The following is a 55,371-nucleotide window of genomic DNA, read 5'->3' on the forward strand; positions in this document are numbered from 1 at the left end:
GCCAGACAACCGATGATCAGGACCCAACCACCGCGTGAGCGGTGCTGTCACCCTGACACTGACCCGACGGTAGCCCCGCTGCGGCTCGCTGACCGGGGCAACGCTCAGCGACGTGGGTCCCGCTCAGTGGCGCGGCCGTGATGCGCTATCACTGAGCGGGTCCGGCGGCACCGAGCCTCGCGGGTCGACACAATGGGCCCATGACCGATCACCGGCCCGTGGACACCTGGCTCACCGACATGGACGGCGTGCTCGTCCACGAGGAGGACGCGATCCCCGGCGCCTCCGACTTCATCGAGGCGCTCAAGGCCTCCGGCAAGCGCTTCCTGGTGCTCACCAACAACTCGATCTTCACCCCACGCGACCTGCGCGCCCGCCTGCTGGCCAGCGGCATCGACGTGCCGGAGGACGCCATCTGGACCTCCGCCCTGGCGACCGCGCAGTTCCTCGCCGACCAGCGACCCGGCGGCACGGCATACGTCGTCGGCGAGGCCGGCATCCTGACGGCGATGCACGACGTCGGCTACGTCATGACCGACCGCAACCCCGACTACGTGGTGCTCGGCGAGACGCGCACCTACTCGTTCGAGTCCATCACCCGAGCGATCCGCTTGATCGACAACGGCGCCCGCTTCATCGCGACCAACCCCGACCCGAGCGGCCCGAGCCCCGCGGGACTGCTGCCGGCCACGGGCTCGGTCGCGGCGCTCATCAGCACGGCGACCGGCCGCCAGCCGTACTACATCGGCAAGCCCAACCCGCTCATGATGCGCAGCGCCCTCAACCGGCTCGACGCCCATTCGGAGACGACGATCATGGTCGGCGACCGCATGGACACCGACATCATCTCGGGCCTGGAAGCGGGCCTGCGCAGCGTGCTCGTGCTCACCGGCTCGACGTCACGCGCCCAGATCGAGAACTTTCCCTACCGGCCCACCCGGGTCGTGGACTCCGTCGCGGACCTCGTCCGCTTCGTCGGCCACGAACCCGGGAGCACCGAGTGAGACCCGAGTAGGACCCGTCAGGGCAGGTAGTACGTCGGGTTCGGCAGCTTGACCGCACGGTCGGCGCTGCCGCCGATGAGGTCGCTGAACTGGTCGCCGAAGTTCGCGACGACGTCGTAGCCGAGGTCGCGCTCGATGTGCGCGCGCGTCGTCGACTTGTACTCGATCGTCGTGCACGTCGGGTAGGCCTTGCAGTGGCCCTGCATGTAGGCGGGCGGGGTCTCGGAGCTCTTCCACTTCGTGAAGTAGAGGTCGCTCGTGAACTGCGGGTAGCCCTGCTCGTGCAGGTTGGCGAGGGTCGCGACCTTCTGACCCGTGTTGCGGCCCGTGAGGCCGATGACCGTGCAGCCGGAGTCGGCGACCGCCTTGACGAGAGAGGGCATTCCGGGCGTCGCGGGGAAGAGCTTGTTCTGCACCCAGTAGTCCTGGCGGGTCGGGTTGAAGACGAACTTCATGTCCGCGACCTCCATGTCGTAGGTCCACAGGGTCGTGTCGTCGGCGTCGAAGACGACGGCCGGCTTCGTACCCTTGCGGACGCCCTGGCGGCACTCGCTCTCGAGCCGCTGGGTGTTGCGCTGCTCGAGGGCGGCAAGCTCGGCGATGTAGGGCGAGGAGGTGCGGTTCGCGAGGCCGGAGCCGGGGTCGCCGTAGTAGGTGGCGATCGTCTTCTTCACCGAGTCGATGTTGGGGATGCCCTCCCCGCTCTCGGTGCGGCCGCTGGAGCCGTCGGGCGCCATCGTGAACTCCGTGCGCGGCGCGAGCTCGGGCTCGTCGACCCCCGGGAGGTTCGGTGACGGCAGGTAGTACGTCGGGTTGGGCAGCTTGACCGACGCGTCGGCGTAGCCGCCCTGCAGGTCGCTCCACTGGTCGCCGACGTTGAGCACGATGTCGTAGCCGAGGTCCTGCTCGATGTGCTTGCGGGTGCCGGCCTTGTACTCCACCGTCGTGCACTTGGCCGTCGCGCACGTGATGTACGCGGGAGGCGTCGAGCCCGCCCACTTGGTGAAGTAGGTGTCGGGGGTGAAGGCGTTGTAGCCGACGTCCTTGAGGTTGCCGATCGTCGCGTCCTTCTGGGCGGCGCCGCGGCCGGTGAGGCCGAAGACGGTGAAGCCCATCGCCTGCGCGTCGTTGACGAGCGAGACCATCGACGGCGTGGCCGGGAAGAGCTTGTTCTGGACCCAGTGGTCCTGGCGCACGGGGTCGAAGACGAACTTCATGTCCGCGACCTCCATGTCGTAGGTCCACAGCGTCGTGTCGTCGGCGTCGAAGACGAGGGCCGGCTTCTTGCCCATCGCGGCGGCGGCGTCGTACTTCGCCTGCAGGCCCGCGCGGATGCTGCTCGTGAGGTGCTGCATCTCGGTGATGTACGGCGAGGCCGTGCGGTTGGCGAGGCCCGTGCCGGGGTCGCCGTAGTAGGCGGCGATGGTCTTCTTGACCGAGTCGATGTTGGGAATGCCGGCACCCCCCTCGGTGGCACCGCTCGAGCCGTCGGGCGCCATGACGAACTCGGTGCGCGGGGTCAGGGTCTGGTCGTGACGGCCGCCGGAGTCTCCGTGGGCCAGGGCCGGTGCGGCGCTGCCGACGACGAGCGAGCCGACGATCGAGCCGGCTGCTGCGAGGGCGAGGCCCGCGGTGCGGGGGGTGGGACGCCTCATGGGTCACCTCAAGGTGTTCGGTGCGGGGTGGGCCGCTCGACCGTAGTGCGACCACCGGCCCCGTAGGGGTTTCGGGCAGGCTCGAGTTCCCGTTCCCATGCAACCGGCATGGTTTTCCCAGACTTCACTCAGGAACGGCGCCCGAAGATCCGGGTCCACCACGACGGGCCGTTCTGCCGCGCCGCGGCTGCGGCCGCCTGGCGCTCCTCGCGCGACCGGCGCCGCTGCTCCTCGCGCTCCTCGCGCAGCGGCCGCCAGCGCTCGACCATCTCGTCGACGTCGAGCGTCTTGGCCAGCAGCGGGGGCAGGTTGCCCACGGCCGGACGGAGCCGGTCGGCGAGGACGCGCCTGTTGTAGTCCTCGATGATCTCGCGAACCTGAGCCTCGGTGCGCACGTCGACGAGCGACTCGGGGTAGCCCGCGGCCTCCTTGCGCAGCGCCAGGGGGCCGGGCAGCGCAGCACCGAGGTCGAGGTTCTCGCGCTCGGCGAACCGCTTGAGCCACCAGTCCGGGTCGCCGGCGTCGCTGAGGTCGAGCGGCTTGCCCGCGCCCGGCAGGTTGTCGAAGTCGCCACGCTCCTGGGCCTCGCGGATCTGCTTCTCCACGGGGCTCTCCCAGTACGGCTGGCCGGCCATGCCCACAACGCTAACCGACGGGCCCGCGCTCCCGCCGGTCGCGGCGAGCGCCGACACCGGCGATGACGACGCACACGACGAGTCCGATGAGCAGGAACACCGGAGCAGCGAGCATCCCGAGCAGCACCACGGCGTCGGCGGGCGCCAGCGAGCACCCGAAGCCGATGCCCTCGCAGCCACCGCCCGCGACGTGGGTCGGGAGCGTGAGGTGGAGGACGACGACGAGCAGCAGGGGCAACCCCCACAGCAGCCCCAGCGCGACGGCATACGGGCGGAAGGTGTGCCGGCTCATGACCCAACGATCGGATGCGTCACCAGGGCCCGGCGACGGCACGCGTACTCAGCGCGTCTCACAGCTCCTTGCGGAAGTGCACGTCCGAGGCGTCGGGGGTGGGCACGCCCTCCCAGCGGAAGATCTCTCGGTAGCCCTGCTTCTCGTAGAAGCCGGGCGCCTGGAAGGTCAACGAGGTGACGAAGACGTGCGTGCACCCACGAGCCCTGGCCTCGGCCTCGAACTCGGCGAGCAGCCGCTCCCCCAGGCCCTGTCCACGCGTGTCGGCCCGCACCCACGTCATGCCGATGCCCGCCGCGACGCCCCACGTCCAGCCGCTGACGCCCGCGGCCAGCTGACCGTCGCTGTCGGTGAGGCGCACGGTGAGCTCTCGGGCAGCAGGGGTGCCGACGGTCGCCGCGGCGTTGACGACGTCGAGCTCGTCGGAGAGCCGCTGGTCGAGCTCGGCGTCGGCTTCGCCGACGACCGAGGAGTACGCGTCGGGCTGGGTCTCGGTCATGACGGGCGATCCTGCCACGGCCCCCTCAGAGACGCCCGATGACCTCGTCGAGCATCGCCTCGGTGAGCTTGCCGGTGAAGGTGTTCTGCTGGCTCACGTGGTAGCTGCCGACGAGCCGCACCGGCCGACCGGACCCGGTCACGAGCAGCGCCTCCGCCCCGTGACCGAACCGCGGCTTGGGCACCGGCACCGCCCAGCCGCGACGCCGGGCCGCGCCGAGCGCCGCGTCCCACCCGATCGAGCCGAGTGCGAGCAGCGAGCGCAGCCGCGGCTCCGACAGCTCGAGGTCGCGATCGAGCCACGGCGCGCACGTCGCCTTCTCCTCGGTCGTCGGCTTGTTGGCCGGCGGCGCGCAGCGCACGGTCGCGACGATGCGCAGGCCGGTCAGCGTCAGCCCGTCGCCCGACGACACCGACGTCGGCTGGCTCGCGTAGCCGGCGCGGTGGAGCGCGGCGTACAGCCAGTCGCCCGAGCGGTCGCCGGTGAACATCCGCCCGGTCCGGTTGGTGCCGTTGGCCGCCGGAGCGAGCCCGACGACGAGCACCTCCGCGTCGGGGTCGCCGAACGACGGGCCCGGGCGTCCCCAGTACGGCTGGTCGGCGAACGCGGCCCGGCGGCCGCTCACGGCGACCGACTCACGCCACGCGACGAGGCGGGGGCAGGCGCGGCACACGCTGACCCGCGCATCCAGCTCGCGTATGCCGTCCGCCTGGCTCGCGAGGCGCCGCACCTGCGCCGCGGTGGTCGCGACGGGCGTGTCCGCCGTCGCCGGGTCGCCGGGCCAACCGGTGCCCGGCGGCACGGGTGAGCGGAAGAGCCCACCCGTGACCGGGTGCTGTGCCGGGTCCGGCATGTCGGCGCTCATGCGCCAACGGTAGGCGTCCCGAGGTCGTTCAGGGTTGCTCAGGGCTTCGTCTTGATCGGCGTGCCGGCGGGGTCGAGCACCCACCAGACGCCCTGCACCGCCTGACCGCTGACGTCGCCCGCCTTGGCGTCCTTGAACCAGTAGTAGAGCGGCCAGCCGTCGAGGGTGAGCTGCTTCTTGCCGTCGGGGGTGTCGATCGCGGCCACCTTGCCCGTGACACCGGTGAGCTTCGGTTCCGAGGCACCCATCATCGCCGGGGGCCACGCGGTCAGGCACTTGCCCTCGCAGGCGCTCTTCGTCGCGCCCTTCGTGTCCTTGTCGAACATGTAGAGGGTCATGCCGTCGCTGTCGGTGACGATGGTGCCGAGCGACGAGCTGGCCGTCTTGAGCTCCGTCACGTCGGGGTGCACCATCGCAGCCGGAGCGCTCGACGACGCCGAGGACGAGGACGAGGACGACGCCGCAGCCGGCGAGGACGCGGCCGGGGTCGACGTGTCGGGTGTCGACGAGCCGCAGGCCGCCGAGAGAAGAAGGACCGTGCCGGCGAGGGCCGCGGTGCTGATGGATCGGGCTCGCATCATGTTGACCTCCTCGAGGGGGACGCCGGACGTGACGTCCGAACGCGAAAACGCCTGTTCTCGTGAGACGGTTCACCTGAAGGCCACGTGAACGGTTCACGGTGTCCCGACGTCCTTGACTGAGGCAGGCGACAGGACACCGTGGGCGCCGCGAGAGGAGGTGGGGTGACGTGCCGCTCGACGAGGAGGCGGTGGCGGAGATCTACCGCGAGCACGGCCCCATGCTGCGCCGCGTCGTCTGGCGGGCGACGAACGACGCGAACCGCGTCGAGGACATCGTGCAGGAGGTGATCCTGCGGGTGTGGAAGCAGGCCCCCCAGGCCGACAACCTCCGCGCCTACCTCATCACCACGGCCCGGCACCTCATCGTCGACCAGCACCGCGCCGCGGGCCGCCGCCCGCAGGAAGCCACCCTCACCGAGATCGCCGAGCGCGACTCGGCCCTCGACCAGGCCCTCGACCAGGTGCTCGTCGAGGAGGCCCTCGGCCGGCTCCAGGACAACCACCGCGACGTCGTACGGTGCCTCTACTACCAACGACTGTCCGTCGCCGAGGCGTCGCTCCGGCTCGGCGTGCCGGAGGGCACCGTCAAGTCCCGGGCCTACTACGCCGTGCGCAACCTGCGCGTCATCCTCGACGAGATGGGAGTGACGAGATGACCACCGGACCAGACGACCTGCACGTGCTGCTCGGCGCGTACGTGCTCGGTGGCCTGTCCGACGACGACCACCGCGCCTACAGCGAGCACCTGCGCACGTGCACCCAGTGCCAGGCCGAGCTGGGCCAGGTCTCCGGCCTGCCGCGACTGCTCGACCTCGCGGGGCCCGAGGGTGGCCTGCACCTCGTCGCACCCCCGCCCGGTGCCCCGATCCCGCTCATGAAGGAGCCCGACGACGAGCGGGTGTCCACCCTGCTCACCGAGGTCGGCCGGCGGCGGCGCCGGCGCCGCACCCTCGCCTCGGTGCTCGGTGCGGCCGCCGCGGTCGCCCTCTTCGCCGGTGGCGCCTGGCTCGGCCCGTCGATCCTGCGGGCCACGACCCCCGAACCGCCGACGACCCACGTCACGGCATCCGCACCGGGAAGTGCGGCCTCGGTCGACGTCGCCCTCGTGACCCGCGGGTGGGGCACGCAGCTCGACCTCGAGTGCTCCGGCCTGCCCACCGACAGTCCCCTGACCCTGTGGGTCGTCGACAACTACGGCAAGGAGTACGCCGCCGCCTCGTGGCGCGCGGGCGGCTCGGGCTACACGAAGCTCACCGGCTCGACGTCGGTGCCCACCTACGAGATCAAGTCGGTCGAGGTGCGCACCAGCATGGGCAAGGTCGTGGCGTCGGCACGCACCTGACGGCACCCGGCGGCACGGACGCATACGACGGCATACGGCGGCATACGGCGGCACGCTCGAGGGCCCGGCTCGCGACTGATCAGGTCTGCGAATCCGGGCCCTGGTGGCGGTTAACGTACCTCAACGGGCCAGCCGCCCAAGCGTTTCGGGCTGGTGCGGGGCCTCCCCCGAGTTCCCCTCTGGCCCCGCACCCATCCCCTGTCAGACAGAGACGTGGGCGCGGGGCTTGATACACCCGCAACGGCGCAAACCGGTCAGAGCGCGGCGGGCAGCCTCGCGCTCGGCGGCGTCACCGAGACCTTGCGCCCGTCGAAGGTGACCTCGCTCAGCCACATGGTGCGCCCGGGCACGTCCGAGCCGATCGCGGCGGGGTCCCAGGCGTGGTAGACCATCAGCACCCGGCCGTCCTTCTCGAGCAGGGCGCAGTGACCCGGCCCGGCGGCGACGTCGGTGCTCGTGAGCACCGGCACGGGGTCCTTGGCGAAGGGCCCGGTGGGCGACGCCGCGGTTGCGTGCCCGACGGCGTACTTGTCGCTGCCGTAGTCGTTGGCCGAGTAGAAGAGGTGGAAGACGCCGTCGCGTTCCCACACGAAGGGCGCTTCGACGAGGTTGCCCTCCCACGGAAGGTCCTGTCGGATCAGGCGTTTCGGCTGGCCCTCGAGCTTCAGCCCGTCGGCGGAGAGACGCTGCACCGAGATCCACGTGTCGACGCCGACGGCGTTGCCGTCGTTCTTCCAGTAGAGGTATGCCGTGCCGTCCTTCGCGACGAAGGGCGACGCGTCGATCGACCCGCCCTGGTCCTTCTCGCAGACGAGGGGGCCGGGGCTGGTGTCGCGGTAGGGACCCTTGGGGTCGTCGGCGACGGCGACGCCGACGCACTGGATCGCTGGGTCGGGCGCCATGGTCGTGTAGTACATGACCCAGCGGTCGCCGAAGCGGTGCGCCTCGGGCGCCCACACCTTGCCCTTCGTCGTCCAGGCGGGCAGCTGCGGGAGGGCGTCGGCGCCCTGGGTCCACGTGACGAGGTCGTCGGAGGTGAGGGTCTGGACGTTCATCCCGTTGCCGTTCGTGGCGATGGCCACCCAGGCGTCGCCGTCGGGGAGGATTTGCGGATCGGGGAAGTTGCTCGGCCAGACGGGATTCGTCGCTGTGCCCGTGGCGCTGCTGGCAGGTGTGGTCACGGTGTCTCCGGTGGTGGTGGTGGGCGTGCCGCCTCCGCAGCCGCCGAGGAGGGCGGCAGCGAGGGCGGCAGCCACGAGGGATGCGGTCGGGGTGCGGGCCCGGGCGCGGCTCATCCTGCTCCGCGGTCGGTGGGCCACGTCGACGCGTAGAAGCGCAGGTGGTCGACGTGCGCGGTGACGGCCGGCGAGGCCCCTCCGTGGGCGACGAGACCGATGCGCGGGGACGTGCCCGGGCGGAAGGTCCACGTCGCGCCCCACGTCCAGGTGACGCCGTCGCGGCTGGTGCCGGCGCGGTAGAGGTGCTCGCCGGTGGCCGTGCGGTGGTGCGCGAGCCGCAGCCACAGCGTCGGGGCGGAGGTGCCGACGCTGGCGCCGCCGTAGCTCGTGCGGCCGTCGGGGTTCGCCGGGTCGGCGGCGGTCTCACGGCCGAACTCGGTCTGGCGCGTGTTCCAGATCGCGACGTTGGAGAGGCGGGCGAAGTCGTCGTCGTCCTGGTAGGCGACGATGCCGACCTGCTGGTAGTTGCGCACCGTGTCGGTGCCGAGGTCGAGGCGGGTCTTCGCCTCGGCGATCCAGTCGCCGTCACCGGGGGTGTCGTGGAGCAGCACCCCGGCGTCGTTGCCGCCGCCGACGAGGTCCTTGCCCTCGACGGGCCAGTTGAGGCTGCCGCCCGAGACGGTCGCTGCGGGGTTGCGACGCACCCAGGTGAAGCCGGCGAGTGCCGGGTCGTCGAACTCCTCGGCCGAGAGGAGCGCGCCGGCCTGCGGCACCGGAGCGAGGGCCGTCGCGTCGCGCGCGGCCGGGTTCACGACGACGTTGTCGACCCGGGCCTCACTGCTGCTCAGGCGAACCGGCGCCGAGCGGGGCTCGACGGCGCCGTCGAGGTGCACACGGGAGGTGACGTCGGCGAGGTCGCTCTCGGAGACCTCGGCCGTGAGTCCCTCGGCTGTCGCCTCGACGGTGAGGGTGCGCCACGCGCCGGCGGCGGCAACGGGGAGTGCCGTCGTCGACGACCGCACCGTGCCTCCGTCGTCGACCTGGGCGGTGAGGCGGCGGCCGGTGGGGTCGAGGGTCACCTTGACCGCGGGGTCGCGACCGAGGAGCACGCGCAGCGGCGCGGTGCCCTGGTGGTCGAGCCGCACGTGCAGTGCCCCGGCCGGGGCCGCCTGCACCGTGGAGGCGGTGCCGCGGATGGCGGCCGTGGCGCCCCCGACCGGGTCGGCCGGGCCCGCGGCGATCCCCTTGAAGCCACCCGCTGCCGGGTCGGTCGGCGTGATGCCCAGCGCCGAGTTCAGCGACGGGGCGGGCTGGGGCGTGTCCGACGGACCGTGGCCCGCGCGGGTACGGGGCCAGCCGTCCACCCAGTCGAGCCGGTCGAGGAGCATGGGCCGACGGTTGATGCCGAACGGCGCGGTCAGCCAGGGCCGGTTGCGGTCGATGGCGTGGTAGGCGATGAAGTCGCGGCCCTCGGAGTCGGTGACGACGGCGTGGTGGCCGGCGCCCACGAAGCGGTTGCCGTTTTGAGTCAGCACGATGGTGCCGCCGACGCGGGACGTGAGCAGCGACGTCCCCTCCGCGTCGACGAAGGGGCCGAGGGGTGCGCGCGAACGGCCGGCGAAGACGGAGTAGCCGGTCGTCGGACCCGCGCAGCAGTTGGCCGCCGATCCCATGAGGTAGTACCAGTCGCCGTGCCGCACGACGAACGAGCCCTCGTAGCGGTTGTCGATGGCGACCTGGGTGGCGGGGCCGACCGGGGTGAGCCCGTCAGCCGACATCTTCGTGGCCCACAGGCCGCCGAAGTAGCTGCCGTAGTAGAGGTAGCGCTGGCCGTCGGTGTCGGTGAAACCGGCCGGGTCGAAGGTCCAGAGGAACCCGCCACCCGGCGCCGGCCGCGGTGGGACGGCCGGCGCGGGGGCGGGAGTCCACGGACCCGACGGCGTCGGGGCGGTCGCTGCGCCGATCGCGGAGTCGTCGCCGGCGTTGAGCGTCGTGTCGGTGACGGTGAAGTAGAGGACGTACCTGCCCGCGACGTAACGGATGTCGGGCGCCCACAGGCCTGCGGTCGCGGTGGCCCACGCCGGCCGGTTGGCCGACGTGAAGACCGTGCCGAGGTACTCCCAGCTCGACCAGTCCTTCGTGCGCGCCATGTGCATGGCGCCGGGGGCGTCGCCGGCCCTGAGCGGGTCGGACGTGGCGTATGCGTACCACCAGCCGTCGCGCCCGCGGATGACCGACGGGTCGGCGAACGTGTCGGAGAACGAGTCGGAGACGGCGTTCTCGTATGCCGTGTCGCGGGCCTCCGCGGCCACCACCGACCCGCTGGCGGGTGCCACGCTCACCACACCGGCGGTGACGAGCGCTGCTGCGGCGCAGGCGATCCCGCGCGTGAAGGTCGTGCGGGACAGACGTGCCACGGTGGCCTCCTCAGCCCTTGACGCCGCTGCTCGCGACGCCCTCGATGACGTAGCGCTGCACGAAGACGTAGAGCGCCAGGACGGGGATCGCGGCCAGCATCGCGCCGGCCATGACGACGGGGTAGTCGATGGAATAGGCACCCTGCAGGCGGCTGAGTCCCGCAGGCAGAGTGAGGCGCTCGGGTGAGAAGAGCACGTAGATGGGCCAGATGAAGTCGTTCCAGTTGTTGAGGTAGCTGAGCACGCCGAGGGTCACCAGGGCGGGTTTGGCGTTGGGCAGCACGATCGACCACCACGTGCGGAACGGACCCGCCCCGTCCAGGCGGGCACTCTCCTCGAGCTCCTTCGGCATCCCCATGAAGAACTGCCGCATGAAGAAGACGCCGAACGCACCGGCCGCACCGGGCACGACGAGCGCCCAGATCTGGTCGAGCCAGCCGAGCTTGTCGAGGATGAGGAAGTTCGGCATGAGGAAGATGAAGCCGGGGAGAAACAGCGTGAGGATGATGACCGTGAAGATGACGTTCTTGCCGCGGAACTCCATGCGCGCCAAGGCGTAGCCCGCGAGCGAGCAGACGACGAGGACGAGCAGCGCCTGCAGCGTGGCCGCCATGAGGGAATTGAGGAACCAGCGGGCCACCGGGCTTGCCGCGTCCTGGAAGAAGAGCACGTCGAAGGCCCGCAGGCTCGGCTCCGAAGGGAAGTACGTCGGCGGGACGGTGCGCGACTCGCTCTGGGACTTGAAGGCCGTGAGCAGCACGAGCAGCAGCGGCCCGATGAAGACGAGCGAGAGCAGCCCCATGCCCACCCAGAAGAGGGGCCCGTTGCGGCGCTTCATGACTTCTTCTCCCTCAGCAACCAGAAGTTGACGAGCGCGATGAGGGCGAGGCACACCGCAAGCACGTAGCTCATCGCGGAGGCTTGGCCCATCCGGTACTGCGACAGGCCGAGGTCGGCGATCTCCATGATGGCCGTGCGGGTCGAGTCGCCCGGCCCGCCCTTGGTGATGAGGTAGCTCTGCCCGAACATGTTCGCGCTGGCGAGTACCGTCGTGACGACGATGAAGATGAGCACTGGCCGCAGCCCCGGGATGGTGATGTAGCGCAGCTTCTGCCACGCGGTCGCACCGTCGATGTCGGCGGCCTCGTAGTGCTCGGCCGGGATGTCGGCGAGCCCGGCGAGGTAGATGACGGCGTTGAAGCCGATGGTCCACCAGATCGTCACGGCCGCGAGCGAGATCCACGCCCAGGGCTGCTCCGTCGTCCACGCGGTGTCGCTCGGCAGGCCCAGCGCGCCGAGCAGCCCGTTGACCATGCCGAACGACGGGTCGAGCAGGTAGCGCCACATGAGGCCGACGACGGCGACCCCGAGGACGAACGGCGCGAAGAAGACCGCGCGGAAGAACGTGCGGCCCGGGAACTTGCGGTTGAGCACGATCGCGAGCAGCAGCGGCAGGGTCACGAGGAACGGCACGCTGATGAGCACGAAGATCCCGGTCGCCTTCATGCCGTTCCAGAACGGCTGGAACTGCGGTGCCCCGCTGTCGATCAGGTCGGTGTAGTTCTGGGCGCCGACGAACGGCTTGTTCGGCAGCAGGAAGTCCCAGTCGTGCAGGGAGATCCAGATGCCGAGCAGGGCCGGCACGGCGACGAACGTGATGAAGAGGACGAGGAACGGGGCGAGGAAGAGGTAGGGGGTCCACCCCGAGCCGTGGATGCCGGACCGGGCTCCCCGGGAGCGCCGCCCACCCGGCGTGGGTGGCGCTCCCGACGAGGGTCTGGTGGGCTGTGCCGTCGTCACAGCCATGACGTCAGCCGCCGTACTTCTTCGCGTTGGCCTCGAGGATCTTCGTGGCGCGTCCGGCGGCGTCGGAGAGCACCTTCTTGGGGTCCTGCCCGCCGAGGACGGCCTGGTTCAGGGCCTTCTCGAACTCCGGGATCGCGTCGCCGATGCCGGCGACCGCCGGCGGGAAGTGCAGGTAGTCGATCTGGGTGGCCAGGGTCTCCTGGTCCTTGAGCGCCTTGAACTCGGCCGACTCGCGCACCGAGTTGCGGGCCGGCACCTGGCCGCCCTTGGCCCACTCGAGGCTCTTCTGGCTGATCCAGTTGAGGAAGACGCGCGCGGCGGTCTGCTTGTTCTCGTCGGGCGTGCGCGAGGTGGGCAGGACGAACTGGTGCGAGCCGGCCCAGGCCGCCTTGGTGCCACCGATGTTGGGCAGCGGCGCGACGCCCCAGTCGAGCCCGGACTTCTCCTTGAGGGTGTTGATCGTCCAGATGCCGTTCCAGTTGAAGGCGGTCTTGCCGTTCTGAAGGGCGATGATGTCGGCGTCCTGGGCGATCTTGCCCTGCGAGTAGCCCTTGGTGACGAGGTCCTGGAACCAGGTGAGCGCCTTGACGCCGGGGTCGTCGGCCCAGAGGACCTGCTTGGCGTCCTCGGAGAAGAGGTTGCCGCCGAACTGCCAGATGAGCGACTGCACCGACATGCTGCCGGTGAAGGGGAAGGGCGTCGCCCAGTGCCCCTGGATGCCCTTGGACTTCAGCTGCTCCAGCGCAGCCATGTAGTCGTCCGCGGTCATCGGCGGCTTCTCGGGGTCGAGGCCGCCCTTCTCCATGACGGTCTTGTTGTAGAAGAAGCCGAGCGGGTGCACGTCGAGGGGGATGGAGTAGCGCTTGCCGTTGTAGATGCCGGCCTTCCACGGCACCGGGGCGAAGTCGCTCTCGCTGAGCTTGAGCGCCGAGGCGACGTCGTCGAGCGGCTGGATGACGTTGCGCGCGGCGTTCGTCGCGACCGAGTCGACGTGCATGATGCCGATGTCGGGGCCCTTGCCCGCGGTGACGGCGGCGGGCAGCTTCGCGTAGTAGTCAGCCCACTGCATCGTGTTCATGCTCACCGCGATGTTCGGGTGCTCGGAGTTGAACTGGTCGACGAGTCGCTTCATGAAGGGCCCGTCTCCGCCGGTGAAGCCGTTCCAGAACTGGAGCGCGACCTTCGGGCCGGAGTAGCCGGTCGCGCCGCCACCGGCGGAGACGGCGGGAGCCTGGCCGGGCACGCCGCTGGAGCCGGAGCCGCAGGCGGCCAGGCCTGCGAGGCCGGCGAGGCCGAAGGCGCCGGAGAGGATCGTGCGACGCGTGACGGGGTTGGGGGTCAGGGGGCTGTGGGGCTGGGTGTTCGTCATCGAACGGTCCCTTCGGTGAGTCGGATGCAGTGCCAGGAGGTGGGCGGCAGGGTTGCGGTGAGGGTGGGCCCGTCTACCGACGCGTCCCCCGGACGCGGCGTCACACGGTCAGGGTTCGCCTCGGTGTTCGTCGCCGAGGTGTCGTCGTCGTGGAGCGCGAGGTGCTCCACGAGGGTGTATGCCGTCGGGCCGGCGCCCACGGCGTCCGCGACGTCGAGCACGAGCTCGGCCGCCTCGGTGCGGCTGCGGTTGACCACGAAGACGGCGAGGTCGCCGGTGTCGGGGTCGTGGGTGGCCGTGACGACGACCTGGTCGACGGGCCCGTAGGCCGACGTGTCGATCGTGTCGCAGGCGACGGCGGGGCGCAGCACGGTGCCGCGGGCGTGCTGGGCGGTCAGGGCGAAGGGGTGGAAGATCGTCTGCCGCCAGGCGCCACCCCCGGGGCGTGTGGCGATGGGGGCGATGACGTTGACGAGCTGTGCCTGGCAGGCCATCGCGACGCGGTCGGTGTGTTGGAGCAGGGTGATGAGCAGACTCCCGACGACGACCGCGTCGGTGACGTCGTAGACGTCCTCGATGAGCTCGGGCGCCTCGCGGATCTCGAGGGAGTTCTCGCCGTGGAAACGCTCCTGGAACCACACGTTCCACTCGTCGAACGAGACGGTGATCCGCTTGTCGGACCCCTTGACGGCGGCGACGTGGTCGGCGGTGGCCACGACCGACTCGATGAAGCGGTGCATGTCCTCGCCGCTGGCGAGGAAGGAGTCGACGTCGCCGTCGACGGGCTCGTAGTACGCGTGCGCCGAGATGTGGTCGACGAGGTCGAAGCAGCGCTCGAGCACGACGCGCTCCCACGTGCCGAACGTCGGCATGCCGCGGTTCGACGAGCCGCAGGCGACGAGCTCGAGACCCGGGTCGACGCGGCGCATGGCCCGGGCGGTCTCCTCGGCGACGCGGGCGTACTCCTCGGCGGTCTTGTGGCCCATCTGCCACGGACCGTCCATCTCGTTGCCGAGGCACCACACGCGTACGTCGTGGGGCTCGTGGTGCCCGTGCTTGGCCCGGAGGTCGGGCCACGACGTGCCGGTCTCGGCGTTGCAGTAGAGCAGCAGGTCGATGGCCTCCTGCACGCCGCGGGTGCCGAGGTTGACGGCCATCATCGGCTCGACACCCACCCCGCGGGCCCAGTCGACGAAGTCGTCGGTGCCGACCTGGTTCGTCTCGACCGACCGCCAGGCCAGGTCGAGCTGGGTGGGGCGGTCGGCCTTGGGGCCGATGCCGTCCTCCCAGCGGTAGTTCGACACGAAGTTGCCGCCCGGGTATCGGACGGTGGTCACGCCGAGCTCGCGCACCAGGGCGGCGACGTCCGAGCGGAAGCCCAGCTCGTCGGCCTCGGGGTGACCGGGCTCGTAGATGCCGGTGTAGACGCACCGGCCCATGTGCTCGACGAAGGACCCGAAGGTCCTCGGCCGCACCGGCCCCACCGTGAACGCGGGGTCCAGCCGCACTGTCGCTCGTCCCATCCGGTCCTCCTTGACCGTCGGAGTGGGCACACCGTTCTTACAACGGTTACCCACTTGGGTGTGATCTGAAAATTACAACGGTTACCGAAACCTGTCCAGAGGTGTACCGAACCGGTTCGAAGATGGCTCGGACCGTCGGGTGCGGGCGCTAGCCTGTTCCTCGGTCGGGCTTTCCCCGGCTGGATCGTCGAGCGTCGACGGCGAGTGTCGAACAGGAGGCGCGGGTGGCCGCACGGCTTCGTGACGTCGCAGAGCGCGCCGGCGTCTCCGTCAAGACCGCCTCGAACGTGCTCAACAACCACCCGCACGTCAAGGCCAGCACGCGTGAGCGGGTCGAGGCCGCCATGGCCGAGCTGCACTACCGGCCCAACCTCTCGGCACGCAGCCTCAAGCACGGGCGGGCGGGCTTCCTCGCCCTGGCCGTCCCGGCGATGGACTCCCCCTACTTCGCCGAGCTCGCCGCGCGCATCACCGAGGAGGCCGCTGCCCTCGGCTTCATCGTGCTGCTCGACGTGACCGGAGGCGATGCCGACGCCGAGCGTGTCGTGCTCGAGGGCATGCGCTCGCACGTCATCGACGGCGTGATCTTCTCGCCGCTGGCCCTCTCGGCCGACGAGATCAGCCGGCGGGCCGACAGCCTGCCCATGGTGCTGCTCGGTGAGCGGCCCGTCCCCACCGGCTTCGACCACATCGCCGTCGACTCGGTCGCGGCAGCGCGTGCCGCCACGGAACACCTTGTCTCACAAGGGCGCCGCCGCATCGCTGCCATCGGCCGCGAGACCGTGAAGGGCACGGCCTCCGAGCGACTGCGCGGCTACCGGCAGGCGCTGCGCGCCGCAGACCTCCCCTACGACAAGAGCCTCGTCGTCGAGGTGCCCCACTTCGAGCGCGCCGACGGGCACGCCGCGATGCGGCACCTGCTCGAGCTGCCCGAGCCGCCCGACGCGGTCTTCTGCTTCAACGACCTCATGGCGATCGGGGCCCTGCGGGCCTGCGTCGAGTCCGGGGTCGCGGTGCCCGACGACGTCGCGGTCGTGGGCTTCGACGACATCGCCGAGACCCGCTACTCCAACCCCACCGTCTCGACCATCTCCCCCGACCTCACGGGGCTGGCCCGGTCCGCGCTCGAGATGCTCGCGCGCCGCATCGACGGCTACACCGGCGCCGCCGAGGAGATCCCCGTCGCCTGGACCCTCGAGGCGCGCGAGACGACCCTCGGGGTGCCCCGTCGCCGACGCCGCCGGGCGCCGAGCGCCTGACCGACAGGTCCTAGTCGCGCCGACGCGCGCGCACCACGACGTCGTGCAGGGTGCTCCCGTGCGCGGCGGACCTCGTGTGCTCCGAGGCGGTCTGCACGTCCCACTCGCCGGGGTCGAGACGCTCCGTGATGTCGGCGAGCGTCACCGTGGCGTGCTCGGGCGGGTCGTCGGTCGAGGTGGTTCCGTGGCCGTGACCGCCCTCCCGGTGCAGGTGCCCGACGACGAGCAGCGAGCCACCCGGTGCGACCCAGGCGGCGACGCGGTCGTAGAAGCCGAGCTGCGGCATCGTCGGGTGCGCGTAGTGCGTCGTCACCAGGTCGTACTGCCGGTCGGGCGCCCACGTCGTGAGGTCCGCCTCGACCCAGTGCACCCGACCCCCGGCGTCGCCGTCGTCGCCGTCGCCGCCGTCGACTCCTCCGAGCGCCGCGGCCCGCGCGAGCGCCTCGCGCGAGATGTCGACGGCCGTGACGTGCCAGCCCCGCCCGGCGAGCCAGCGCGCCTCACCGCCCTCGCCGCAGCCGGCATCGAGCGCCGTGCCCGGCGTCAGGCCCCCGACCTCACGGACGAGGTGCGGGTTCGGCGCGGACGCCTCCCCCTGACTCCCCTGCCAGTGCTGCTCCCAGTACGCCCTGTCGAACTCACTGCGGTCTCTGTCGCCGCTGTCGGTGTCGCCGCTGCCGGGTGCGCCGCTCATCGCGCCAACCCGACGAGGTATGCCGTGAGCTCCCTCGGGTGCGACAGCGCGGCCAGGTGGCCGCCGGGGACGAGGTCGAGGTCGACGCCCAGCCGCTCCCGGGCCACCCGCCGCTGCAGATCGACCGGGAAGAAGCGGTCGCCCTCGCCCGCGACGGCGTGGATCGGCACGTCCGGCCACCGCTCGAAGTCGCAGGGGGTCTCGAACGCCCGGTCGACCTCCGGACGCTGGTGCTCCTCCCCCGATGCCGCGACCTCGGGATCGACGTCGTGGAGGAAGTAGGTGTCGAGGTCGAACTCCTCCGGATAGCCCCCGTCGCGCGCGGCCGCGACCCGCGCCGCCTCCGAGCCGACCGCGTCCCACCACGCGCCGGCGGTCTCACCCGGCACCGGGACCATCGCGTTCAGCAGGACGATAGCCGACACCGGCCGCCGCTCCGCGACCAGCGGCACGGTGAAGCCGCCCATCGACTGCCCGACGAGCACCACGTCGTCACGTCCGTCGACCGCGCTGAGGACACGGGCGGCATACTCGGGCAGCCCCTCGGCGGGGTCGTCACCGGGCAGGTCGACGGCGACGGCCTCGTGTCCGGCCTGCTCGAGCAGCGGCGCGACGCGATGCCAGTACCAGGCGGCGCCGCCGGCACCGGGGACGAGCGCGTACGTGGTCACCCGCCCCACGCTAGCCCTCGACGGCACTCTCGACTGGGCGCCGGGCGCGTGCGAAGGTGGCCGCATGGCCGACGACGTCTCCGTCCAGCACCACATCAAGTCGCTCATCGACGAGGAGCACCAGCTGCGCTCGGCGCTGCAGGCCGGCTCGATCAGCGTCGACGAGGAGCATGCCCGGCTGCGCAGTCTCGAGGTCGAGCTCGACCAGTGCTGGGACCTGCTGCGCCAGCGCCGGGCCAAGCGCGAGTTCGGCGAAGACCCGGACACCGCCGAGGTGCGGTCCGAGCGCACCGTCGAGGGCTACACGGGCTGACGCCCGCACGACCGACGCACCGGCGCAGGCACGACGAGGCCCCGGTCGCGGTGGGTAGCGACCAGGGCTCGCCGGGCACTCGGGGTGCGAGGGGGTCACACCCTGGGGGGAGTGAGTGCCTGCCTGGGGACCTCCCGTTCGGGAGGGGTCTCAGATGGTCAGGCCGTGGCCGAACGGGAGCAGCGGGTCGTCGTAGCCGGGCACGTCCTCGCCGTGGGCCCGCACCTGGTCCATCGACCGGGGCAGGTCGAAGGGAAGCCGCCCGACCGGCGCGATGGTGCCCATGACCGCGTCGAGCAGCGCGTCGTCGCTGCTGCCGTAGCTGCCGACGACGGCCGACGCGATGCGCAGCAGCGGCGTCACGACCGCGGGCCGGTCGAGCACGACGTCGACGACGAGCGGGCACACCGCCGCGATGCGCTCGAGCCGCGCGATGAGCCCCGGCGGGAAGTCGAGCGACCCCTGGTGGAACCACGACTCGAGGAAGAGGTCCGAGCGCGGGTCGAAGGGCGCCGTCAGCCGCACCACGGCGACGTCGGCGTCCTCCGGACGGTCGACGAGCTTGCCGTGCTTGACGACCGCCTCGGGCGACACGCGCTCGGCGTAGATGCGCAGCCCCTGCTCGAGCGGCAGCCGGCCGTCCTCGTTGTGCAGCACGGTCACCGAACGGGCCTGCGCGGCATACCCTTCGTCGCGGAAGTCCTGGCGACCGACGGTCTCAGCGGCAGCGTCCTCGTCGACGTAGGGGTCGTCGAACAGGCCGAGCCGGAACTTCACGGCGAGGATCCGGCGCGCCGACTCGTCGACTCGGGCCTCGGTGACGCGCCCCTGGGCGACGAGGTCGAGCAGGATGTCGACGCACTCCTCGCCACCGAACTGGTCGGCGCCGGCCTCGAGGATGAGCTCCATGCGACCGTGCGGGTCGAGGTGCTCGACCCCCCAGGCGCGGGCCGGGAGCACCTGGTCGCCGACGTGGTTGTCGTTGACCAGCTCCCAGTCGGTGACGACGACGCCGTCGTAGCCGAGCTTCTCGCGGAGCAGGCCGGTCACGACCTGCTTGTTGTAGCCGAAGCCGATCGGCTCGATCGGCTCGCCGTCGACCTCGAGGTCGATGGGCATGCCGTAGTAGGGCATGATCCCGGCCGTGCCCGCCTCGATGATCGGCGGGAACGGCTTGAGGTGGTCGTCGAAGCGGCCACCGGGATAGACCTGCTCGCGCCCGTAGGGGAAGTGCGCGTCCTCGCCGTCCTTCTGCGGGCCGCCACCGGGGAAGTGCTTGCTCGTGCACGCGACGCTGTCCGAGCCGAGCGAATCCCCTTGGAAACCCTTGAGATACGCGACGCCGAGCTCGGTGACGAGGTCGGGGTCCTGGCCGAACGTGCCGGCCTGGCGCGCCCAGCGCGGCTCGGTCGCGAGGTCGAGCGTGGGGTGCAGGGCCGCGCGGATGCCGACCGCGACGTACTCCTGGCGCGCGACGTCGGCGAAACGGCATACGGCCTCGGGGTCACGCAGGGCCGCGAGCCCGAGCGGCTCGGGCCACTGCGAGAACGCGCCTGCCGAGAACGAGACGCCCACGTTCTCGATGAACGCGTGCCGCGGGTCGGTCGACACCGTCACGGGTATGCCGTGCGGTGTGCGCTCGGCGAGCGCCTGGAGCTGGTTGCTCCAGCGCGCCGCCATGCGGGGGTCGTCGAGCGCGTGGACGTTGAAGTGGCTCAGGTGCTTCTCGAGCACCACGGTGCTCGTCGGCGACTTGCTGATGTTGCCGGGGTGTTCGAGCAGCGAGCCGTCGGCGCCGGCTTCGATGACCGTCTGGAACATCAGGCCGACCTTCTCCTCGAGGGAGAGCCGCCCGAGCAGGTCCTCGACCCGCGACTCGACGTCGAGCCGAGGGTCCTCGTAGGGATCCATCCGGCCGTTGCCGTTGAGGTCGCGGTACTCCACTCCGTCGTCCGTGGTGCTGAGCTCGGGGCGCACGGGTGCCGCCTTTCGTAGTGGGTCTCTCGTCCTGGCGTGCGGCCGGTCAGCCGACCGGGCTCGCGCCGAACTCCTCGATGCCGATGACCGGCTGCAGCGCGTTGCGGACCGCCGGGGTGGAGAACGCGCGGCGGATCACGTTGTCGCCCAGCACGTTTCCGGCTGCGCCCATGATCATCGCCTGGTCGAGGGAGAGGTAGCGCCGCGCGACCGTGCCGGACTTCACCGCGATGGCGTCGAAGAAGCCGCCCCGCCCGTAGGAGTCGAAGTCGGCCTGGATGGCGGCGAGGTTCGTGAAGGCCTCGCCGGGCTCGTGCTGCATGGCCAGGAACGACGCGTGCGGCGTCACGACGCCGTCGCCGTACGTCGGGTTCGGGTTCGTCGCCGCCCGGCACGTGCCGAAGCCGGGGTCGTAGTTGGTGCTCTCCTGGTCGGACATGTAGCCGGTGGGGTTGAGCCCGAGCGCGTCGACGCCGTACTCGCGGTAGCCCCCGGCCGGGTTGCTCGAGGGGCTGAAACCCCAGTAGCCGTAGCCGGCCTCGATGAGGCCGTGCTCGCGCTGGGCCCGGACGTGCAGCACGTGGTTGCGGCCCCACGACCGCGGCGCCCAGGCTGCCTCGTCGACGAAGACGTCGGGCATGAGCTCCTCGAACATCGAGCCACCCCAGCCCGGGACGATGTGCATTCCGCGGTAGGTGTAGGCGCCCTCGTAGACGTCGATGCCGTAGTAGGTGCGGTTCTCGCCGACCGGCTGCATCTCGTGCCACGACCAGTCGCACGTGGCCGGGAAGGTGCGCCACATCGCGAAGTACTGCTTGGGCGGGATCTGGCCGGTGATGATGCCGAGGTAGCTCGTGATGCGGGTCTCGGACACCGTCGTGTCGTAGTGGTGCGTCGTGAGCCAGACGGGGTCGCCGCCGATGTGGGTGCCCTGGTAGGTGCCGCCGGGGCGTCCGTTCTCGTACGGGTAGAAGCCGCCGTGGATGAGGCCGCCGGTGTGCACCTGGTGGGCGGGGTCGCTGTTGTCGTTGTAGAAGGCGTCCCAGCGCATGCGGTCGAAGATCCGCTTGGCCCAGGGCCGGGCGGCCGCGTCGGACTGCTGGACCACGAGGAGGGCGGCGCCCAGCCAGCCGTTGTCGACGCTCGAGCAGAAGGGGACGACCTTGTCGCCCGAGCCGGGCCACGTGTGCAGCGTCTCGGCGGTCGCCTCGTCGTACCAGTTGAAGTACATGCCGCTCGGCGTGTGGTGCTCCATGCGCTCGACCGTCTTGAGGGTGCGCACCAGGCGGGCCGAGGCCTCGCCGCGGGTGATGATCCCGAGCTCACGGGCGACGACCGTCGACCACAGGTAGCCGCCGATGTTCGTCGGCGAGGTGTAGCCGGAGCGGTCACCGGCGGCGAGCGACTCGGGGATGTTGTCGGCCGGGAGCCCGGTCTTGGGGTCGGTCATCGCAACGAGGCTGCGCCACGTGTCGGCGGCCCACGTGTGCACGCGCCCCTTGTCGAGCGCGAGGGTGGGGGTGCTCCGGACGAACGCGGGGGCGCCGGCGGCGCGCGCGCTCGGGCTGGGGGCGAGGGCGAAGGCGGCGACCGAGGCCGCCCCGCCCACGAGCAACGAGCGGCGGCTCGGACGGGTGGCGGAGGTCTGCTTGGCGGGGAACTGCATGGGCGGTGCTCCGTTCAGTGGGTCGGACACTCGGGTCACTTGAGGCCGGTGGTGGCGATCCCCTCGATGAAGCGCTTCTGGAAGACGAGGAAGACCACGAGGATCGGGACGATGACGACCGTGGCGCCGGCGAGCAGCAGGCCGTAGTTGGTGCTGTTCTGGCCGGTCGAGTAGAGGGCGAGCGCGACGGGGAGCGTGTACTTGTCCTCCGACTGCGCCACGACGAGCGGCCACAGGAAGTTGTTCCAGCTGCCGAGGAAGGTGAGGATGCCGAGCGTCGCCAGGGCCGGCCCGCAGAGCGGCAGGATGATCTTCCAGAAGATCCGCAGCTCGCCCGCCCCGTCGACGCGGCCTGCGTCGAGCAGGTCCTTGGGCAGCCCCAGGATGAACTGGCGCATGAGGAAGACGCCGAACGGGCTGACGAGGAACGGCAGGAACAGACCGGGCAGCGAGTCGATGAGACCGGCGTTCGCGACGAGCACGAAGAGCGGCACGAACGTGACGACACCCGGGATCATCAGCGTCGTCATGACGGCGACGAAGATGACGCGTTTGCCCTTGAAGTCGAGCATGGCGAGGGCGTAGCCGAGCATCGAGCAGAACACGAGGTTGCCGATGGTCACGACGACCGCGACGACGATCGAGTTGGTGAAGAACTGGCCGAAGCTCAGCTTGTCGAACAGCTGCGTGTAGTTGTCGAGCGAGGCGCTCTCGGGCAGCCAGGTCGGGGGCACCTGCCGCAGCTCGCCCTCGTTCTTGAAGCTGCCGAGCACCATCCAGATGAACGGCGCGATCACGGCCACGAGGGCGACGGTGAGGATGACGTAGAGCCACCACTTGCTGCCTTGGCTCGACCCGACCATGCCGAGACGCGGCTTGCTGTCGCGGCTCCGGGGACCGGACGGGCCGGACTGACCGGGCTTGCCGACAGGACGGGGTGCGGTGTCGACGGACATGGTCAGGTCCTCTCTCGGAGCAGCCGGAACTGGAGCGCCGTGACGATCGCGATGACGACGAAGATGAGGTAGCTCATCGCCGACGCGAGGCCGTAGTTGCCGAAGCCGAACTGCTGGTACGTGTAGTAGGACACCGTCATGGTGCTGTTGAGCGGGCCGCCCTTGGTCATGACGAAGGGCTCCTCGAACACCTGGAGGTAGCCGATCGAGGTGGTCACCATGACGAAGAGCATCGTCGGGCGCAGCAGCGGCAGCGTGACGTGCCGGAACCTCTTCCACGCGTTGGCGCCGTCGATGGCCGCCGCCTCGTGCAGCTCGGCCGGCACCGCCTGCAGGCCGGCGAGGAAGATGATCATCGCCGTGCCGAAGTTGCGCCACGCCGCCATGATGATCAGCGCCGGCATCGACCAGTCGGGGTCGCCGAGCCAGTTCGGGCCGCTGATGCCGACCCAGCCGAGCACGGTGTTGATGAGGCCGCCCGGGTCCTGCAGGAGGAAACGCCACACGACGGCGACCGCGACGATCGAGGTGATGACCGGCAGGTAGAAGCCGAGCCGGAAGATCGCGCGGAACCGGGTGATGCCCCTGTCGAGCGCGAGGGCCGCGGCCAGGGCGAGCACGAGCGTCAGCGGCACGCCGACGAGCACGAAGTACGCCGTGTTGGCAGCAGCCTTGCGGAAGATCGGGTCGGACAGCGCCTTGGCGAAGTTGTCGAAGCCGATGATGTTGACCGAGAAGGGCTTTCGCAGGTCGCGTGCCCTCGTGTCGGTGATGCTCATGAAGAGCGACTGGAGCACCGGCCAGGCCGTGAAGGCGAGGAAGAGCAGGCAGAAGGGGATCGCGAGGATCCAGGCCGCCCGGCCCTCCCGGGCGCGGGACGTTCCCCGGCGCTGGGCGCCTGCCTCCCCCGCCCCGCGGGGCGACCTGTCGTCAGGTCGCCCCGCGGTGGCTGCCGGGGCTGGCGTCACGGGCCCGGTGGGGGACCCGGTCGTGCCGGTCTGGGCGGTCATGCGATCACATGCCCGTGCCGATGGAGTCGGCCTGCTGCTGGGCGTTCTTGAGGCCGGTCGCCGGGTCCTCGCCGCTCTTGGTGACCTTCTCGAGCTCGGTGTCGAGGGCCTTGACGGCCTGCTCCCACGTCGGGAACGACGGCGGGGCCTTGGCGGTCTCGAGCTGCTTGCCGAAGACGGCGAGCTTCTTGTCGGAGGCGAGGGTCGGGTCCTGCCACGCGCTCTTGACCGACGGCAGGTCGGTCGACAGCGTGTACCACTTGGCCTGCACCTTGGGGTCGGCCAGCCAGTTGACGAACTTCCACGAGGTGTCGCGGTTCTTCGTGTTCTTGAAGACGACGAAGTTCGAGCCGCCGACGAACGACGAGGAGCCGGCCGAGCCGGCCGGGATCGGCGCGACGTTGTACTTGTCCTTGAAGCCGGGGCCACCGACCTTCTCGACGGCCGACATCATCCACGGACCGGAGATGAACATCGGGACCGTGCCCTTGGCAAAGTCCGGCTCGGTCGTCGGGGTCGCCGGGGCGGCCTTGTTGGAGATGCCGTCGGTGAAGAACGACTGGTAGTACTGCGCCGCCTTGAGGATCTGCGGGCTGTCGAAGTTGTAGGCCTTGCCGCCGTCCTTGGTGAGGTCGGCGCCCTCGGACCACGCGAACGGCATGAGGGTCTGCCAGGAGCCCTCGCCGCCGGCCTGCAGGCCGATGCCCCACTTGGCGCCGGCCTTGGTCTGCATGGCCTTGGCCATGTCCTTCAGGCCCTGCCAGTCGGTGGGGGCGGCGTCGTAGCCGGCCTTCTTGGCGAGGTCGGTGCGGTAGAAGAGCACTCGGGTCTCGACGTACCACGGGATGCCGTAGGAGGTGCCGTTCACCTCGGTCGTCTTCTGGGCGCCCTCGAAGAAGGCGGACTTGTCGACCTGTGCCGGCGTGGGGTCGAGCGCGTCGCTCGCGGCGAACTCGCCCATCCACGTCGTGCCGACCATCGCGACGTCCGGCGTCTTGCCGGCGGCGATAGCGGCCGTGAACTTGTCGTGGGCGGCGTCCCACGGGATCGCCGTGACCTTGACCTTGACGCCGGGGTTGGCGGTCTCGAAGTCCTTGGTGAGCTTGGGGAGGTTGTCACCCTCGGCGCCCATGGCCCAGACGGTGATCTCGCCGGTGGCCTTGCCGGAGCTGACGGCAGCGCCGGTCTGTGCCGCGCCGGAACCGCCGTTCTCGCCGTCGCGACCGCAGGCGGTCACGGTGAGGGCGGTGGCCGCCATGCAGGCGACCGTGATGGCAGTGGTGCGTCTCATCGGTGTCTCACTTCCTTGTGGTGCTCTTCGAGACGAGCGGGGGTTTCAGGGGGTGGTGGAGGTGGTGGAGGTGGTGGTGCGACGGGTGGGTGGGGCGTCGCGAAGGCGGGCCGCACAGCCGCACGAGCCTCGGATGATCACCTGGGTCGGCAGGATGCGCGGAGCAGCGAGCAGCTCGGCCCCGTGGACGCGTTGGTGAAGGCGTTCGGCCGCGAGCGCCCCGAGCTCACGGACGGGTTGGCGCACGGTGGTCATACCCGGGCGCACGTATCGGGAGGTCATGACGTCGTCCCAGCCGACCACCGCGATGTCGCCGGGCACGTCTCGGCCGGCGTCCTGCAGGTGGCTCATGATCGACAGGGCGAGCTCGTCGTTGGCGCACACGAGCGCGTCGGCGCTGACCTCGCCCGCGAGGATGCGCTCGGCGACGGCCTCGCCCTCACCCTCGCGGAAGGGGACGCGCACCGGCTCGGCCGGCTCGAGGTCCCGGGCGAGGTGGGCGGCGACGAAGCCGGCGTGGCGCTCGCTGATGTCGGGGGCGCCGTCGGGGTCACCGACGAAGAACAGCCGGCGGCGGCCGTGACCGAGCACGTGCTCGGTCAGCTTCTGGGCGCTGTGGACGTTCTCGGCGCCGACGCTCTCGATCCCCTCCTGCGGCGAGCCGGCGATGATGACGACCGGCTTCTTGCCGTGCAGCGCCTTGGCGACGGCGGGCGGCATGGCCGCCGAGCCGAGCACGGCGATGGCGTCGACGTGGGTGGCGAGCTGGCGCACGGCGCGGGCGATGTCGGCCTTGCCCTCGGTGAGCATGAGCGTGACGCTCTGGCCGAGCTCCGCGGCACGGGACTCGAAACCCATGAGCAACTCGGAGTAGTAGGGGCCGGTGAGCTCGGGGAGCACGAGGCCGTGGGCCTCGTGGTGGCGCACGGCGAGGCTCCGGGCGGCGCCGAGGGGCACGTAGTCGAGCTCGTCGACGGCGTCGAGCACCTTCTGCGTGGTCTTGGCCGAGACCGTGCCCGCGCCCTGGAGCACGCGCGAGACGGTGGCGATGGAGACGCCGGCGCGTTCGGCGACGGAGTAGATCGTGGCCCCGACGTGCGATGCGTTGAGGGAACCGGCTGCGGCCGGCTTGCGTGCTGTCGCCACTGGTCCCACCTCTCGCATCTCGTCGTTGAGCCGCTCGCACTCTGTAAGCGCTTACATCTGCCCTTCCATACTGCACAGGTAACCCAGCCCGCGCAAGGGCCGCCCCACCACGGCCCGACCCGGCGGCCCCGGAGGAGGCCACGCGACGGCATACGCAATCAACTCGAATCCCGCTGCCCCACAGATGGATTCGGACATGGCAGGGCGCCCGTCCACTCGCGACACGCGCGGGGGAACGGGCGCCCGGAAAGTGGACGGATCAGTCCTGCATGAGTCCGATCATGTTGCCGTCGGCGTCGGTGAGCGAGGCCGTGCGGCGGCCGCCGCCGACCTCGGTGGGCTGCTGGGTCACGGTCGCGCCGGCCTCGGTGAGGGCCGCGATCGTCGCCTCCAGGTCGTCGACCGACCAGAAGGGCGTGGCGCCCTTGATGCCCTTCCGGTGGCCGTTCGGGTCGAGGGCGAGCTCCTGGCCGTCGACGTTGTAGCCGACGTAGTAGGACTCGTCCGTGTGCGGCTGCACGCCCAGCAGGGCGGTGAAGACACGCTTGGCGGCGTCGGGGTCGGCGACGGGGTAGATGAGGGTGTTCACGGCAGACATCGGTCTCTCCTTGTTTCGGTGTTCGGTTGCTCGGTTGCGCTGTTGCTCGGTTGCTCGGTTGCTCGGTTGCTCGGTGTCACGTCGGGTGGCTCCGGCTCGTCAGTGCTATGACGGACCCCGAGGCGAGGATGTGACAGCGATGGACAGCGAGATGACCGGCAGCGACCAGACCGGCGAGAAGGCCGGCGAGAACCTGACGCGAGAGCAGTGGCTGGCGCGCGACTTCGAGGCGCACCGGCCGCGGCTGCGCGCCGTCGCGCACCGGGTCCTGGGCTCGTCGGCCGACGCCGACGACGCGGTGCAGGAGGCGTGGCTGCGCCTGCGCCGCAGCGACACGACCGACGTCGCGAACCTCGGCGGCTGGCTCACCACGGTCGTCGGCCGGATCAGCCTCGACATGCTGCGCTCACGCGCCTCGCGCCGCGAGGACAGCTGGGACGCCGGGCTGGCCGAGCTCACCGAGACCGAGCGAGCAGGGCACCCGACCGCGCGCACGCCCGACCCCGCCTACGAGGCCGAGCTCGCCGACAGCGTCGGCGTCGCACTGCTCGTGGTGCTCGACACGCTCGGGCCCGCCGAGCGCCTCGCCTTCGTGCTGCACGACCTCTTCGGCATGCCGTTCGAGCAGATCGCCGACATCATCGACCGCTCCCCCGCGGCCACCCGCCAGCTCGCGAGCCGCGCCCGCCGCCGGGTGCGGGCGGCCGACTCCGAGGCCGAGGCGGAGAGCGCCGGCGCCGGTGACGGACCCGAGGGCCGGCGACAGCGCGCCGTCGTCACCGCCTTCCTCCACGCCGCGCGGGGCGGAGACCTCTCGACCCTGCTCGAGCTGCTCGACCCCGACGTCGTGCTCACCTCCGACGCCGCGGCCGCCGCCCTCGGCTCGCCCGCCCAGCTCGTCGGGCCCGAGGCCGTGGCCGGCCGCTTCAACGGCGGCGCGCACTCGGCGCGCCTCGCGGCGTTCGACGGCGGCATCGGCCTGGTGTGGGCGATGCGCGGCAAGCCCAAGGTCGCGTTCCGGTTCACCGTCACCGGCGACCACGTCACGGCCATCCACATGCTCGGCGACGAGGCGTGGCTCGAGTCGCTGGAGATCTACTACCTGCGCGACTGACGGGGGCCGGTCGTAGGGTCGGGGTCGTGGCAGACCGTTTGCGTGCAGCAGTCGTCCTCGGCTCGGGCGGAGCCCGCGGCTACGCCCACATCGGCGCGCTCGAGGTGCTCGACGAGCGCGGCTTCGACGTCGTGTCGCTCGCAGGGACGTCCATGGGTGCGCTCGTCGGTGGGGTCGCCGCGGCCGGCAAGCTCGACGCGTACACCGAGTGGGCGCGCAGCCTCACCCAGCGCGAGGTGTGGCGGCTGCTCGACCTGACCCTCAGCGGCGCCGGCGGCGCGATCCGGGCCGAGCGGATCATCGCCAAGGTGGGCGAGATCCTCGACGGGGCGACCATCGAGAAGCTCTCGGTCCCCTACACGGCTGTCGCGACCGACATCAACGCGCGGCGTGAGGTGTGGTTCCAGCGGGGGCCGGTGGAGCACGCGATCCGCGCCTCGATCGCCATCCCCGGCGTCATCACCCCGGCGGTCATCAACGGCCGGGTGCTCGTCGACGGCGGCCTCATCAACCCGATCCCGATCGAGCCGACGGCCGCGGCGTCGGTGGACGTGACGATCGCGGTGTCGCTGTCGGGCATGAGGTCGGTCTCCGGGGCCGCCCCCGTGAAGGAGTCGTCCGCACCGGTGCCGCGCGAGGAGTGGACGAGCCGACTGCGACGCAGCGCGGCCGAGGTGCTCGAGTCGGAGCGCTTCCGCGCGATCACGAGCCGCCTCGGCGGTCATCCCCGCGAGGCTGACACGGGCGACGTCGCGGTGGTCGGCACCACGATGGACGGCGGGGTCACGGTGCCGCAGACGCCGACCGAGGCGTTCGTGCTCGGCCAGGCCGATGTCGGGCTCGTCGACCTGCTCAACATGTCGTTCGACACGATGAGCGCCCTCATCTCGCGCTACCGCATGGCGAGCAACCCACCGGACGTGCTCGTCACGGTGCCGTCCAACGCCGTGCGCACCCTCGACTTCCACCGCGCGGCCGAGATGATCGAGCTGGGCCGGCAGCTGACGACCGAGGCGCTCGACCACGCCGGCTACTGAGCGGAGCTCGCCCGCCGGCCGGGTGACGATCTAGGCGTAGCCGCGCACCCAGTCGACGACGAGCTCGGGGACGAGGTGGTCGTCGGCCCCCACGGACCGTTCCGGGAAGTCGAAGGTCGCCAGCATGAGCTGCAGCGGATAGGCAGGCGGCCGAGAGCACGACCGCACGAGAGACCCGTCGACGTGGAAGTCGGCGCGCTCGCGGTCCCACCGGACGGCATACGTGTGCCAGTCGGCGACGTCGATGGGGAGGCGAACGGCCTCGAAGTCCTCCGTGACCGCGGGGTCGCGGAACGGGTGCAGCCCCATGCCCACGGCTGTCGAGACGCCTGGCTCGACCGCGTCGCCGAACATCTCGGTCACGCAGATCTCGGCCGACTGCTCCGGCACCTGCTCGAAGCCGACCATCCACAGCGCCACCATCGACCTCGGTGACACGACGGCTCGGGCCCGCAGCTCGACCCAGCCACCGTCGGGCAGCCAGCCACGATGCTCGGGCTGCTCCTCACGCACGAGCTGGCCGTCACGGAACGGCTGCTGACCCTTCGTGCTGCCGCGCGGGCCCGACCAGCTGCCCGTCTGGATGCCCGAGACGCGTATCGGAGGTAGGTGGTCGCCCTCGCACCAGACCGGGTGGTCGGGCGGGACGCGCAGGTGCAGGCACGAGTCGCGCAGCTCGTAGGCGGCCAGCGTGTCGGCGCGCGAGCTCCAGGCGGGCAGGTAGTGCGGCACCCACGTGGCCGGGTCGAGGTCGACACCGTCGAAGTGGTCCTCGAAGACGAGTACGCGGTCGTCGGTCATGCCGACATCCTCGCGCGGACCACCGACGACGGTCAGAACTCCGGGCCGCCATCCTGCTCGACCTCGACGTGCTCGGTGCGTTCCTCGTCGTGCACCTCGGCCAACCCCGCCGCCAGGTGGCCACAGCCTGACGCGCCCACCTGTTTCGCGACGTCGCCGACAGCGTCCTCGGGAGGTTGTCGGCGGCGACCGCGAGAGTGGAGGGGTGATCCTCCATGCCGACGCCGACGCGTTCTTCGCGTCCGTCGAGCAGCGCGACGACCCGCGCCTGCGCGGGCGGCCGATGGTCGTCGCGCACGAGGTCGTCGCCTGCCCCTCCTACGAGGCGCGCGCTCTCGGCATCCACGCCGGTATGCCGTTGCGTCAGGTCCAGCGTCGCTGGCCCGACGTGCTCGTCACGGGCTACCGGTCCGAGGCGTACGAGGAGGCTTCGACACTGCTCTTCGACCTCTTCCGGCGGTTCACGCCGCTCGTCGAGCCGGGCTCGATGGAAGAGGCCTTCCTCGACGTCACCGGTCGCGACCGCGGCGACCTCACCGGCATGGCGTACGCCCTCCGGGCCGCCGCCCGGTCGGAAGTGGGGCTGCCGGTCTCGGTCGGTGCAGGCAGCACCAAGCTCATCGCCAAGCTGGCGAGCCGGCGCGCGAAGCCCGACGGCGTCGTCGTCGTCGACGCCGAGCTCGAGGGGCGGCTGCGGCCCAGGCTGCGTCTCGACGAGCTGTGGGGCGTCGGGCCAACGACCTACGAGAAGCTCCACGCCGCAGGCCTCTTCGTCGTCTCCGACCTGCACGGCCTCACCGAGGACGACCTCAAGCGCGTCGTCACCACTGCCATGGCCAGACGCCTCCTGTCCATCGCGCACGGCACCGACGATGCGACGATCCGGCTGCCTGGGCCACGGCGCTCGGTGAGCGCGAGCCGGTCGCTGCCGTCGACCCGCACGCGGTCGAAGGTCGTCGCCGTGCTCGAGGAGTGCGTGAGTCGCGCGATCACCCGGGTCTCGGGCCTCGACGGCCCGCCCCGCCTGCCCACCCGGCTCGAAGTGTTCGTCCGTTACGACGACGGCACGCAGGTGCTCGAGCGCGGACCCCTGGGGGACCCGTCGCTCGATTCGGAGGTGATCGGCGCTGCCGCCGCCGCACTGCTCGACCGCACCGGCTACGAGTGGGACGGACGCGGCGTGACGATGGTCGGCCTGACGCTGCCGCTCCCCATGCCCGGCGTGAACCCACCGGACACGACGACTTGACCTCAAGGGGGCTCGAGGTCGCAGCATGTTCAGGTGACCGCCCCGACCATGACCGACGCCCTCACCACGAGCGAGGCCGCGGCCTACCTGCGCCGCCTCGGCGTGGCCCGTCCCGAGGCACCGACGCTCGGCGCCCTCGCCTCGCTGCACCGGGCCCACCTGCTCACGGTCCCGTTCGAGAACCTCGACATCGGCCTGGGGCGACCCATCCGCCTCGACCACGCGTCGCTGGTGGCGAAGATCGTCGAGGCGCGCCGGGGCGGCTACTGCTACGAGCTGAACGGGCTGTTCGCGCTGCTGCTGCGCCGGCTCGGGTATGCCGTCGACCTCGTCTCCGCACGCGTGGCGACCGCGGACGGCGACCTCACGGCCGAGTACGACCATCTCGCTCTCGTCGTGACGTCGCCCGACCTCGCGGGAAGGGTGCTGGCAGACGTCGGCTTCGGCGACGGATTCGTCGAGCCCCTGCCACTCGCCGACGGCTTCGAGCGGCGCGAACGCGGTCTGGCTGTCGGGGTGGCGCGCCGCGGCGAGCTCTGGGTCTCGCGCGAGCGGCGGGACGGCGAGGACTGGCGGGACCGGTTCGTGTTCTCGACGACTCCGCACTCGCTCGACGACTTCGCCGAGCGGAACATCTGGCAGCAGACGTCGCCCGAGAGCCACTTCACCCGGTCGCGCCTGGTTTCGCAGCTCACCCCCACGGGTCGCGTCACCGTGAGCGGCAACCGGCTCATCACGACGACCCAGGGTCGGCGTGACGAGGTGGAGCTCGCGGACGACGAAGCGGTGCGCGACGCGCTCGCAGACCACTTCGGCATCGTGCTCCCGGCCGTCTGACCTCGCGTCAGCGCTGGACCTCGCCGTGGACGGTCAGTCCCAGGCGTCCGGGGTGGGGCGGCAGAGGCAGAAGGGGTGGCCGGCCGGATCGGCGTAGACGCGGAAGCCGCGCTCGGGCTTCGGGCGCGGAGCCTCTTCCGGATCGAGTGCCACACCGCCCAGCTCGAGCACGCGCTCGTGGGCAGCCGCGATGTCGGCGACGACGAAGTCGAGGTGCACCTGCTGGTGGCCGCGCGGCCAGTCCGGTGACTCGTGGTTCGGGGCGAGCTGGGTAGCGATGCGTGGACCGTCCCAGAGGACGTTGAACCAGTCGCCGTCCGGGTCGCCCTCGACGCGCCCGCCGAGCAGGTCGGCGTAGAACTGCGCGACACCGGCGGCGTCGACGCAGTCGAGCGCGACGCAGTCCCAGCCGATCTTCGAAGCCGTGTTCTCAGTCGTGGTCATGCAACCCACTGAACCACCCCAGGGCGACACCGCTCTCCAGTGACCCGCAGCCCCAGCTTCGCGGGGCTCACTCTCGCCGGTGCTCCCTCGGCACGTGCCAGATGACCTCGTCGGGCAGCACCGTCGCCGTCAGACCGAGCTGGTGGACGATCGTGTGGTGCCGCCCGCAGAGCAGGGCCCCGTTGCACAGATCAGTGGCGCCGCCGTGGAGCCAGTGCACGACATGGTGGGCGTCGCACCACTGGGGTGGGACCGTGCAGCCCGGATAGCTGCACCCGTGGTCACGCAGCGCCATCGCCAGCCGCTGGGCCGGCGTGAAGTAGCGGTCGGCGCGGCCGATGTCGAGCACCTGCGACGGGCCGCCGAGCACCGTCGGCAGGATCTCGGCCTCGCAGGCGACACGGCGTACCGTCGACGCCGACAGCACCTCGTCGTTGTCGGCGACGCCTGCCCCTCGCAGCCGGTCGAGCAACGCCTCCAGCGACATCGTCACGACGAGCTTGGTGCGCGACGTGCGCGTGACACCCTGTGGCGCGGCGACGGCTCGCTGGATCAGCTCGAGAGCAGCGTCGGCCCGACGCGTCGCCGGCGACCGCGGGTCGGTCGCAGCACCCTTGCCGGCGTCGGAGCTGCCGTCGGGCTGCCCAAAGGGCCAGCGGCTCCAGTCGAGGTCGGGGCGCGGCCTCGCGAGCGCGTCGACGGCCGCATCGAGAACGGCCGACCCTTCGGGGTCGAGGCGCCAGAGGTACTCGGTCATGCCGGCGCACCGGCCGATCTTGGTGAGCGACCGTGCCGCGCGCAGCCGCTGCGCCTCGTCCTCGACCTGCTCCGGCGGGCGCAGGCTCGCACGCCCGTGCGATGCCAGTCGACGCAGCTCGCGGACGCCGAGCTGAGGGGCGGCCTCGATCATGGTGTCGACGACCTGCTCGACCTGGTCGGGGTCGGCGAACGTGACGACGTCGTCGCGGAAGCGCACGATGACCGCCGCCTTGTCGACGGACACCGCACCGTCCCGCACGCCACCGGCCAGGCGCGCCCACCGTGGGTCGTTCATGGCTGCGCCGACGGCGGTCAGGGCGGCAGATGCCCCGGCCGCGAGGCCCGGCGCGTGACCAGCCACCCAGTCGTTGCGGGACAGGCCCGAGGCCTCCGGCAGCCCGCGTGAGGTGACCTCGGCCGCCAGCACCGCCGACAGGCTGTGCGCCATCTCGCGGACCGCCTGCGCCTGCTCGATCGCGTCACCGAGCCCCACCTCGGGCATCGTCCAGACGGGCGTGTTGCGGGCGATGAGCCGCAGCTCTGCCGCCATCGAGGCCAGTCGGGCTGCGAGCCCCGGCAGGTCGCGCAGGCTGGCCAGCTGCTGGACGTCGACCATCGCCAACGGCACCGCGGAGGTTTGTTCAGGTGCGCCCGCACCCACCGCGACGTTCAGCGCGCCGCAGCACTCAGCGTGCCCCTTCGGGCGCCTCCTGAGCGTGGCGGTCGTCATGCAGTCGATCATATGTTCGACCGCCGACAGCTCTCCGGCCGTTGTCCACAGGGCCCGGAGTCATCCCAGGGTCAGCTCGACGGCCTCGGCCAGACCACCGTCGTGGACGTGACCGGCCGCACGGTGGAGCTCTTCTCGGCGCCCTCCACGGCGACCGTGTGCGTGCCAGGAGGCAGGTCGGCGAACGAAGCGACCCCGTGGCCCGTGCGCACCGTCGGCTCGACCCGCGCCAGCACCGTCCCGCGGGAGCTGCGCACCGTCACCGCCATCGCCTTGCGCGGCGGCTCGTCGCCACCGAGCTCGGACTCGAGGTCGAAGGTGACCTTCAGCGCCCGCCCGCCGGTGACGAGGTCGGGCACCGTGGCGCGCACGCGCGTGTCCTTGAGCTCGTCGCGTCGTCGCACCGGCTTCGCCGTGAGGATCTCCTGGATCTGGTCGAGGACGACCTGGTTGCACTGGAGGTTCGTGTGCTGCTCCGGGACCCGTACCGCGAGGTTGGTGTCGAGTGCCTCCCCAAGCCCGACCGCCCCGGTGAGCGACACGGTGCCGTCCCCGTAGTCGTTGTCGCTTCCGAAGGTCTGCGACGTGGTCGCCTTGCCGTCGCGCAGCGTCACCGTCGTCTGACTGGGCTGCCGCACGCCCACGACCATGTGCGTCGTCGTGCGGCTCGCGGCCCGAGCCGTCTCGGCCGCCTGCAGGTCGGTGTGGAAGAGCATCGCGTCGGTGACCATCGCCGTGCTGACGTTCGGCACCGGCACCTCGGTCGTCTTCGCCCAGCCGTCGCCGGCGGCGATGCACGCGTACTCCGGCAGCAGCTGGAACAGCGACGGCATGCTCCTCGAGAACGCCGTCAGGTCGAGGGAGAGCGGGCCGATGCCCTTCTTCACGCCGTTGACGAGCTGCTCGAGGGCGTCGGTGGCGCCACGCCACGGCGTGCCCAGGGTGATGAGCTTGCGCGTCACCTCGGCCCCGCCGCACTTCTCGATGTACCAGCGGGCGACGAGACCACCCATGGAGTGGCAGATGAAGACGACCTTCGCGTCGGCGTACGCGCCGCCCTGCCCGCGGAGCCGCTCGAGGGCGGGCTCGACGACCGACTTCAGCCGCTGCCCGTTGAACCGGTTGGACAGGCGCCAGTCGTACGCGTACGTGATGAGGGAGGGGGCCCTGCCGGCTCCGTCGCGCGAGTAGCCCTGCGTCTCAAGGGACTTGACGAGCACGTCGTAGCCGCGGATCGGGGTCCAGATGCCGGGGAGCACGTGGACGTCGGGCATGAGCGCGACCGGCTCGACGCCGTCACCCGGGTGCTCGTCGCCGATCCCCTCGGGCAGCACCTTGTCGAGGATCGAGGGCCCGCCGGTCAGCAGCTTCCACACCGCCCCCGCGCTCGGTGCCCAGATGAGGTTGTCGCTCGCGGGCGAGCCGTCGTCGCCCTTCACGCCGAGAGTGCTGCCCGTGATGCCCGGCAGCACGACCACCAGGTCGTTGCTCGTCATGCGTTCCACCATCCGTCCGTCCCGGTGCGGCGTCCTCTTCCGACCAACGGTGGCACCGACGGGTGCCGGTGATACACGAAACGGGCAGGTCGGGCGAAGCCAGCGGGTATGGACCGAGTGCACCTGCAGCAGAGTGGCTCCGGCACTCCCCGGACGACAGAGAGGCCAACCGTGGACATCACCGACGTCATCCTCCGACAGCACGACGAGCAGCGCCGCATGTTCTCGATGCTGGAGGAGTGGCCGCGCGACGACCACGAGGGTCTCGCCGCGGTGTGGAAGCGGCTCGAGATCCTGCTCGAGGTGCACGCGGAGGCCGAGGAGAAGTACTTCTACCCCGAGCTGCTGCGGCTCGGCACGGGCGGCGCCGACGCCGAGTCCGTCGACGAGGAGGTCGAGGACGCCGTCAAGGACCACAACGAGATCCGCAAGGCGGTGCGCAAGGTCGGCCGCTGCCGCACCGGCTCGGAGGCCTGGTGGAAGGCGGTCGTCGACGCGAACGTGCACAACAGCGACCACATGGGCGAGGAGGAGCGACAGGACCTCGCCGACTTCCGGCAGCAGGCGACCCTCGAGCTGCGGCACGAGATCGCGGTGCAGTTCCTCCGCCACGAGGCGCTGCGCTGGGCCGACGGCATCACACCGAAGGACAAGGACCCCAAGGCGTACGTCAGTGGCGCGAAGTCGTCGAAGGCGTCGGCCACCGCGAAGAAGGCTGCGCGCGCCGCGAAGAAGGCCGCGACGACCGGGCGCGCCCGAGCCGCCCGTTCGAAGAAGTCGTCGGCCGAAGCCGCCGAGGAGTGACTCCCCGCTGACAGACCACGTATGCCGCCCGGTCAGGCCGCGTGCCGAGCCGCGCCCGGCGTCCCCTACATCGAGTGCCCACGAACTCGCGTCGGGAACTGCGCACTCGACCTGGCCCATCCCTGCATCGAGTGCTCACAAGCTCGCGTTGGGAACTGAGCACTCGACGGCGCGGGTGGGCGGCGTCAGGTGCGGGAGTGCTGGCGCCGGCGTTCGACGCGGAGCGCGGCGAGGACGACGAGGCCGGCGACCAAGCCCCAGAACGCGGCGCCGACCCCCGCGACCGTGACCCCGGAGGCCGCGACGACGAGCGTCACCGCGCCGGCCTCGCGTGAGCCGGCGTCGGTGAGGGCGGAGGCTGCCGAGGACGCGAACGTGCCGAGCAGCGCCAGCCCCGCGATGGTCTCGATGAGGCCCTCGGGGGCGGATCGAGCTGCGGCCGTGACGAGTCCGGCGAGAGGGCCGAAGGCGATGTACGTGACCCCGCACGCGACGCCGGCGATCCAGCGCCGGCTCTTGTCGGGGTGCGCCTCGGGGCCTGCCGCCAATGCGGCGGAGATCGCGGCGAGGTTGATCGCGTGCGCCCCGCCGACGGCGCCGACCGCCGTGGCACCACCGGTGTAGAGCAGTGGCGCTCGCATGCCGGGGCGGTAGCCGAACGACGCGAGCACAGCCATGCCCGGGATGTTCTGGCTCGTCATCGTCACGACGAAGAGCGGCAGCGCGATGGCGACGAGCGCCGTCGCATCGAGAGCGGGGGTGACGGGCACGACCGCCGGCACCGCCGTCGAGAGGTCGAGTCGACCGAACACCCCTTGGACCGCCATGACGACCACCGCGGCGACGAGGGCCCCGATGACCGCCCATCGCCGGGCGAGAGCCACGAGCACCACCCACGTGACGATGACCGGCGCGATCGCCACGGGTGAGGCGACCACCGCCCGGAACGGCGCGACGCACAGCGTCAGCAGCACGCCGGCGAGCATCGCGCTGGCCAGGCCGGTCGGGATCGCCTCGACGAGCCGCTCGAGTGGACGCACCAGGCCGCACAGCGCGATGAGCAGGCCGCAGACGAGGAAAGCGCCCACGGCACTGGCGAACCCGCCGGCCGGCGCCGTCGCCGCAGCGAGCAGCGCCGCCCCCGGCGTCGACCAGGCCATCGTGATCGGCATCCGCAGCCGCCACGAGAAGAGCACGCAGCCGAGACCCATCGTGACGCAGAGGACGAGCGGCCCCGAGGCCGCCTGCTCCGGACTCGCGCCCACGGCCCGCAGGCCGGTCAGCACGACGGCGAACGAGCTCGTGAAGCCGACGAGTCCGCAGACGATTCCGGCCAGCACCGCGTGCGCGGTCGAGCCGTCGTGTGCCGACGCTCCCCGGCCCGGCCCCGACCCCGGCCCCACTGACCTCACCGACCCGACTGCCTCTGGGTGCCCCGTCACCGCCGGCTCAGTGGAGGTGGTCGCTCGACGCGAGCGCACGCCACACCGCGTCGAAGGCGGTGGGGCTGCCGGCCGCCACGAGCCCCGGCGGGGTGAGGTCACGGGGCGAGTACGCCTGTCCTGCAGTGGTGCCCAGCATGCCGCCGGCCTCGGAGAGCAGCAGCGAGCCGGGCACGTGGTCCCACGGCGACGCCTTCGCGTAGACGATGTAGTCGGCCTCGCCCTCGACGAGCTTGGGGTAGTCGATGCCGCACGAGACCCACGTCAGCGTCATCGGCTCGAGGCCCTCGGGCGCCTTGCCGATCCACTTGCGGCGCGAGGTGCGTCCGCGCAGCGCACCGTCGGGACGCGAGGGCACCGTGAGCCGTCGGGAGCCCTCGGCGTCGTGGCGCCACGTGCCGGCGCCGCGTTCGGCGACGAAGGCGAGCTCGTGCTGCGGCTGCCAGATCCAGGCCCGCACGGCCTCGCCGCCCACCGTCTCGCTCACCATGACCGCATGGTCCTTGGACCCGTGGACGAAGTTCTTCGTGCCGTCGACGGGGTCGACGGTGAAGGCGTGTTCCGCAGCGGCATACCTGTGGAGCAGGTCCGGGTCGCCGGCGTAGGTCTCCTCGCCGAGGATCGTCGCGTCCGGGTAGGCCGCCCTCAGCGCCCCGTTGATCAGCACCTCGGCCTCGCGGTCGGCGTCGGTGACGAGGTCTCCGGGGTTCTTCTCGTGGACCTCGCCGTCGGCGAGCGCCCGGAACCGGGGGTTGATGACCTGCTCGGCCACGTCCTTCAGGAGGCTCAGCACCTCGTCCGTCTGCACTCCCCCAACCTAGCGACCCGTGGCCGGGTCACCGACGAGCGTCCCATCGGCGTCGAGCGGACGCAGGTGCTCCGGCACGGCGAGCCACCAGCCGAGGATGCCGCGGGCGATCTCGGGCATCGCGAGCGGGTCGTCGCCCGGCACCGGCAGCGCATCCTGCAGGGCGGTGAGCAGATCGCGGCGGCCACGCATGCCGAGCACGTAGACGAGGCCGCGCAGCAGCTCGGTGTCCTCGGCGCCGAGCGCGGCGCTGCCGGAGGCGACCACCTGGGCGGCCCGGCGGGCGAACGACGTCTCACGTTCCTCGCGTCGCCGGGTGGCCGGCTCCACGGTGTTGCCGACGACGTATGCCGCCTGCGCCGCGACCGAGCGCGGCGTCGTCTTCGAGAGGGCCACCTTCTCGAACATGTCGAGGTCCTCGGGTTGCCCCACCCACAGCAGCACGCTCACCGCCTCGTGGGCCACGACGAGGTCGCCGCGGTCGACGGCCGCGCTGAACGCCGCCGCGTGCACCCGCCCGATGATGCGGCTCTGCGGCGACAGCATGAGGATGCCGAGGGCGTTGTCGCGGTCCTCCTCGTTCGTCTGGCCGAGCGCGGTCTGGAGCAGCGTCGCGAGCACGGGCTCGCCCGCCGCGGCGCGCCCCTCCCCCGCCTCGAGCACCGCCTTGATCCGCTTCTGCGCCTCGTGCACCGCCTGCGCCGACACGGCCCGCCCGTCACGGATGATCGACGCGGCGGCCCGCCGGTCCTCGGCCGTCAGCACGTTGGCGATGCGCTGGCTGGCCGGGCCGAGCGCGCGCACGAGGTTCGCAGCCCCCCGGTGCACGAGGTAGGAGTGGTCCGGGTCGCGCAGGTGCTGCACGGCCAGGCGCACCGCCTCGCGGCGGATGTCCACGTCGAGACGGGTGCCCCGCACCAGCGTCGTCAGCACGATGAGGCAACCCCGCAGCGCGCTCGAGCTCGTCGGGTCACGCAGCTGGTCGAGCATGACCGAGAGCGCCTGCGGGTCGCGCGTGTACTGCAGCAGGCTGAGGGTGTCGTTGTAGAACTGCGCGTCGGGCCGGGCGACCGCTTCGGCAGCCAGACGGGCCACGACCCCACCGCTGCGGGGATGCCCGGCAAGACGTGCCAGCGCCTCGGTGCGCTGCGCGTACTCGAGGTTCAGGCACAGGCCCACCTCTTGCAGGAGTCGGCGGAAGAGCGCCTCCCAGTCTGACGAGCGGATCATGGCGTGCGGCATACGGCCGAGGTGGTCGGAGAGCCGGTCCCAGTCCAGGCCGGTCATCCGGTCGTCGCCGAGGGCGCGCTCCAGCAGCTCGAGCGTCTCGCCGACGTCGGGCTCGCCGCGGGGCGGCAGGGCTGCGGCCGACCGGATCGGCTCGTGCGACCGGGCGAAGAGGTCGATCACGGAGAGCAGCTGCCCCTCGGGCAGCTCGAGCACCGACTCGTAGCGTCGCACGAGCGCTCGTGTCAGGTCGACACCGCCGCCCTCCCAGCGACCGACCTGGGCGCGGTGCACCGGGGCGGCCCGACCCGCTCCCTGCGCGAAGCCGGCCGCGCTGCGCAGGGCGGGGTCAGCCGCGTGCATCCGGGCGTTGCGCAGCACCCACCGGATCTCGTCGCTCAGCACGGGCGTCCTCCGGCAGGCGTCCCGGCAGGCGTCCCGGCCGCAGCCGGCTGCCCGGTTGCGTCGGGAAGGTTTCCCCGCAACGACGCCCACACCGGGCCCGAGCCCTTCGTAGGGTGACGATCGAGCCGGATGCTCCGGGACGGGAGTCGCGATCTGGGGGGGACTCCCGTCCCACCGGCGGCCCTGTCGAGGCGTGTGTCATCGCCCCCGGTGGCCGCCCGCCGCGCCCGTGCCGTCGCCGGCGTCACCCCTGCGTGCCGTTCCACGGCAACCCCCTCGTGCGTCCCCGGAGCCCCCGCTCCGCCCCCTCGAAACCTGCAACCGACCCCCGCGACGTTGCGCTGGAACGGACGTCCCGCAACGGGTGAGGGATATCTCGTTCCATTGGGTACGGTAAGCCTCGGTACGCAGCCTGTGGAGGGGAAGCGCGCCTTTTGGGCCGGGAGCCAGCACGCTGGCTCCCGGCCTTTCACGTACCCGCTGGGCCCACCCCGTGCCCGACGAGCCCGACGAGCCCGCTGAGGGGCAGGACGAGGTCAATGCCGATGACGAGTGCGTATGCCGGCTGGCAGGCTGACGCCGTGACCGCCGAGCCCCAGCCCTCCTCGTCCAGCCCGTCCGTTTCGTCCGCCCCTGCCGGCGCCGCGCTCGTGGCCGTCCTCACCGACGGCGTCGTGACCCTGCGGCCGCATTCCCTCGACGACGCCGACGCGATCGTCGAGCAGAGCAGCGACCCCGAGAGCCTGCGCTGGACCACCGTCCCGCGCCCCTACTCCCGCGACGACGCGGTCTGGTACGTCAACCGCAACCTCGAGGACTGGGCCGACCCCACCGCGGCCCGGCACTGGGCGATCGAGTGGACCGACAGCCTCGGCCGGGTGCGGTTCGGCGGCAGCATCGACCTTCGTCCGGGTGCCGCTGCGTCGGTGGGCGAGATCGGCTTCGGCCTGCACCCCGCTGCCCGGGGCCACGGCATCATGTCGCGCGCGGTGCGCCTCGTCGTCGAGCACGCCTTCTCGACCCCCGTCTGGGGCACGCCTGTGAGCCGGCTGCACTGGCGCGCGGTCGTCGGCAACTGGGGCTCGCGCCGGGTCGCCTGGGCCGCAGGCTTCACCTTCCACGGCACCATCCCCGAGAGCCATCCCGACCCGATGGGCGGGCCGACGGCGCTCGACACGTGGACGGCGAGCATCACGCCCGGCGACTCGCGAGCCCCGCGCAAAGCGTGGCTCGCGGCGACCCCGATCGAGGGCGAACGCGTACGCCTGCGTCCGTGGCGACTCGACGACGTCGACGCGATCGAGCCGCGCGACGACCCGGAGCACTGGATGCCGGCCGGGTCCATCCTGCGGCGCGAGACGTTCCCCACGTGGCTGCACGTGCGGCAGGAGCGGATGGCCGACGGCATCGGGATCGACTGGTGCGTCGCCGACCTCGAGACCGACCGGGCACTGGGCAGCGTCCTCGTCTTCAGCCGCGGCGGGGAGATCGGCGAGACCGCCGAGCTCGGCTACCAGTTCTTCCCCAGCGCCCGAGGCCGCGGCGCGGCGAAGGAGGCCGCGCGCCTGGCCGTCCGCCACGCGCTCACCCCGGCCGCCGAGGGTGGCCTCGGCGTGCGGCGCCTCGTTGCCGAGACCGCGGCCGACAACGAGGCGAGCAACGCCGTCCTCCGGTCGGTGGGCTTCACCGAGTTCGGGCGCGAGCACGCCGTCGACCGGCTCGCCGACGGCAGCTGGAGCGACGCGCTGCACTGGGAGCTGCTCCCGTGAGGCTGCACCACGACCAGGAGCTCGAGGCCCCCGTCGACGCCGTGTGGTCGCACTTCATGGACCTCAAGCGCATCGGTCGCTGCTTCCCCGGGGCGGCCGTGACGAAGGTCGACGGCGACGACTTCGTCGGCGAGATCCGCGCCAAGCTCGGCCCGCTGTCGATGTACTTCGACGGCACCGGGGCGATGACCGAGCGCGACGAGCAGGCGGGGCACGCGCGCCTCGCCGCCACCGGGCACGAGCGCCACGGCCTGGGCAAGGCGCGGATCGACATCACCCTCGCCCTCGAACCGCTCGGCGACGACCGCACCCGCGCGCGGCTCGCCACCGACCTCGTCTTCCTCGGATTCCCGATGGACTTCGGCACCGGCCTCGTCCAGCGCGCCTCGGACCCGCTCATCGAACGGTTCCTCACCTGCATGGCGGTCACCGACCGGCTGCCCGCCGACGAGTCCGAGGACGACGCCGGGGCCCTCGACCTCGTCCGCTCGGCCGGCGACCTGCTCGGCTCGTTCCGACGGGGCCGCAAGCGGTCATGAGGGTCGCCGTCGTCGGCGCGAGCGGCTACGTCGGCTCCCGGCTCGTGCCCGAGCTGCTCCGGCGCGGCCACGACGTCGTGGCCACGCACCACCGGTCACCCGCGACGGCATACCCGTGGGCCGACGACGTGCAGTGGCGACGCGTCGACGTGCAGGACGAGGACGCGGTCATCGCGGCCCTCGAGGGCGTCGATGCCGTCTGCTACCTCGTGCACGGGCTCGACGGCGAGGACTTCATGGAGCGCGACCGCCGGGCTGCCGACAACGTCGCGTATGCCGTCGGCGTCGTCGGCGCGACCCGTCTCGTCTACTTCTCGGGGATCGTCCCCGACCTGCCCGACGACGAGCTGTCGGACCACCTCCTCTCGCGTCTCGAGGTCGAGGAGGTGCTCGCGACCGCCGACTGTCCCGTGCTGACGCTGCGCGCGTCGATGGTGGTCGGGGCCGGGTCGACGAGCTTCGAGGTGATGCGCCAGATGTCGCACCGTCTCGGCGTCGTGCAGACGGTGCCGGCGTGGATGGGCGGCTCCGTGATCCAGCCGGTGGCGGTGACCGACGCGGTCTGGTTCCTCGCGGAGGCGCTCGAGCGACCCGACGTCACCGGGCACCTCGACGTCGTCGGGCCCGACCGGCTCAGCTACGTCTCCCTCCTGCGCACGTATGCCGCCGAGGCGCGCCTGCTGCGCGTGCAGCTGCCGGTGTGGCTGGCACCCGTCGAGACGGTCGCGCGCGTGGCCGGCGCCCTCGTCGACATCCCGACCGGGACCGTGGAGTCGCTCATCCCGAGCCTCGGCCACGACATGGTGGGCGAGCGCGACGCGGCCGACGTGCTCGGCGAACCGGGCGGTGGACGGCTCGGCGTGGCCGAGGCCATCCGGCGGTCGCTCGCGACCGAGCGGGCGGGTGAGGGCGCCCCGGACGGCGCGGCCGCGGACGGCGATCCGCAGGCGCCGTCGGTCGGCGACCCGGCGTGGTCGCGGCACCGTTCGGTGCTCGACTGGGTCTGGTCGGCCGCCCGCGGCCGCTGAACCCCGGCTCACACTCGAGTGCTCACTTCCGGACGGTCAGCGGGCGATGTAGCCGCCGTCGATGTAGAGCTCGAGACCCGTGACGAAGGCCGCGTCGTCGCTCACGAGGTAGGCCACGCCGGCCGCGATCTCGGAGGGCTTGCCGAGACGACCCATCGGCGTCAGGTCGATCATGACCTGCTCGTAAGGGGTGCCCCTGGTCGGGTCGAGGATGGGCGTGTCGATGAAGCCGGGGTGGATCGAGTTGACGCGCACCCCTTCGGTCGCCCAGTGCAGCGCCACGTTCTTCGTCAGCGTGCGCACCGCACCCTTCGCGGCGTGGTAGGCGGGCGACGTGCCGAACCCGCCGCTCGTGCCGAAGATCGAGCTGATGTTGACCACAGCGCCGTGGGCGGACGCCTTGAGGTGCGGGGCCGCGGTCTTCATGCCGAGGAAGACCCCGGTCTGGTCGATGGCGACGGTGCGCTCCCAGTCGGCAAGGCTCGTCTCCTCGATCGGCAGCAGGTCCCCCAGACCGGCGTTGTTGACGAGGATGTCCAGCGAGCCGAACTCGTCCACGGCCTTGGCGACGGCAGCCGCCCAGTCCTCCTCGCTCGTCACGTCGTGCCGCAGGAAGTCGACCCTGGCGCCGGTCGCCCGCAGCTCCTCGACCGTCGTCGCACCGAGGGCCTCGTTGACGTCGGTCAGCAGCACTGCCGCGCCCTCCTCGGCCAGCCGCTGCGCCGTCGCCTTGCCGATGCCGCTCGCGGCGCCGGTCACGAGCGCCACCCGTCCGTCGAGCCGGTTCATCTTGATCACTCCAGTTCAGTTGTGAGACAGGCAGACTGCCTGCCCTTCCAGTCTCCGCCGATCGTGGGTCCGGCACTGGCGTTCCAGCCGGCCGGAGGGGCCGACGTGACGAAGCAGACAGTCAGGGTGCACTCGGGGTCGGAATGGGGGTCGACCCCGGTTGCGACGAGAGCCCCCGGGGTATGACTGTGGATGCAGTGAGCCCGGCGCACCGCCGGGCCAGTGCGAGACGAGGAGACACCGGTGTCGTTCGGTGAGCAGCTGAAGCACAAGGCGGACGAGGTCCACCTGCAGGAGAAGGCGAAGGACTTCGGTGACGCCGTGGTCCAGATGGCCAAGGCCGCAGTGGCGGCTGCGGCTGGCTACGCCCAGGAGAACCGCGACAAGGTCGACGGAGCGCTCGACAAGGCCTCCATGAAGATCGACGAGAAGACCGGCGGCAAGCACGCCGACACCGTGACCAAGGTCCGAGCCTCGGTCGACAAGGGCATCGACAAGCTCGTCGAGCAGCACCACGGGACGACGGCCACCTCTCCCACACCGGCCCCGTCCGTGCCCGACGACAAGCACAGCGCCTTCGACGACCCGGACGACGGGTCCTCCCCCGCCGGCAACCCCACCTGAGCCGGCACCTCCCAGGAGCCGCGTGTCACCGCCCCCCTCGGTGACACGCGGCTTCCGCGTCCAGACATCAGACCGTGCAGACCGTGCAGACGGTGCAGACCGTGCGGACCGCGCGGACGACGGCCGGACGCACGGCGACGACGTCAGCGGTGGCCGACGCTTACGTGCCCCGAGCCGGTGTTGACCTGGAGCGACGACGGACTCCCCGGGTCCGACGCGACCCCGACCTCCGCCCCGCCCGAGCCGGAATCGATGCTCAGCGCGTAGCGCGCCCCACCAGGGACCAGCACCGACACGTCCCCCGTCCCGGCTCGCACGTCCACGGCCGGGACCACAGCCCCGAGCTCGAGCGCGATGTCGCCGCTGTCGGCATACGCGGTCAGTTCCCTCGAGCGCAGGCCGGCGGTGGCGATGTCGCCCGACCCGGTCTTGAGGACGGCGCTGCCGAACGAGCCGTCGACCGACACGTCGCCCGAGTCGTTGTCCACGGTGATTTCGGACCCGTCGGGCACCGTGACGACGAAGTCGACCCCGCACCATCCGACGAGGGCACCGCACTCGGCCCCGAGCTCGAGCGTCGAACCGTTGAGCAGCTCCGAGGCGCGCGGCGCCGACGACCACGGACCCCACGCGAGATGTCGCGTGACCTGGACCGTCCCGGCCGCCCCACCGCTCACGACGCGCACGTCGTTGCCGCCGCCGATGACCGTGAGGTCGCCTGCCGGCATCGCGTACGCCGCCTGCTGGGTGGCATCGCGTCGCAGCCCGTCCGCGACCGCGTCCCACGACGTCGCCCACGCGACGCTCGCGGCGACCAGGGCAGCGCCGACACCGGCGACCACCCACGACCTCTTCCCCCGCCCCACCCGATGCAAGGTACCGCCCGTCGACCTCCTGACGGATCCGAAAGCGTGAATCTCATTGGCTGTCAACCGAATTGATGGACGACTCAATCGTGTCCCATTTGCACCCGAAGGCGCCGGTTTCGTCTAGGTAGTTGCACTCAACCTCGGCACGAGCGGTATCGCGGGCGGCCCCTCCGCCTTCTGAAGTCCCGACCAACGACTTCCAAGGGAGAAACCACCATGTCGCAGCTCGTCGTCGACGGCCCCGGACGTTCCGGAGCCCGCACGCCCCTCAGCACCCGCCTCGCCGGCGGCCGCACCACCATCACGGCCCGGGCCACGGCGGCCGTCGACCGCCTCCAGGCGTTCCTCGTGGCCTACAGCCTCCACGCCCTGCGGATCAGCCTCGGCCTGATCTTCCTCGGCTTCGGGGTGCTCAAGTTCTTCCCGGGGCTGAGCCCCGCGGAGGCGATCGCCTCGGCCACCATCGACCGGCTCACGTTCGGACTCGTGACGGGCCACAACGCCGTCCTGCTCACGGCGGTCACCGAGACGGTCATCGGCCTGACGCTCGTCACCGGCAAGTTCCTGCGGGTCGGCGTCGTCATCCTCGGCAGTGCGCTGATCGGCATCATGTCGCCGCTCGCGCTCTTCACCGCCGAGCTCTTCCCGCACGGCCCGACGCTCATGGGCCAGTACGTCCTCAAGGACATCGTCCTGGCTGCCTCGGCCCTCGTGGTCGCGGCCTACGCCCTCGGCGCCCGTCTGGGCTCCGGCTCGGACGACTGACCACACCTCACCGCCTCTCAGGAACCCGAGCAGGAGACCTCGTCATGACCGCACTTCCCGTGGGCCCGGCCCGGCCGATCTGGCCGGCAGCCGGCACCGCCCACCTGACCCGCCTCGTCGACGCCCCGACCGACCATCGCCGCCGCTTCGGCCTCGGCGAGGGGCGCCGCGTCCACCGCTTCCCCGCCGCGACGTTCCTCGACCGGCCGGTCGCGCGTGAGGAGCTCGCGGTCGCCCGTGACGCCCTCGAGGCGTCCGACCGGGCCGCCTCACGTCGCCTGGCCGCCCTCGGCACCTTCGCCGCCCTGCTCCTCGCCGGGCTCGTCGGACTGCTCGCGACCGGGCACGGCACGGGTCCCGGCCTCACCGGGGTCGCGAGCCTCTGGGGCTGCGGCGCGGGACTCGGGGTCGTCGTCCTCGGCCTCGTCGCCGTGCTGCGCCAGCACCAGCGGGAGCACGACGTCCTCAGCGAGCGGGTGCGCGCGTACGAGGCGCGCCTGGAGCAGCTCCGCGCACTCCGCTGAGACGGCGCCCGCGGCATACATACTGGGCCGCATGGACGATGCCGTGACCATCCCGACCGAGGCCGGCGAGATGCCCGCCCACCTGTTCCTGCCGCCGTCGGGCCGAGGTCCCGGCATCGTCGTGCTGCAGGAGATCTTCGGGGTGAGCGGCTACGTGCAGCGGCGGGCGGCACAGCTGGCCGAGCTCGGCTACGTCGTCGTGGCGCCAGAGATCTTCTGGCGCCTCGGCGTGACGTCGCCGATCGAGGGCGAGAACGCCCTGCAGGAGGGCGTGGCTCTCGTCGGGAGGCTCGACTGGCAGGCCGCCGTCACCGACGCCACCGCGACGGTCGAGTGGCTGCGGGCCAGCGACGAGGTCGCCGGTGGCGTCGGTGTCGTCGGCTTCTGCTTCGGCGGCGGGCTCGGCTTCAACGTCGCGGCCCACCTCGAGGCCGAGGGCTCGGCGCCGCTGGACGCGCTCGTCAGCTACTACGGCTCCGCGCTGCCGGGCCTGCACGACACCATGACGGTCACCGCACCGAGCCTGCACCACTTCGGCCTCGCCGACTCGTACATCGACGCCGACACCGTGCGCCGCATCGAGGCGTCGGTGACCCAGCAGCCCGACACGGTGGTGGAGACGTATCCCGGCGCCGACCACGCGTTCGACAACGACGACATGCCCTGGCACGACGCCGGCGCCTCGGCCCTGGCGTGGGCACGCACCGAGGACTTCGTGCGCCAGCACCTGCCCGTCGCCTGAGCGGACGCTCACCGTCCCCACCGCCCCCCGAACGGGTATGGCTCACAAGGCGTCCTGAACGGGCGTCCTGCATGCGCTTGGTCGCGCGCGAGGAGGAACGGTGAGCGCACTAGACGAGGGGTCCTTGGCCCGCGCGCTCGAGGGACGCATCGCCGAGGCCACCCCCGGTGGAGCGCGCCGCTACGCGTTCGGCGTCGCGCGTCTCGCCTGCTCCACCTCCGGGCTGAAGGACGCCCGCACGCTCGAGGTCGCCCTGGGCGGGCTCGAGCGATACCCCGAGATCGACGACCTCGCGCACCTGTGGGACCTCGAGCGCCGTCTCAACGCCGCATGCGCCGTGCAGCTCGGGGGCGACCCGAGCCACTTCAGCCAGGAGGAGCTGCTGCTCCACCCGGCGTGCCAGGAGGCACGTGCCGTGTCGGCCGTCATCGCGGCGCTGCTGCCCGACGCCTTCGTGGCCGCGCGCCGCGCCACCCGCGAGGCGCGGGCCGCTGGCTGCCGCCAGGCCGACCTCGATTCCACCGCCGCAGACCTGCTCTGACCCGTCGGGAACCGAGCACTCGACGTAAACCCAGCCCGTCGAGAACTGAGCACTCGACGTAAACCCAGCCCGTTGGGAACTGAGCACTCGACGTAAACCCAGCCCGTCGAGAACTGAGCACTCGACGTAGGGCAATTCCCGTCGAGTGCCCACTTTCGTACGCCTCGGGCTGGCCTCAGCGGGGCAGGGCCGCGGGGAGGTCTGCGGGGTCGGCCTCCGGCCACTGCTGCGGGTGGGCACCGAGTTCGTGGAGCTCGGCCACCTGCTCGCGACACCACGTCGACACCGTGCGGCGGCCCGCCAGCACGTCGGCGGCGAACTCGCGCCACGGGAGCCACTGCGCCACCGCGACCTCGGTGGCGTCGGGCTGCGGCGCCGGCGCCGTGCCGGCGACCCGTCCGACGAGCACCGGGCACAGCTCGAGCTCGACGACCCCGTCCTGCTCGGCACGGTAGGAGAAGCGTGGCAGCACGAGGCGGAGCGCACCGACGGTGAGGCCGAGCTCGTCGGCCACGCGACGGCACACGGCGTCGTGCAGGTGCTCGCCGGGCGCGGGGTGGCCGCAGGCGGAGTTGGTCCACACGCCCGGGAAGGTGGTCTTGCCGAGCGCGCGCTGCGTGAGCAGGAACGACCCCTCGTCGTCGAAGAGGTAGACCGAGAAGGCGAGGTGCAGCGGGGTGTCGGCGTGGTGGACGCTCGACTTGGGCGCCGTGCCGACGGCCTCACCCTCGGGCGACACGAGCACGACGAGCTCCTCGCCCGGGTCCTCGTGCGTGTCGTCGTGCGTGTCGTCGTACGCGTCGTCGTGCGGGGCATCGCGGTGCTCTCGGGCGGTCACCGGTTCGGCCTCGCCAGCTCGTTGACGGCTCCCCGGAAGACCGGCGGCAGCGCGGCAGCGGCGGGCACGAGCAGGCGCCGTCCCCACGTCGGACGGGTCACCTGCACGAGGGTGTGCGTGAGCAGCGCGTAGCGCCGGGTCGCGGCCCGCCAGGCCCGTTCGTACGCGTCGGGCTCGCCGGCCGTGATCGCCGAGACGGCTGCGCGGGCGTGGGCCAGGCCGAGCGAGATCCCCTCACCGGTCAGCGCGTCGACGTAGCCGCTCGCGTCGCCAGCCAGCAGGACGCGCCCGGCGACCCGTCGGCTCGTGCGCTGCCGGAGGGGTCCCGCGCCACGGACCGACGTCACCACGGGTGCGTCGCCGAGGCGCTCACGCAGGTGCGGGAAGTCGGCGAGGCTGTCGGTGAGGGGGCCGCGCTGCCGGCTGAGCACGGCCACGCCGACGAGGTCGTCGGCGACGGGGGTCACGTACGCCTCGGCGTGCCGGCTCCAGTGCACCTCGACGTGGTCGCCCCACGGGCGCATGCCGTAGTGCTGGCGCAGGCCGTAGCGGCCGGGCCGGCGCCGGCCGGGCTCGGGGTCGTTGGTGCGCCGCTGGTCGCGGTCGAGGCCCAGGGCGCGACGCGTGGGCGAGTGCAGCCCGTCGGCGGCGATGACCCAGGTGGCCGACAGGGTGGGGCCGGTGCCGCTGGAGTCCTCCGTGGGCACGCGGACGCAGCGCTCGTCCTGGGTCACGCCGGTGGCCGAGAGTGGCAGCACCTCGACGCCGGCCTCGTCGACGGCACGGCGGACGGCGTCGTGCAGCACGGTGCGCCGCACGCCTCGGCCGAGGCCGCCGCTGAAGTCGGCCTCGGCGACCCTGCCCCGGGCGAGGTAGCGGATGCCGCGGAGGTCGTGCCCCGGCGGGTCGACGCCGAGGTCGGCGAGCGCCTGCAGCCCGCCCGGCATGAGGCCCTCTCCGCACGCCTTGTCGATGGTGCCGACGCGAGGCTCGAGCACGACGGGGGTCAGGCCGGCCCGCGCGGCATACGCTGCGGCGGCGAGACCGACGGGACCGCCGCCGATGACGACGACGTCGACGTGGCGGTCTGCCCGGGTGTTCGGGGACTGCTCGCTGGTCATGCGAGCGCCTCTGCGGGAGTGGCGATCTCGCGCAGAGCCGCGTTCTCGACGCGGACCCGGACCGTCAGCAGCACGGCGTTGGCGACGGTGAAGACGACCGCCGTGACCCAGGCGGTGTGCACGAGCGGCAGCGCGAGGCCCTCGACCACGACGGCCACGTAGTTCGGGTGCGGGAACAGTCGGTAGGGACCGCCGCGCACGAGGGACAGGCCGGGCACGACGATGACCCGGGTGTTCCACTGGTTGCCGAGGGTGCGGATGCACCACCAGCGCAGCGCCTGGCTGGCGACGGCGAGGGCGAGCATCGCCCACCCGAGGGCCGGCACGAACGGCCGACCGGCCGCCCACACCTCGGCGACGGCGCCGACGAGCAGACCGGTGTGCAGCACCACCATGACGGGATAGTGCGACTGGCCGCGTTCGACACCGCCGCGCGAGAAGGCCCATGCCGCATGGCGTTTCGACACGACGAGCTCGGCAAGGCGCTCGAGCCCCACGAGGAGCACGAGGCCGGTGAAGAGCCACGGTGAGGTCATCGAGGCCTCAGTCGGCTGCCCGCAGGAGCACGAGCTCGAGGCAGAACCCGGGGCCCATCGCCATGAGCACTCCCCACGACCCCGGCTCGGGCGTGTGGTCGGCGAGGGTGTCGGCGAGCACGTGCAGCACGGAGGCGGAGCTGAGGTTGCCGATGCGGTCGAGGGAGCGCCACGTGACACCGAGGGCCTCACGGTCGACCTCGAGGGCCTCCTGCATGGCGTCGAGCACCTTGGGGCCGCCCGGGTGCGCGACCCACCAGCCGATGTCGGCCCGGGTCAGCCCCTGGTCGGCGAGGAAGCGGTCGACGTCGTCGCGCACGTTCGCGCGCACGAGGTCGGGCACCTCGGCGCCGAGGACGATGCGCAGGCCGGTCGCGCCGACGTCCCAGCCCATCGCGCGCTCGGTGTCGGGGTAGAGCCGGCTGCGGGTGGCGACGACGCGGGGCTGGTCGGCGGCCAGGGCAGGGGCCCGGTTCGCGCCGACCATCACGACGGCAGCGGCCCCGTCGCCGAAGAGGCCGCTCGCCACGAGGTTGGCCGTCGAGGTGTCCTCGCGCTGCACGGTGAGGCTGCACAGCTCGACCGAGAGGAGCACGGCGACGTCGTCCGGGTGCCCGACGAGGTGGTCGTGGACGCGCGCGACGCCGGCGGCACCGGCCACGCAGCCGAGGCCGACGAGCGGGACCCGCTTCACGTCGTCGCGCAGGCCGATCTCGGCGGCGACCCGCGCCTCGATGGACGGCACGGCGAGACCGGTGATCGTCGTCGAGACGATGAGGTCGACGTCGCGCGGAGTGAGCCCTGCGGCCGCCAGCGCCTTGGTGACGGCGTGGGACCCGAGGTCGGTGGCGACGCGGATGAACTCGTCGTTGGCCTCGCCGAAGTCGGCCAGCCGCCAATATCGCTCGAGCGGCAGCGCCAGATGCCGCTGGCTGACGCCGGCGTTGGCGTGGAACCGTTCGAGGACGAGGCGGTCGGTGCCAGTCGAGCCGAGCACGTCGGCGAAGGCAGCGGTGATCTCGGCCTGGGCGTAGGTGTGGTCGGGCAGGACGCCTCGGACAGCCGCAAGGTGGCTCACGTCGCCAGCCTAGGCTGCGGCGCGCCCACCCGTGCCGCCGACTACACCTAGGCTCACGTCGTGGCCGGATCCCGGGTGGTGCGAGGGCTGGTGCTCGCCTGCCACCCGGGCCCCACGCTCGCGGTGACGGTGCTGACGGCCCTGCTCGCGTGGTCGGCCGGCCACGCGCCCGGACGGGCGCTGCTCGTGACGAGTGCCGTGCTCACCGGGCAGCTGTCCATCGGCTGGTCGAACGACCTCGTCGACGCCGCCCGCGACCGCGCCGTCGGCCGCGCCGACAAGCCGCTGGCCACCGGCGCCGTGTCCGAGCGGGTCACGCGCATCGCGTGCGGGGCCGCGCTCGTCGCCTGCGTCGGGCTGTCGCTCGCGTGCGGGCTCGCGTCGGGGCTCGTGCACCTCGTGCTCGGGGTGGCGTCGGGCTGGGCCTACAACCTCTGGTTCAAGCGCACCGTGCTCTCCCCGCTGCCGTATGCCGTCGCGTTCGGCGCGCTCCCCGCGGTCGTGACGCTCGCCCTGCCCGATCCCGCGCTGCCGCCCGCCTGGGTGGTCGGCACTGGCGCGCTGCTCGGTGTCGGTGCGCACCTGCTCAACGCCCTGCCCGACCTCGCGGACGACGAGGCGACCGGGGTGCGGGCGCTGCCCCACGTGCTCGGCGCGGTGGTCGTGCGCCGGGTGGCACCCGCGGTGCTGCTGCTCGGGACGGTCGTGGCGGCATACGGCCCGGGCATCGACCCGGCGGGCTGGCTGCTGCTGGGCGTGTGCGTCGCGCTGGCCGGCATCGCGGTGCTCGCCCGCGGGCGGGTGCCGTTCGTCGCGGCGGTGCTCATCGCCCTCGCGAACGTCGTGGCGCTCGTCGCGCGCAGCTGACGCCCCGGCGGAAAGGTCGCGTGGGACGGGTGAGGGTGTCGCGTCAGGACGTCGGCAGGATGCGCAGGACGACGCGGTTGCTGTTGCCCCGCCGCAGCACCCACTCGATGGCCATGAAGATGCGGAACTCGGTGCCGTACTTGCGCAGCAGCCGCCGGTTCACGGCCTCGGACGCCGCGCTGTCGCGGATGATCTCGGTCGTGCCCTCGACGACCGGCGAGCCCGGCTCGACGTTGCCGCGGCGGTCGCACGGCTGCAGCGTGACGTGCGGGTTGTTCCGGATCCGCTTGAGCTTGCCGGCGCCTTCGGGCGTGCTGACGATGGCGGCTCCCGCGTCTGGCAGCACCCAGACCGGGGTGGCGACCGGCTCGCCGGAGCGGCGATAGGTCGTCAGCAGCACGAAGCGTTCGCCGCCGAGGTTGTGGAGCGTGGGGGCCTGCGTCATGGGAGGGTCGTACCCGATCGGCCGACCGCACCGCACATGCGCTCCCGACGCTGGGATCCCGCTCCGCCCAGAGGAGCAGCATCCGACCGCTCCGCTCGAGCGTGTGCTCGGCCGGGGTGTCTGCGCGCGTGGCTACGATCGGCGAGTGAGCGCCAAGCCCGCCGTCGTCGAAGCGCCGAGTCCGGTCGACCCCTCCGTGGTGCGGGAGGTGCGCGTCTCGAGCCCCGACCGCGTGCTGTGGCCCGCCGAGGGCATGGCCGACGGCAAGCCCGTCACCAAGCTCGACATGGCGCACTACCTCGTCTCCGTCGCCGAGCCCATGCTGCGCGCCCTCGGTGACCGGCCGGTGACGCTGCAGCGCTTCCCCGAGGGCATCGAGGGCGAGGAGTTCTTCTCCAAGAACCCACCGAAGGGCGTGCCGGAGTGGGTGCGCACGGTGATGTGCACCTATCCGTCGGGGCGCAAGCACCCGCAGCTGGTCATCGACGAGATCGCCAGCGCCGTGTGGGCGGCGCAGATGAACACCATCACCTTCCACCCGTGGCCGGTCCGCACCGCGAACGTCGACAACCCCGACGAACTGCGCATCGACCTCGACCCACAGCCCGGCCGCGGGTTCGCGGACGCGGTCGAGGCGGCATACGCCCTCAAGGAGGTGATGGCCGAGATCGGCCTCACCGCGTGGGCGAAGACGTCGGGCAACCGCGGCGTCCACGTCTACGCGCGCGTCGCGCCGACGCACGAGTTCCTCGACGTGCGCCACGGTGTCATCGGCATCGCGCGCGAGCTCGAGCGACGGCTGCCCGACCTCGTCACGACGTCGTGGTGGAAGGAGGAGCGCGGCGAGCGCGTCTTCGTCGACTTCAACCAGGCCTGCCGCGACCGCACCATCGCGTCGGCCTACTCGCCCCGCCCGCTGCCGGGCGCGCCGGTGTCGACCCCGGTCACGTGGGACGAGCTGCGCGACGTCGACCCGAAGTCGCTCACGGTGCGCACCGTGCCCGAGCTGGTCGCCGAACGTGGCGACGCGTGGGCAGGCATCGGCGATGCCGTCGGCGACGTGGCCTCCGCGATCGCGCTGTGGGACAAGGACGTCGAGGAGCGCGGGCTCGGTGAGCTGAACTTCCCGCCCGACTACCCGAAGATGCCGGGCGAGCCCCCACGCGTGCAGCCGAGCAAGCGCCGGCAGGACAAGTCGGACGCCGAGTACATGGCCCCCAAGGCCGAGCGCGACGCAGAGCTGCGTGACGTGTGGGGCCCGGTGGTGCCACCCGTGCCCCCGATGCTCGCCAAGCCGGTGAAGGACTTCTCGGCAGTCAAGGCCGAGGTGCTCTACGAGCCGAAGTGGGACGGGTTCCGCTCGATCATCTTCCGCTCCGGCGACCTCGTCGAGATCGGCTCGCGCAACGAGAAGCCGATGACCCGCTACTTCCCCGACGTCGTCGAGGCCGTGCTCGCGAACTTCCCCGAGAAGGCGGTCATCGACGGCGAGATAATCCTCGTGTCACCCGAGTCCGGCGACCGTCTCGACTTCGACCTGCTCCAGCAGCGCATCCACCCGGCCGCCTCGCGGGTCAAGAAGCTGGCCGCCGAGACGCCGGCGTCGTTCGTCGCCTTCGACCTCCTCTCGCTCGACGGCGTCTCCTACATGGACAAGCCCTTCTCCGAGCGCCGCGCCGCCCTGGAGAAGGCTCTCGCCACGGCGCAGGCCCCGATCCACCTCACCGCAGCCACGGCCGACCAGGACGAGGCGAAGGGCTGGTTCACCCAGTTCGAGGGCGCCGGGCTCGACGGCGTCATCGCCAAGCCCGTCGACGTGCACTACGAGCCTGACAAGCGGCTCATGTTCAAGATCAAGCACGAGCGCACCGCCGACTGCGTCGTCGCCGGCTACCGCGTGCACAAGAGCGGGCCCGACGCCATCGGCTCGCTGCTGCTCGGCCTCTACGACGCCGACGGCCAGCTCGCGTCGGTGGGCGTCATCGGCGCCTTCCCGATGGCGCGCCGCAAGGAGCTCTTCGAGGAGCTCCAGCCCCTCGTCGCCGAGTGGGACGAGCACCCGTGGAACTGGGCGCAGCCGCAGGACGGCGTGCGCAACCCGCGCTCGTCCGAGTACTCCCGCTGGAACAACCAGAAGGACCTCTCCTTCACCCCGCTGCGGCCCGAGCGCGTCGTCGAGGTGCGCTACGACCACATGGAGGGCACGCGCTTCCGCCACACCGCCCAGTTCGTGCGGTGGCGCGACGACCGCACGCCCGAGTCGTGCACCTTCGAGCAGCTCGACGAGCCGGTCGGCTACGACCTCGCCGACGTCCTCTCCGCCGGGGACTGACAGCCGGCTCGAGGGTCCGAGGCTGGGAGCGGGGGTGTGCCGCCGGAGCTCGCGATCCGACGGC

55 protein-coding genes are annotated in these 55,371 nt (G+C 71.8%); 20 read left to right on the forward strand and 35 right to left on the reverse strand.

Going from position 1 to position 55,371, the window contains the following annotated elements:
* Positions 1-200: 200 nt before the first annotated feature.
* A complete protein-coding gene (locus tag ACYVNR_RS17290) occupies positions 201-1,004 on the forward strand; it encodes an HAD-IIA family hydrolase (protein WP_045191577.1) in 804 nt (267 codons plus the stop codon).
* 17 nt (positions 1,005-1,021) lie between these two features.
* Here ACYVNR_RS17290 and ACYVNR_RS17295 read toward each other — a convergent pair whose 3' ends face one another.
* The 6 genes from ACYVNR_RS17295 to ACYVNR_RS17320 form a co-directional block, all read right to left on the reverse strand.
* A complete protein-coding gene (locus ACYVNR_RS17295; RefSeq protein WP_461049675.1) occupies positions 1,022-2,659 on the reverse strand; it encodes an HAD family acid phosphatase in 1,638 nt (545 codons plus the stop codon).
* A gap of 128 nt (positions 2,660-2,787) precedes the next feature.
* Positions 2,788-3,294 (reverse strand): DnaJ family domain-containing protein, encoded by a 507-nt coding sequence (locus tag ACYVNR_RS17300; protein WP_461049677.1) that lies wholly within the window; start codon positions 3,292-3,294, stop codon positions 2,788-2,790.
* Between the two features lie 10 nt (positions 3,295-3,304).
* Entirely contained in the window at positions 3,305-3,586 is a 282-nt protein-coding gene (locus tag ACYVNR_RS17305) for a hypothetical protein (protein ID WP_461049679.1), read from the reverse strand.
* A 58-nt stretch (positions 3,587-3,644) separates the two neighbouring features.
* Positions 3,645-4,085: a GNAT family N-acetyltransferase gene (locus tag ACYVNR_RS17310; RefSeq protein ID WP_461049681.1), complete on the reverse strand. Its 441-nt coding sequence runs from the start codon at positions 4,083-4,085 to the stop codon at positions 3,645-3,647.
* Between the two features lie 25 nt (positions 4,086-4,110).
* Positions 4,111-4,950: a uracil-DNA glycosylase gene (locus tag ACYVNR_RS17315; protein ID WP_461049683.1), complete on the reverse strand. Its 840-nt coding sequence runs from the start codon at positions 4,948-4,950 to the stop codon at positions 4,111-4,113.
* 38 nt (positions 4,951-4,988) lie between these two features.
* Positions 4,989-5,531, reverse strand: coding sequence for a COG4315 family predicted lipoprotein (locus ACYVNR_RS17320; protein ID WP_458801304.1), 543 nt, complete (start codon positions 5,529-5,531; stop codon positions 4,989-4,991).
* 167 nt (positions 5,532-5,698) lie between these two features.
* On the opposite strand from ACYVNR_RS17320, the gene ACYVNR_RS17325 reads away from it, so the two are divergent.
* A complete protein-coding gene (locus ACYVNR_RS17325) occupies positions 5,699-6,187 on the forward strand; it encodes a sigma-70 family RNA polymerase sigma factor (RefSeq protein WP_045191572.1) in 489 nt (162 codons plus the stop codon).
* Positions 6,184-6,873 (forward strand): zf-HC2 domain-containing protein, encoded by a 690-nt coding sequence (locus ACYVNR_RS17330; RefSeq protein ID WP_052677355.1) that lies wholly within the window; start codon positions 6,184-6,186, stop codon positions 6,871-6,873. Before ACYVNR_RS17325 ends, ACYVNR_RS17330 begins: the two co-directional genes overlap by 4 nt.
* A gap of 254 nt (positions 6,874-7,127) precedes the next feature.
* On the opposite strand, the gene ACYVNR_RS17335 is transcribed toward ACYVNR_RS17330, so the two are convergent.
* From ACYVNR_RS17335 to arfA, 6 genes are read right to left on the reverse strand one after another with little or no spacing between them, the layout of a single operon-like run.
* Positions 7,128-8,168: a glycoside hydrolase family 43 protein gene (locus ACYVNR_RS17335; RefSeq protein WP_461049686.1), complete on the reverse strand. Its 1,041-nt coding sequence runs from the start codon at positions 8,166-8,168 to the stop codon at positions 7,128-7,130.
* Positions 8,165-10,468, reverse strand: a complete 2,304-nt coding sequence (locus tag ACYVNR_RS17340; protein ID WP_461049688.1) for a family 43 glycosylhydrolase — start codon at positions 10,466-10,468, stop codon at positions 8,165-8,167. Before ACYVNR_RS17340 ends, ACYVNR_RS17335 begins: the two co-directional genes overlap by 4 nt.
* 10 nt (positions 10,469-10,478) lie before the next feature.
* The gene (locus tag ACYVNR_RS17345; protein WP_052677354.1) at positions 10,479-11,306 is read right to left on the reverse strand and encodes a carbohydrate ABC transporter permease; all 828 of its coding nucleotides are present in this window, start codon (positions 11,304-11,306) and stop codon (positions 10,479-10,481) included.
* Positions 11,303-12,274: a carbohydrate ABC transporter permease gene (locus tag ACYVNR_RS17350; protein ID WP_461049690.1), complete on the reverse strand. Its 972-nt coding sequence runs from the start codon at positions 12,272-12,274 to the stop codon at positions 11,303-11,305. Before ACYVNR_RS17350 ends, ACYVNR_RS17345 begins: the two co-directional genes overlap by 4 nt.
* A 4-nt stretch (positions 12,275-12,278) precedes the next feature.
* Positions 12,279-13,643, reverse strand: coding sequence for an ABC transporter substrate-binding protein (locus tag ACYVNR_RS17355; protein WP_461049692.1), 1,365 nt, complete (start codon positions 13,641-13,643; stop codon positions 12,279-12,281).
* Positions 13,640-15,166: an arabinosylfuranosidase ArfA gene (gene arfA / locus ACYVNR_RS17360; protein ID WP_045191567.1), complete on the reverse strand. Its 1,527-nt coding sequence runs from the start codon at positions 15,164-15,166 to the stop codon at positions 13,640-13,642. Before arfA ends, ACYVNR_RS17355 begins: the two co-directional genes overlap by 4 nt.
* 224 nt (positions 15,167-15,390) lie before the next feature.
* On the opposite strand from arfA, the gene ACYVNR_RS17365 reads away from it, so the two are divergent.
* Positions 15,391-16,425, forward strand: a complete 1,035-nt coding sequence (locus tag ACYVNR_RS17365) for a LacI family DNA-binding transcriptional regulator (protein WP_458801314.1) — start codon at positions 15,391-15,393, stop codon at positions 16,423-16,425.
* Between the two features lie 10 nt (positions 16,426-16,435).
* On the opposite strand, the gene ACYVNR_RS17370 is transcribed toward ACYVNR_RS17365, so the two are convergent.
* Together ACYVNR_RS17370 and ACYVNR_RS17375 are read right to left on the reverse strand one after the other, a co-directional pair.
* The gene (locus ACYVNR_RS17370) at positions 16,436-17,119 is read right to left on the reverse strand and encodes a class I SAM-dependent methyltransferase (protein ID WP_461049695.1); all 684 of its coding nucleotides are present in this window, start codon (positions 17,117-17,119) and stop codon (positions 16,436-16,438) included.
* Positions 17,116-17,790 carry an alpha/beta fold hydrolase gene (locus ACYVNR_RS17375; protein WP_461049697.1) on the reverse strand — a complete coding sequence of 225 codons (675 nt, stop codon included), beginning with the start codon at positions 17,788-17,790 and terminating at the stop codon, positions 17,116-17,118. The genes ACYVNR_RS17370 and ACYVNR_RS17375 overlap by 4 nt, the downstream gene beginning before the upstream one ends.
* A gap of 64 nt (positions 17,791-17,854) precedes the next feature.
* Here ACYVNR_RS17375 and ACYVNR_RS17380 point away from each other — a divergent pair, with 64 nt between their 5' ends.
* Positions 17,855-18,103 carry a DUF2630 family protein gene (locus ACYVNR_RS17380; protein WP_045191583.1) on the forward strand — a complete coding sequence of 83 codons (249 nt, stop codon included), beginning with the start codon at positions 17,855-17,857 and terminating at the stop codon, positions 18,101-18,103.
* Between the two features lie 150 nt (positions 18,104-18,253).
* Here ACYVNR_RS17380 and ACYVNR_RS17385 read toward each other — a convergent pair whose 3' ends face one another.
* From ACYVNR_RS17385 to ACYVNR_RS17415, 7 genes are all read right to left on the reverse strand, one after another.
* Entirely contained in the window at positions 18,254-20,080 is a 1,827-nt protein-coding gene (locus ACYVNR_RS17385) for a glycoside hydrolase family 3 protein (protein ID WP_461049699.1), read from the reverse strand.
* Positions 20,081-20,126: 46 nt separating this feature from the next.
* A complete protein-coding gene (locus ACYVNR_RS17390) occupies positions 20,127-21,746 on the reverse strand; it encodes a glucoamylase family protein (protein ID WP_461049701.1) in 1,620 nt (539 codons plus the stop codon).
* A 35-nt stretch (positions 21,747-21,781) separates the two neighbouring features.
* Positions 21,782-22,702, reverse strand: coding sequence for a carbohydrate ABC transporter permease (locus ACYVNR_RS17395; protein WP_082080975.1), 921 nt, complete (start codon positions 22,700-22,702; stop codon positions 21,782-21,784).
* A 2-nt stretch (positions 22,703-22,704) separates the two neighbouring features.
* Entirely contained in the window at positions 22,705-23,712 is a 1,008-nt protein-coding gene (locus tag ACYVNR_RS17400) for a carbohydrate ABC transporter permease (RefSeq protein ID WP_461049704.1), read from the reverse strand.
* A 4-nt stretch (positions 23,713-23,716) separates the two neighbouring features.
* Positions 23,717-25,003 carry a sugar ABC transporter substrate-binding protein gene (locus ACYVNR_RS17405; RefSeq protein ID WP_458801326.1) on the reverse strand — a complete coding sequence of 429 codons (1,287 nt, stop codon included), beginning with the start codon at positions 25,001-25,003 and terminating at the stop codon, positions 23,717-23,719.
* Between the two features lie 45 nt (positions 25,004-25,048).
* On the reverse strand, positions 25,049-26,149 hold the full coding sequence (locus ACYVNR_RS17410; protein ID WP_461049706.1) for a LacI family DNA-binding transcriptional regulator: 1,101 nt from the start codon (positions 26,147-26,149) through the stop codon (positions 25,049-25,051).
* Between the two features lie 259 nt (positions 26,150-26,408).
* On the reverse strand, positions 26,409-26,747 hold the full coding sequence (locus tag ACYVNR_RS17415) for a VOC family protein (protein WP_461049708.1): 339 nt from the start codon (positions 26,745-26,747) through the stop codon (positions 26,409-26,411).
* A gap of 139 nt (positions 26,748-26,886) precedes the next feature.
* On the opposite strand from ACYVNR_RS17415, the gene ACYVNR_RS17420 reads away from it, so the two are divergent.
* Together ACYVNR_RS17420 and ACYVNR_RS17425 are read left to right on the forward strand one after the other, a co-directional pair.
* Complete coding sequence (locus ACYVNR_RS17420; protein WP_461049710.1) at positions 26,887-27,861, forward strand: sigma-70 family RNA polymerase sigma factor; 975 nt, start codon at positions 26,887-26,889, stop codon at positions 27,859-27,861.
* A 26-nt stretch (positions 27,862-27,887) separates the two neighbouring features.
* The gene (locus tag ACYVNR_RS17425) at positions 27,888-28,898 is read left to right on the forward strand and encodes a patatin-like phospholipase family protein (protein WP_045191557.1); all 1,011 of its coding nucleotides are present in this window, start codon (positions 27,888-27,890) and stop codon (positions 28,896-28,898) included.
* A gap of 30 nt (positions 28,899-28,928) precedes the next feature.
* On the opposite strand, the gene ACYVNR_RS17430 is transcribed toward ACYVNR_RS17425, so the two are convergent.
* Complete coding sequence (locus ACYVNR_RS17430; protein WP_461049713.1) at positions 28,929-29,699, reverse strand: glycoside hydrolase family 16 protein; 771 nt, start codon at positions 29,697-29,699, stop codon at positions 28,929-28,931.
* A 205-nt stretch (positions 29,700-29,904) separates the two neighbouring features.
* On the opposite strand from ACYVNR_RS17430, the gene ACYVNR_RS17435 reads away from it, so the two are divergent.
* Positions 29,905-30,948 (forward strand): Y-family DNA polymerase, encoded by a 1,044-nt coding sequence (locus ACYVNR_RS17435; RefSeq protein ID WP_461049715.1) that lies wholly within the window; start codon positions 29,905-29,907, stop codon positions 30,946-30,948.
* A 33-nt stretch (positions 30,949-30,981) separates the two neighbouring features.
* Entirely contained in the window at positions 30,982-31,785 is an 804-nt protein-coding gene (locus tag ACYVNR_RS17440; RefSeq protein ID WP_461049718.1) for an arylamine N-acetyltransferase family protein, read from the forward strand.
* 33 nt (positions 31,786-31,818) lie between these two features.
* On the opposite strand, the gene ACYVNR_RS17445 is transcribed toward ACYVNR_RS17440, so the two are convergent.
* The 3 genes from ACYVNR_RS17445 to ACYVNR_RS17455 form a co-directional block, all read right to left on the reverse strand.
* On the reverse strand, positions 31,819-32,229 hold the full coding sequence (locus ACYVNR_RS17445) for a VOC family protein (RefSeq protein ID WP_461049720.1): 411 nt from the start codon (positions 32,227-32,229) through the stop codon (positions 31,819-31,821).
* 67 nt (positions 32,230-32,296) lie between these two features.
* The gene (locus tag ACYVNR_RS17450) at positions 32,297-33,718 is read right to left on the reverse strand and encodes an HNH endonuclease signature motif containing protein (protein ID WP_461049722.1); all 1,422 of its coding nucleotides are present in this window, start codon (positions 33,716-33,718) and stop codon (positions 32,297-32,299) included.
* Between the two features lie 71 nt (positions 33,719-33,789).
* On the reverse strand, positions 33,790-35,214 hold the full coding sequence (locus tag ACYVNR_RS17455) for an esterase/lipase family protein (RefSeq protein WP_461049724.1): 1,425 nt from the start codon (positions 35,212-35,214) through the stop codon (positions 33,790-33,792).
* Between the two features lie 171 nt (positions 35,215-35,385).
* Here ACYVNR_RS17455 and ACYVNR_RS17460 point away from each other — a divergent pair, with 171 nt between their 5' ends.
* Positions 35,386-36,018 (forward strand): hemerythrin domain-containing protein, encoded by a 633-nt coding sequence (locus ACYVNR_RS17460; protein ID WP_045192727.1) that lies wholly within the window; start codon positions 35,386-35,388, stop codon positions 36,016-36,018.
* 185 nt (positions 36,019-36,203) lie between these two features.
* Here ACYVNR_RS17460 and ACYVNR_RS17465 read toward each other — a convergent pair whose 3' ends face one another.
* The 3 genes from ACYVNR_RS17465 to ACYVNR_RS17475 form a co-directional block, all read right to left on the reverse strand.
* The gene (locus tag ACYVNR_RS17465) at positions 36,204-37,358 is read right to left on the reverse strand and encodes a benzoate/H(+) symporter BenE family transporter (RefSeq protein WP_461049727.1); all 1,155 of its coding nucleotides are present in this window, start codon (positions 37,356-37,358) and stop codon (positions 36,204-36,206) included.
* Positions 37,359-37,467: 109 nt separating this feature from the next.
* On the reverse strand, positions 37,468-38,268 hold the full coding sequence (locus tag ACYVNR_RS17470) for an inositol monophosphatase family protein (protein WP_461049729.1): 801 nt from the start codon (positions 38,266-38,268) through the stop codon (positions 37,468-37,470).
* Positions 38,269-38,277: 9 nt separating this feature from the next.
* Entirely contained in the window at positions 38,278-39,900 is a 1,623-nt protein-coding gene (locus ACYVNR_RS17475; protein WP_461049731.1) for a hypothetical protein, read from the reverse strand.
* 539 nt (positions 39,901-40,439) lie between these two features.
* Between ACYVNR_RS17475 and ACYVNR_RS17480 the strand changes: the two genes are divergently transcribed.
* From ACYVNR_RS17480 to ACYVNR_RS17490, 3 genes are read left to right on the forward strand one after another with little or no spacing between them, the layout of a single operon-like run.
* Positions 40,440-41,669 (forward strand): GNAT family N-acetyltransferase, encoded by a 1,230-nt coding sequence (locus ACYVNR_RS17480; protein WP_461049733.1) that lies wholly within the window; start codon positions 40,440-40,442, stop codon positions 41,667-41,669.
* Entirely contained in the window at positions 41,666-42,208 is a 543-nt protein-coding gene (locus ACYVNR_RS17485; protein ID WP_461049735.1) for a CoxG family protein, read from the forward strand. Before ACYVNR_RS17480 ends, ACYVNR_RS17485 begins: the two co-directional genes overlap by 4 nt.
* Positions 42,205-43,236, forward strand: coding sequence for an NAD-dependent epimerase/dehydratase family protein (locus tag ACYVNR_RS17490; RefSeq protein WP_461049737.1), 1,032 nt, complete (start codon positions 42,205-42,207; stop codon positions 43,234-43,236). Before ACYVNR_RS17485 ends, ACYVNR_RS17490 begins: the two co-directional genes overlap by 4 nt.
* A 36-nt stretch (positions 43,237-43,272) precedes the next feature.
* Here ACYVNR_RS17490 and ACYVNR_RS17495 read toward each other — a convergent pair whose 3' ends face one another.
* Positions 43,273-44,025: an SDR family NAD(P)-dependent oxidoreductase gene (locus ACYVNR_RS17495; RefSeq protein ID WP_461049739.1), complete on the reverse strand. Its 753-nt coding sequence runs from the start codon at positions 44,023-44,025 to the stop codon at positions 43,273-43,275.
* A 243-nt stretch (positions 44,026-44,268) separates the two neighbouring features.
* Here ACYVNR_RS17495 and ACYVNR_RS17500 point away from each other — a divergent pair, with 243 nt between their 5' ends.
* Positions 44,269-44,649 carry an antitoxin gene (locus tag ACYVNR_RS17500; RefSeq protein ID WP_461049741.1) on the forward strand — a complete coding sequence of 127 codons (381 nt, stop codon included), beginning with the start codon at positions 44,269-44,271 and terminating at the stop codon, positions 44,647-44,649.
* 143 nt (positions 44,650-44,792) lie between these two features.
* On the opposite strand, the gene ACYVNR_RS17505 is transcribed toward ACYVNR_RS17500, so the two are convergent.
* Entirely contained in the window at positions 44,793-45,491 is a 699-nt protein-coding gene (locus ACYVNR_RS17505) for a DUF4097 family beta strand repeat-containing protein (RefSeq protein WP_461049743.1), read from the reverse strand.
* A 243-nt stretch (positions 45,492-45,734) separates the two neighbouring features.
* Between ACYVNR_RS17505 and ACYVNR_RS17510 the strand changes: the two genes are divergently transcribed.
* From ACYVNR_RS17510 to ACYVNR_RS17525, 4 genes are all read left to right on the forward strand, one after another.
* A complete protein-coding gene (locus tag ACYVNR_RS17510; protein ID WP_082081119.1) occupies positions 45,735-46,283 on the forward strand; it encodes a DoxX family membrane protein in 549 nt (182 codons plus the stop codon).
* A gap of 44 nt (positions 46,284-46,327) precedes the next feature.
* Positions 46,328-46,807 carry a hypothetical protein gene (locus tag ACYVNR_RS17515; protein ID WP_461049746.1) on the forward strand — a complete coding sequence of 160 codons (480 nt, stop codon included), beginning with the start codon at positions 46,328-46,330 and terminating at the stop codon, positions 46,805-46,807.
* A gap of 31 nt (positions 46,808-46,838) precedes the next feature.
* Positions 46,839-47,549, forward strand: coding sequence for a dienelactone hydrolase family protein (locus ACYVNR_RS17520; RefSeq protein WP_045192736.1), 711 nt, complete (start codon positions 46,839-46,841; stop codon positions 47,547-47,549).
* A gap of 100 nt (positions 47,550-47,649) precedes the next feature.
* Positions 47,650-48,090 carry a hypothetical protein gene (locus tag ACYVNR_RS17525; protein WP_461049748.1) on the forward strand — a complete coding sequence of 147 codons (441 nt, stop codon included), beginning with the start codon at positions 47,650-47,652 and terminating at the stop codon, positions 48,088-48,090.
* A 175-nt stretch (positions 48,091-48,265) separates the two neighbouring features.
* On the opposite strand, the gene idi is transcribed toward ACYVNR_RS17525, so the two are convergent.
* Genes idi through ACYVNR_RS17545 form a run of 4 tightly spaced genes read right to left on the reverse strand, consistent with a single transcriptional unit; the run spans position 48,266 to position 51,663 of the window.
* Positions 48,266-48,928 (reverse strand): isopentenyl-diphosphate Delta-isomerase, encoded by a 663-nt coding sequence (idi, locus tag ACYVNR_RS17530; protein ID WP_461049750.1) that lies wholly within the window; start codon positions 48,926-48,928, stop codon positions 48,266-48,268.
* Positions 48,925-50,049: an NAD(P)/FAD-dependent oxidoreductase gene (locus ACYVNR_RS17535; RefSeq protein WP_461049752.1), complete on the reverse strand. Its 1,125-nt coding sequence runs from the start codon at positions 50,047-50,049 to the stop codon at positions 48,925-48,927. The genes idi and ACYVNR_RS17535 overlap by 4 nt, the downstream gene beginning before the upstream one ends.
* Entirely contained in the window at positions 50,046-50,585 is a 540-nt protein-coding gene (locus ACYVNR_RS17540; RefSeq protein ID WP_461049754.1) for an isoprenylcysteine carboxyl methyltransferase family protein, read from the reverse strand. Before ACYVNR_RS17540 ends, ACYVNR_RS17535 begins: the two co-directional genes overlap by 4 nt.
* A gap of 7 nt (positions 50,586-50,592) precedes the next feature.
* Complete coding sequence (locus ACYVNR_RS17545; RefSeq protein WP_458801369.1) at positions 50,593-51,663, reverse strand: type III polyketide synthase; 1,071 nt, start codon at positions 51,661-51,663, stop codon at positions 50,593-50,595.
* 60 nt (positions 51,664-51,723) lie between these two features.
* Here ACYVNR_RS17545 and ACYVNR_RS17550 point away from each other — a divergent pair, with 60 nt between their 5' ends.
* Entirely contained in the window at positions 51,724-52,530 is an 807-nt protein-coding gene (locus ACYVNR_RS17550) for a UbiA family prenyltransferase (RefSeq protein WP_461049757.1), read from the forward strand.
* A 43-nt stretch (positions 52,531-52,573) separates the two neighbouring features.
* On the opposite strand, the gene ACYVNR_RS17555 is transcribed toward ACYVNR_RS17550, so the two are convergent.
* Complete coding sequence (locus ACYVNR_RS17555; protein WP_458801373.1) at positions 52,574-52,975, reverse strand: PPOX class F420-dependent oxidoreductase; 402 nt, start codon at positions 52,973-52,975, stop codon at positions 52,574-52,576.
* Positions 52,976-53,120: 145 nt separating this feature from the next.
* On the opposite strand from ACYVNR_RS17555, the gene ACYVNR_RS17560 reads away from it, so the two are divergent.
* Positions 53,121-55,307, forward strand: coding sequence for an ATP-dependent DNA ligase (locus tag ACYVNR_RS17560; protein ID WP_461049760.1), 2,187 nt, complete (start codon positions 53,121-53,123; stop codon positions 55,305-55,307).
* The last annotated feature ends 64 nt before the right edge of the window (positions 55,308-55,371 follow it).

The organism is Terrabacter koreensis (assembly GCF_054783315.1).

What these genes read in the sequence shown, in the direction of transcription:
- ACYVNR_RS17540 (WP_461049754.1), bottom strand. Translation starts at nt 50,585, where the DNA reads ATGACCTCACCGTGGCTCTTCACCGGCCTCGTGCTCCTCGTGGGGCTC.
- ACYVNR_RS17535 (WP_461049752.1), bottom strand. Translation starts at nt 50,049, where the DNA reads ATGACCAGCGAGCAGTCCCCGAACACCCGGGCAGACCGCCACGTCGAC.
- ACYVNR_RS17415 (WP_461049708.1), bottom strand. Translation starts at nt 26,747, where the DNA reads ATGTCTGCCGTGAACACCCTCATCTACCCCGTCGCCGACCCCGACGCC.
- ACYVNR_RS17380 (WP_045191583.1), top strand. Translation starts at nt 17,855, where the DNA reads ATGGCCGACGACGTCTCCGTCCAGCACCACATCAAGTCGCTCATCGAC.
- ACYVNR_RS17450 (WP_461049722.1), bottom strand. Translation starts at nt 33,718, where the DNA reads ATGACGACCGCCACGCTCAGGAGGCGCCCGAAGGGGCACGCTGAGTGC.
- ACYVNR_RS17395 (WP_082080975.1), bottom strand. Translation starts at nt 22,702, where the DNA reads ATGTCCGTCGACACCGCACCCCGTCCTGTCGGCAAGCCCGGTCAGTCC.
- ACYVNR_RS17330 (WP_052677355.1), top strand. Translation starts at nt 6,184, where the DNA reads ATGACCACCGGACCAGACGACCTGCACGTGCTGCTCGGCGCGTACGTG.
- ACYVNR_RS17315 (WP_461049683.1), bottom strand. Translation starts at nt 4,950, where the DNA reads ATGAGCGCCGACATGCCGGACCCGGCACAGCACCCGGTCACGGGTGGG.
- ACYVNR_RS17455 (WP_461049724.1), bottom strand. Translation starts at nt 35,214, where the DNA reads ATGACGAGCAACGACCTGGTGGTCGTGCTGCCGGGCATCACGGGCAGC.
- ACYVNR_RS17390 (WP_461049701.1), bottom strand. Translation starts at nt 21,746, where the DNA reads ATGCAGTTCCCCGCCAAGCAGACCTCCGCCACCCGTCCGAGCCGCCGC.
- ACYVNR_RS17430 (WP_461049713.1), bottom strand. Translation starts at nt 29,699, where the DNA reads ATGACCGACGACCGCGTACTCGTCTTCGAGGACCACTTCGACGGTGTC.
- ACYVNR_RS17355 (WP_461049692.1), bottom strand. Translation starts at nt 13,643, where the DNA reads ATGACGAACACCCAGCCCCACAGCCCCCTGACCCCCAACCCCGTCACG.
- ACYVNR_RS17520 (WP_045192736.1), top strand. Translation starts at nt 46,839, where the DNA reads ATGGACGATGCCGTGACCATCCCGACCGAGGCCGGCGAGATGCCCGCC.
- ACYVNR_RS17400 (WP_461049704.1), bottom strand. Translation starts at nt 23,712, where the DNA reads ATGACCGCCCAGACCGGCACGACCGGGTCCCCCACCGGGCCCGTGACG.
- ACYVNR_RS17310 (WP_461049681.1), bottom strand. Translation starts at nt 4,085, where the DNA reads ATGACCGAGACCCAGCCCGACGCGTACTCCTCGGTCGTCGGCGAAGCC.
- ACYVNR_RS17405 (WP_458801326.1), bottom strand. Translation starts at nt 25,003, where the DNA reads ATGAGACGCACCACTGCCATCACGGTCGCCTGCATGGCGGCCACCGCC.
- ACYVNR_RS17335 (WP_461049686.1), bottom strand. Translation starts at nt 8,168, where the DNA reads ATGAGCCGCGCCCGGGCCCGCACCCCGACCGCATCCCTCGTGGCTGCC.
- ACYVNR_RS17555 (WP_458801373.1), bottom strand. Translation starts at nt 52,975, where the DNA reads ATGACGCAGGCCCCCACGCTCCACAACCTCGGCGGCGAACGCTTCGTG.
- ACYVNR_RS17490 (WP_461049737.1), top strand. Translation starts at nt 42,205, where the DNA reads ATGAGGGTCGCCGTCGTCGGCGCGAGCGGCTACGTCGGCTCCCGGCTC.
- ACYVNR_RS17290 (WP_045191577.1), top strand. Translation starts at nt 201, where the DNA reads ATGACCGATCACCGGCCCGTGGACACCTGGCTCACCGACATGGACGGC.
- ACYVNR_RS17320 (WP_458801304.1), bottom strand. Translation starts at nt 5,531, where the DNA reads ATGATGCGAGCCCGATCCATCAGCACCGCGGCCCTCGCCGGCACGGTC.
- ACYVNR_RS17345 (WP_052677354.1), bottom strand. Translation starts at nt 11,306, where the DNA reads ATGAAGCGCCGCAACGGGCCCCTCTTCTGGGTGGGCATGGGGCTGCTC.
- ACYVNR_RS17445 (WP_461049720.1), bottom strand. Translation starts at nt 32,229, where the DNA reads ATGACCACGACTGAGAACACGGCTTCGAAGATCGGCTGGGACTGCGTC.
- arfA (WP_045191567.1), bottom strand. Translation starts at nt 15,166, where the DNA reads ATGGGACGAGCGACAGTGCGGCTGGACCCCGCGTTCACGGTGGGGCCG.
- ACYVNR_RS17305 (WP_461049679.1), bottom strand. Translation starts at nt 3,586, where the DNA reads ATGAGCCGGCACACCTTCCGCCCGTATGCCGTCGCGCTGGGGCTGCTG.
- ACYVNR_RS17370 (WP_461049695.1), bottom strand. Translation starts at nt 17,119, where the DNA reads ATGAGCGGCGCACCCGGCAGCGGCGACACCGACAGCGGCGACAGAGAC.
- ACYVNR_RS17495 (WP_461049739.1), bottom strand. Translation starts at nt 44,025, where the DNA reads ATGAACCGGCTCGACGGACGGGTGGCGCTCGTGACCGGCGCCGCGAGC.
- ACYVNR_RS17295 (WP_461049675.1), bottom strand. Translation starts at nt 2,659, where the DNA reads ATGAGGCGTCCCACCCCCCGCACCGCGGGCCTCGCCCTCGCAGCAGCC.
- ACYVNR_RS17515 (WP_461049746.1), top strand. Translation starts at nt 46,328, where the DNA reads ATGACCGCACTTCCCGTGGGCCCGGCCCGGCCGATCTGGCCGGCAGCC.
- ACYVNR_RS17300 (WP_461049677.1), bottom strand. Translation starts at nt 3,294, where the DNA reads ATGGCCGGCCAGCCGTACTGGGAGAGCCCCGTGGAGAAGCAGATCCGC.
- ACYVNR_RS17420 (WP_461049710.1), top strand. Translation starts at nt 26,887, where the DNA reads ATGGACAGCGAGATGACCGGCAGCGACCAGACCGGCGAGAAGGCCGGC.
- ACYVNR_RS17350 (WP_461049690.1), bottom strand. Translation starts at nt 12,274, where the DNA reads ATGGCTGTGACGACGGCACAGCCCACCAGACCCTCGTCGGGAGCGCCA.
- ACYVNR_RS17480 (WP_461049733.1), top strand. Translation starts at nt 40,440, where the DNA reads ATGCCGATGACGAGTGCGTATGCCGGCTGGCAGGCTGACGCCGTGACC.
- ACYVNR_RS17510 (WP_082081119.1), top strand. Translation starts at nt 45,735, where the DNA reads ATGTCGCAGCTCGTCGTCGACGGCCCCGGACGTTCCGGAGCCCGCACG.